At 76.8% G+C, this 56,398-nt stretch carries 50 protein-coding genes and 3 tRNA genes (1 of these 53 only partly in view); 30 read left to right on the top strand and 23 right to left on the bottom strand.

The annotated features are described in order from the left end of the window. Positions 1-40: 40 nt before the first annotated feature. The 7 genes from LO771_RS09785 to era all read left to right on the top strand — a co-directional run bounded on the left by LO771_RS09785 (position 41) and on the right by era (position 5,122). Complete coding sequence (locus LO771_RS09785; RefSeq protein WP_230649899.1) at positions 41-1,207, top strand: PhoH family protein; 1,167 nt, start codon at positions 41-43, stop codon at positions 1,205-1,207. Positions 1,208-1,228: 21 nt separating this feature from the next. Beyond that, the gene (gene ybeY, locus LO771_RS09780; protein WP_230649896.1) at positions 1,229-1,717 is read left to right on the top strand and encodes an rRNA maturation RNase YbeY; all 489 of its coding nucleotides are present in this window, start codon (positions 1,229-1,231) and stop codon (positions 1,715-1,717) included. Between the two features lie 101 nt (positions 1,718-1,818). Next, positions 1,819-3,189 carry a hemolysin family protein gene (locus tag LO771_RS09775; RefSeq protein ID WP_230649894.1) on the top strand — a complete coding sequence of 457 codons (1,371 nt, stop codon included), beginning with the start codon at positions 1,819-1,821 and terminating at the stop codon, positions 3,187-3,189. 68 nt (positions 3,190-3,257) lie between these two features. After that, positions 3,258-3,623 (top strand): cytidine deaminase, encoded by a 366-nt coding sequence (locus tag LO771_RS09770; RefSeq protein ID WP_230649892.1) that lies wholly within the window; start codon positions 3,258-3,260, stop codon positions 3,621-3,623. After that, positions 3,623-3,892 carry a hypothetical protein gene (locus LO771_RS09765; protein WP_230649889.1) on the top strand — a complete coding sequence of 90 codons (270 nt, stop codon included), beginning with the start codon at positions 3,623-3,625 and terminating at the stop codon, positions 3,890-3,892. Before LO771_RS09770 ends, LO771_RS09765 begins: the two co-directional genes overlap by 1 nt. 48 nt (positions 3,893-3,940) lie before the next feature. After that, complete coding sequence (locus LO771_RS09760; RefSeq protein ID WP_230649886.1) at positions 3,941-4,105, top strand: hypothetical protein; 165 nt, start codon at positions 3,941-3,943, stop codon at positions 4,103-4,105. Between the two features lie 66 nt (positions 4,106-4,171). After that, the gene (era, locus tag LO771_RS09755; RefSeq protein WP_230649884.1) at positions 4,172-5,122 is read left to right on the top strand and encodes a GTPase Era; all 951 of its coding nucleotides are present in this window, start codon (positions 4,172-4,174) and stop codon (positions 5,120-5,122) included. A 31-nt stretch (positions 5,123-5,153) separates the two neighbouring features. On the opposite strand, the gene LO771_RS09750 is transcribed toward era, so the two are convergent. Further along, positions 5,154-5,420: a protealysin inhibitor emfourin gene (locus LO771_RS09750; RefSeq protein ID WP_230649881.1), complete on the bottom strand. Its 267-nt coding sequence runs from the start codon at positions 5,418-5,420 to the stop codon at positions 5,154-5,156. A gap of 170 nt (positions 5,421-5,590) precedes the next feature. Further along, positions 5,591-6,667 (bottom strand): M4 family metallopeptidase, encoded by a 1,077-nt coding sequence (locus tag LO771_RS09745; protein WP_230649878.1) that lies wholly within the window; start codon positions 6,665-6,667, stop codon positions 5,591-5,593. A 364-nt stretch (positions 6,668-7,031) separates the two neighbouring features. Here LO771_RS09745 and leuA point away from each other — a divergent pair, with 364 nt between their 5' ends. The 4 genes from leuA to LO771_RS09725 all read left to right on the top strand — a co-directional run bounded on the left by leuA (position 7,032) and on the right by LO771_RS09725 (position 11,736). Continuing rightward, positions 7,032-8,813: a 2-isopropylmalate synthase gene (leuA, locus tag LO771_RS09740; protein ID WP_230649875.1), complete on the top strand. Its 1,782-nt coding sequence runs from the start codon at positions 7,032-7,034 to the stop codon at positions 8,811-8,813. Between the two features lie 235 nt (positions 8,814-9,048). Continuing rightward, positions 9,049-9,777, top strand: coding sequence for a TerB family tellurite resistance protein (locus LO771_RS09735; protein ID WP_230649872.1), 729 nt, complete (start codon positions 9,049-9,051; stop codon positions 9,775-9,777). Between the two features lie 312 nt (positions 9,778-10,089). Continuing rightward, a complete protein-coding gene (gene recO, locus LO771_RS09730; protein ID WP_230649870.1) occupies positions 10,090-10,836 on the top strand; it encodes a DNA repair protein RecO in 747 nt (248 codons plus the stop codon). 3 nt (positions 10,837-10,839) lie between these two features. Continuing rightward, positions 10,840-11,736: an isoprenyl transferase gene (locus LO771_RS09725; protein ID WP_230649867.1), complete on the top strand. Its 897-nt coding sequence runs from the start codon at positions 10,840-10,842 to the stop codon at positions 11,734-11,736. An 85-nt stretch (positions 11,737-11,821) separates the two neighbouring features. Here LO771_RS09725 and LO771_RS09720 read toward each other — a convergent pair whose 3' ends face one another. From LO771_RS09720 to LO771_RS09705, 4 genes are all read right to left on the bottom strand, one after another. Then, positions 11,822-12,247: a Fur family transcriptional regulator gene (locus LO771_RS09720; protein ID WP_230649865.1), complete on the bottom strand. Its 426-nt coding sequence runs from the start codon at positions 12,245-12,247 to the stop codon at positions 11,822-11,824. Between the two features lie 124 nt (positions 12,248-12,371). After that, positions 12,372-13,292, bottom strand: coding sequence for a metal ABC transporter permease (locus LO771_RS09715; protein WP_230650238.1), 921 nt, complete (start codon positions 13,290-13,292; stop codon positions 12,372-12,374). A 5-nt stretch (positions 13,293-13,297) separates the two neighbouring features. After that, complete coding sequence (locus LO771_RS09710; RefSeq protein WP_230649863.1) at positions 13,298-14,104, bottom strand: metal ABC transporter ATP-binding protein; 807 nt, start codon at positions 14,102-14,104, stop codon at positions 13,298-13,300. Then, a complete protein-coding gene (locus LO771_RS09705) occupies positions 14,101-15,069 on the bottom strand; it encodes a metal ABC transporter substrate-binding protein (protein ID WP_230649860.1) in 969 nt (322 codons plus the stop codon). Before LO771_RS09705 ends, LO771_RS09710 begins: the two co-directional genes overlap by 4 nt. Before the next feature lie 201 nt (positions 15,070-15,270). Between LO771_RS09705 and LO771_RS09700 the strand changes: the two genes are divergently transcribed. After that, on the top strand, positions 15,271-16,653 hold the full coding sequence (locus LO771_RS09700; RefSeq protein ID WP_230649857.1) for a glycine--tRNA ligase: 1,383 nt from the start codon (positions 15,271-15,273) through the stop codon (positions 16,651-16,653). Positions 16,654-16,786: 133 nt separating this feature from the next. Here LO771_RS09700 and LO771_RS09695 read toward each other — a convergent pair whose 3' ends face one another. Both LO771_RS09695 and LO771_RS09690 read right to left on the bottom strand, forming a co-directional pair. Continuing rightward, the gene (locus LO771_RS09695; RefSeq protein WP_230649855.1) at positions 16,787-18,346 is read right to left on the bottom strand and encodes a hypothetical protein; all 1,560 of its coding nucleotides are present in this window, start codon (positions 18,344-18,346) and stop codon (positions 16,787-16,789) included. A gap of 188 nt (positions 18,347-18,534) precedes the next feature. Next, the gene (locus tag LO771_RS09690; RefSeq protein ID WP_230649852.1) at positions 18,535-19,149 is read right to left on the bottom strand and encodes an NADAR family protein; all 615 of its coding nucleotides are present in this window, start codon (positions 19,147-19,149) and stop codon (positions 18,535-18,537) included. A gap of 183 nt (positions 19,150-19,332) precedes the next feature. Here LO771_RS09690 and dusB point away from each other — a divergent pair, with 183 nt between their 5' ends. Together dusB and ppdK are read left to right on the top strand one after the other, a co-directional pair. Further along, positions 19,333-20,574 (top strand): tRNA dihydrouridine synthase DusB, encoded by a 1,242-nt coding sequence (gene dusB, locus LO771_RS09685; RefSeq protein WP_255744026.1) that lies wholly within the window; start codon positions 19,333-19,335, stop codon positions 20,572-20,574. Between the two features lie 537 nt (positions 20,575-21,111). Further along, positions 21,112-23,850 (top strand): pyruvate, phosphate dikinase, encoded by a 2,739-nt coding sequence (ppdK, locus tag LO771_RS09680; protein ID WP_230650232.1) that lies wholly within the window; start codon positions 21,112-21,114, stop codon positions 23,848-23,850. Positions 23,851-24,219: 369 nt separating this feature from the next. Here the strand turns inward: ppdK and LO771_RS09675 are convergent, their stop codons facing one another. The 6 genes from LO771_RS09675 to LO771_RS09650 form a co-directional block, all read right to left on the bottom strand. Next, a complete protein-coding gene (locus LO771_RS09675) occupies positions 24,220-25,503 on the bottom strand; it encodes a HAMP domain-containing sensor histidine kinase (RefSeq protein WP_230649849.1) in 1,284 nt (427 codons plus the stop codon). Continuing rightward, entirely contained in the window at positions 25,500-26,258 is a 759-nt protein-coding gene (cseB, locus tag LO771_RS09670) for a two-component system response regulator CseB (protein WP_230649846.1), read from the bottom strand. The genes LO771_RS09675 and cseB overlap by 4 nt, the downstream gene beginning before the upstream one ends. After that, entirely contained in the window at positions 26,255-27,118 is an 864-nt protein-coding gene (locus LO771_RS09665) for a hypothetical protein (protein WP_230649844.1), read from the bottom strand. Before LO771_RS09665 ends, cseB begins: the two co-directional genes overlap by 4 nt. A gap of 139 nt (positions 27,119-27,257) precedes the next feature. Next, positions 27,258-27,968 carry a class F sortase gene (locus tag LO771_RS09660; protein WP_230649841.1) on the bottom strand — a complete coding sequence of 237 codons (711 nt, stop codon included), beginning with the start codon at positions 27,966-27,968 and terminating at the stop codon, positions 27,258-27,260. Beyond that, the gene (locus LO771_RS09655; RefSeq protein WP_230649839.1) at positions 27,949-28,422 is read right to left on the bottom strand and encodes a hypothetical protein; all 474 of its coding nucleotides are present in this window, start codon (positions 28,420-28,422) and stop codon (positions 27,949-27,951) included. The genes LO771_RS09660 and LO771_RS09655 overlap by 20 nt, the downstream gene beginning before the upstream one ends. A 255-nt stretch (positions 28,423-28,677) precedes the next feature. Next, entirely contained in the window at positions 28,678-29,148 is a 471-nt protein-coding gene (locus LO771_RS09650) for a nitroreductase family deazaflavin-dependent oxidoreductase (protein WP_230649836.1), read from the bottom strand. A 136-nt stretch (positions 29,149-29,284) separates the two neighbouring features. Here LO771_RS09650 and LO771_RS09645 point away from each other — a divergent pair, with 136 nt between their 5' ends. Further along, a complete protein-coding gene (locus tag LO771_RS09645) occupies positions 29,285-29,989 on the top strand; it encodes a TetR/AcrR family transcriptional regulator (protein ID WP_230649833.1) in 705 nt (234 codons plus the stop codon). A gap of 9 nt (positions 29,990-29,998) precedes the next feature. Here LO771_RS09645 and LO771_RS09640 read toward each other — a convergent pair whose 3' ends face one another. Beyond that, a complete protein-coding gene (locus LO771_RS09640) occupies positions 29,999-30,793 on the bottom strand; it encodes a methyltransferase domain-containing protein (RefSeq protein WP_230649830.1) in 795 nt (264 codons plus the stop codon). Positions 30,794-30,915: 122 nt separating this feature from the next. Between LO771_RS09640 and LO771_RS09635 the strand changes: the two genes are divergently transcribed. Next, complete coding sequence (locus LO771_RS09635) at positions 30,916-31,608, top strand: MOSC domain-containing protein (protein ID WP_230649827.1); 693 nt, start codon at positions 30,916-30,918, stop codon at positions 31,606-31,608. Between the two features lie 131 nt (positions 31,609-31,739). On the opposite strand, the gene LO771_RS09630 is transcribed toward LO771_RS09635, so the two are convergent. After that, positions 31,740-32,432: a GNAT family N-acetyltransferase gene (locus LO771_RS09630; RefSeq protein WP_230649824.1), complete on the bottom strand. Its 693-nt coding sequence runs from the start codon at positions 32,430-32,432 to the stop codon at positions 31,740-31,742. A 561-nt stretch (positions 32,433-32,993) separates the two neighbouring features. Here LO771_RS09630 and LO771_RS09625 point away from each other — a divergent pair. The 3 genes from LO771_RS09625 to LO771_RS09615 all read left to right on the top strand — a co-directional run bounded on the left by LO771_RS09625 (position 32,994) and on the right by LO771_RS09615 (position 35,897). Beyond that, the gene (locus LO771_RS09625; protein WP_230649822.1) at positions 32,994-33,926 is read left to right on the top strand and encodes a PAC2 family protein; all 933 of its coding nucleotides are present in this window, start codon (positions 32,994-32,996) and stop codon (positions 33,924-33,926) included. A gap of 217 nt (positions 33,927-34,143) precedes the next feature. Continuing rightward, positions 34,144-35,214: an SGNH/GDSL hydrolase family protein gene (locus tag LO771_RS09620; protein ID WP_230649820.1), complete on the top strand. Its 1,071-nt coding sequence runs from the start codon at positions 34,144-34,146 to the stop codon at positions 35,212-35,214. 104 nt (positions 35,215-35,318) lie between these two features. Beyond that, entirely contained in the window at positions 35,319-35,897 is a 579-nt protein-coding gene (locus LO771_RS09615; RefSeq protein ID WP_230649818.1) for a Uma2 family endonuclease, read from the top strand. A 70-nt stretch (positions 35,898-35,967) separates the two neighbouring features. Here LO771_RS09615 and nirD read toward each other — a convergent pair whose 3' ends face one another. The 3 genes from nirD to LO771_RS09600 are packed head-to-tail and all read right to left on the bottom strand — an operon-like array spanning position 35,968 to position 40,657. Further along, complete coding sequence (gene nirD / locus LO771_RS09610) at positions 35,968-36,363, bottom strand: nitrite reductase small subunit NirD (protein ID WP_230649815.1); 396 nt, start codon at positions 36,361-36,363, stop codon at positions 35,968-35,970. Beyond that, positions 36,360-39,044, bottom strand: a complete 2,685-nt coding sequence (nirB, locus tag LO771_RS09605) for a nitrite reductase large subunit NirB (RefSeq protein ID WP_230649812.1) — start codon at positions 39,042-39,044, stop codon at positions 36,360-36,362. The genes nirD and nirB overlap by 4 nt, the downstream gene beginning before the upstream one ends. Then, entirely contained in the window at positions 39,041-40,657 is a 1,617-nt protein-coding gene (locus tag LO771_RS09600; protein ID WP_230649809.1) for an NAD(P)/FAD-dependent oxidoreductase, read from the bottom strand. The genes nirB and LO771_RS09600 overlap by 4 nt, the downstream gene beginning before the upstream one ends. 266 nt (positions 40,658-40,923) lie before the next feature. Here LO771_RS09600 and LO771_RS09595 point away from each other — a divergent pair, with 266 nt between their 5' ends. Then, the gene (locus LO771_RS09595; RefSeq protein WP_230649807.1) at positions 40,924-41,502 is read left to right on the top strand and encodes a hypothetical protein; all 579 of its coding nucleotides are present in this window, start codon (positions 40,924-40,926) and stop codon (positions 41,500-41,502) included. 27 nt (positions 41,503-41,529) lie between these two features. Here LO771_RS09595 and LO771_RS09590 read toward each other — a convergent pair whose 3' ends face one another. After that, entirely contained in the window at positions 41,530-43,686 is a 2,157-nt protein-coding gene (locus LO771_RS09590) for a molybdopterin oxidoreductase family protein (protein WP_230649804.1), read from the bottom strand. A 215-nt stretch (positions 43,687-43,901) separates the two neighbouring features. Between LO771_RS09590 and LO771_RS09585 the strand changes: the two genes are divergently transcribed. The 6 genes from LO771_RS09585 (at position 43,902) to LO771_RS09560 (ending at position 52,058) form a co-directional block, all read left to right on the top strand. After that, positions 43,902-44,876 carry a sirohydrochlorin chelatase gene (locus LO771_RS09585; RefSeq protein WP_230649801.1) on the top strand — a complete coding sequence of 325 codons (975 nt, stop codon included), beginning with the start codon at positions 43,902-43,904 and terminating at the stop codon, positions 44,874-44,876. Between the two features lie 47 nt (positions 44,877-44,923). Further along, complete coding sequence (locus tag LO771_RS09580) at positions 44,924-45,364, top strand: hypothetical protein (RefSeq protein ID WP_230649799.1); 441 nt, start codon at positions 44,924-44,926, stop codon at positions 45,362-45,364. 137 nt (positions 45,365-45,501) lie between these two features. Continuing rightward, positions 45,502-46,821 carry a deoxyguanosinetriphosphate triphosphohydrolase gene (locus LO771_RS09575; RefSeq protein ID WP_230649796.1) on the top strand — a complete coding sequence of 440 codons (1,320 nt, stop codon included), beginning with the start codon at positions 45,502-45,504 and terminating at the stop codon, positions 46,819-46,821. 180 nt (positions 46,822-47,001) lie between these two features. Next, positions 47,002-48,267, top strand: coding sequence for an FAD-dependent oxidoreductase (locus tag LO771_RS09570; protein ID WP_230649793.1), 1,266 nt, complete (start codon positions 47,002-47,004; stop codon positions 48,265-48,267). Between the two features lie 87 nt (positions 48,268-48,354). After that, positions 48,355-50,271, top strand: coding sequence for a DNA primase (dnaG, locus tag LO771_RS09565; protein WP_230649790.1), 1,917 nt, complete (start codon positions 48,355-48,357; stop codon positions 50,269-50,271). A gap of 662 nt (positions 50,272-50,933) precedes the next feature. Then, complete coding sequence (locus LO771_RS09560; protein ID WP_230650229.1) at positions 50,934-52,058, top strand: RNA polymerase sigma factor; 1,125 nt, start codon at positions 50,934-50,936, stop codon at positions 52,056-52,058. Between the two features lie 103 nt (positions 52,059-52,161). Here the strand turns inward: LO771_RS09560 and LO771_RS09555 are convergent, their stop codons facing one another. After that, positions 52,162-53,598 (bottom strand): FGGY family carbohydrate kinase, encoded by a 1,437-nt coding sequence (locus LO771_RS09555; RefSeq protein WP_230649787.1) that lies wholly within the window; start codon positions 53,596-53,598, stop codon positions 52,162-52,164. 230 nt (positions 53,599-53,828) lie between these two features. After that, complete coding sequence (locus LO771_RS09550; protein ID WP_230649784.1) at positions 53,829-54,110, bottom strand: hypothetical protein; 282 nt, start codon at positions 54,108-54,110, stop codon at positions 53,829-53,831. A 320-nt stretch (positions 54,111-54,430) separates the two neighbouring features. On the opposite strand from LO771_RS09550, the gene LO771_RS09545 reads away from it, so the two are divergent. The 4 genes from LO771_RS09545 (at position 54,431) to LO771_RS09530 (ending at position 56,019) form a co-directional block, all read left to right on the top strand. Further along, a tRNA-Asn gene (locus tag LO771_RS09545) sits at positions 54,431-54,503 on the top strand. A 47-nt stretch (positions 54,504-54,550) separates the two neighbouring features. Then, positions 54,551-54,623: transfer RNA gene (locus LO771_RS09540), tRNA-Asn, on the top strand. A 141-nt stretch (positions 54,624-54,764) separates the two neighbouring features. Then, positions 54,765-54,838, top strand: a tRNA-Ile gene (locus tag LO771_RS09535). A 338-nt stretch (positions 54,839-55,176) separates the two neighbouring features. Further along, positions 55,177-56,019, top strand: a complete 843-nt coding sequence (locus LO771_RS09530; RefSeq protein WP_230649781.1) for an EI24 domain-containing protein — start codon at positions 55,177-55,179, stop codon at positions 56,017-56,019. A 71-nt stretch (positions 56,020-56,090) separates the two neighbouring features. Here LO771_RS09530 and LO771_RS09525 read toward each other — a convergent pair whose 3' ends face one another. Continuing rightward, positions 56,091-56,398 carry the 3' portion of a MarR family winged helix-turn-helix transcriptional regulator gene (locus tag LO771_RS09525; protein WP_230649778.1) on the bottom strand. It continues 124 nt past the right edge of the window, so 308 of the gene's 432 nt are visible here — the last part of the coding sequence; its start codon lies off the right edge, out of view; it ends in the stop codon at positions 56,091-56,093.

Genomic DNA, 56,398 nt, shown 5'->3' with positions numbered 1-56,398 from the left:
GAACGACGGAGGGGATGAGGCAGGCCCCAGCGGCCGACCCATGACTGCGACACCAGACAGCGGGGCCCGGCGGGCCCGCACCACCGGACCGCGCACCGACGGCGCGCGGCCCCGCGCCAACGGCAGCGGCCCCGCGGTGGACGACGGCGGCACGGCACGCGCCCGCATCGTGATCCCCGAGAAGCACCCCATGGTGACCGTCCTGGGCTCCGCGGACTCCCTGCTGCGGGTCATCGAGGCCGCGTTCCCCGGGGTCGACATCCACGTCCGCGGCAACGAGGTGACCGCCACCGGCGACGCCGCCGAGACCGCCCTCGTGCAGCGCCTGTTCAACGAGATGATGCTGGTGCTGCGCACCGGCCAGCCCCTGACGGAGGACTCCGTGGAGCGCTCCATCGCCATGCTCCGGAGCGCGGCGGCCGACCCCTCCCACCCCGAGGCGTCGGACAACCCCTCCCAGGTGCTGACGGCCAACATCCTCTCCAGCCGCGGCCGCACCATCCGCCCCAAGACCCTCAACCAGATGCGCTACGTCGAGGCCATCGACCGGCACACCGTGGTCTTCGGCATCGGACCCGCCGGCACGGGCAAGACCTACCTGGCCATGGCCAAGGCCGTCCAGGCCCTCCAGGCCAAGGAGGTCAACCGGATCATCCTGACCCGCCCCGCCGTCGAGGCCGGCGAGCGGCTCGGCTTCCTGCCCGGCACCCTGTACGAGAAGATCGACCCGTACCTGCGCCCGCTCTACGACGCGCTGCACGACATGATGGACCCCGACTCCATCCCGCGCCTCATGGCCGCCGGGACGATCGAGGTGGCACCGCTCGCGTACATGCGCGGCCGCACCCTCAACGACGCGTTCATCATCCTCGACGAGGCGCAGAACACGAACCCCGAGCAGATGAAGATGTTCCTCACCCGGCTCGGGTTCAACTCCAAGATCGTCATCACCGGCGACGTCACCCAGGTCGACCTCCCCGGCGGCACGAGGAGCGGGCTGAAGGTCGTCCAGGAGATCCTCTCCGACGTCCCCGACATCCACTTCTCCCTCCTCACCAGCACCGACGTGGTCCGCCACAAGCTGGTGAGCCGCATCGTGGACGCCTACGAGCGCTGGGACGCCGAGAACCCCGCCGACGCCGGGGACCCGTCCGCGCACCGCCCCCGCGGCCGCGCACCCCGCCAGCCCCGCCGCAACGACAGCTGAGAGCCGAGAACCCCACCGACCATGTCGATCGACGTCAACAACGAGTCCGGCTGGGAGGTCGACGAGCAGTCCGTGCTCGACGTCGCCCGCTACGCCCTGGACCGCATGCGCATCCACCCCCTCTCCGAGCTGTCGGTGATCCTCGTGGACTCCGACGCCATGGAGCAGCTCCACATCCAGTGGATGGACGAGCCCGGCCCCACGGACGTGATGTCCTTCCCCATGGACGAGCTGCGCCCCGGCAAGGAGGGGGAGGAGCTGCCGCAGGGCCTCCTCGGCGACATCGTGCTCTGCCCCGAGGTCGCGCTCGGCCAGGGCAAGGCCGGCGGCCACTCCATGGACGACGAGCTGCAGCTGCTCACCGTCCACGGCGTGCTGCACGTCCTCGGCTACGACCACGAGGAGCCCGAGGAGGAGCGCGAGATGTTCGGCCTGCAGAAGCGCATCCTGGACGACTGGCGTGCCTCCCGCGGCCTGGAGGGCCCCTCCCCTGCCCCCACCGTCCGCTGAGACCGGACGGACCCGCGAAGCACCCCGCACGGGCCATCCCGCGCGGGCACCCCGCACGAGCAGTCCCGGCAACGGGCACACGGAAGAGCTGACAGACGCACATGGGCGGCAACACGACGTCGTTCGTCATCGGCGCGGTCCTGCTGGTCATCGTCGGATGGCTGGCGGCCTGCGCCGAGGCGGGCATCTCCCGGGTGTCCCGGTTCCGCGCCGAGGAGGCCGTCCGCGCCGGGCGGCGCGGCTCCGCCCGGCTCCTCACCCTGGCCACCGACCCCATCCGCTACCTCAACCTGGCCACCCTCATCCGGGTCGGCTCCGAGATGGCGGCCGCCGTCCTGGTCACCGTCGTCTGCGTGCGGGGCTTCGCCTCCACCTGGGTCGCGGTGCTGGTCGCCATCGGCGTGATGGTGCTGGTCTCCTTCGTCATGGTCGGGGTCTCCCCCCGCACCATCGGCCGCCAGCACCCCCTGAACACCGCCACCGCGGCCTCCGTGGTGCTGCTGCCGCTGGCCCGCGTCCTCGGCCCCATCCCCCGGCTGCTGATCCTCCTCGGCAACGCCCTCACCCCCGGCAAGGGCTTCCGGGAGGGCCCCTTCGCCTCCGAGGCCGAGCTGCGCGCCCTGGTCGACCTCGCCGAGAAGGACGCCCTGATCGAGGACGAGGAGCGCCGCATGGTGCACTCGGTCTTCGAGCTCGGCGACACCATCGTCCGCGAGGTGATGGTGCCCCGCACCGACCTGGTGCTCATCGAGCGGCACAAGAGCGTCCGCCAGGCCCTCACCCTGGCGCTGCGCAGCGGCTTCTCCCGCATCCCCGTGGTCGGCGACAACGAGGACGACGTCGTCGGCATCGTCTACCTCAAGGACCTGGTCCGCCGCACCCACATCAACCGCGACGCCGAGTCCGAGCCGGTCTCCTCGGTCATGCGCCCCGCCGTCTTCGTCCCCGACTCCAAGCCGGCCGGCGACCTGCTGCGCGAGATGCAGCAGATGCGCTCCCACGTCGCCATCGTCATCGACGAGTACGGCGGGACCGCCGGCCTGGTCACCATCGAGGACGTCCTGGAGGAGATCGTCGGCGAGATCACCGACGAGTACGACCGGGAGGCCCCGCCCGTGGAGGAGCTGGGCGGCGGCACCTACCGGGTCACCGCCCGGCTGCCCGTCGAGGACCTCGGCGAGCTCTTCGGCCTGGAGCTGGCCGACGAGGACGTCGAGACCGTCGGCGGCCTCCTCGCCAAGCACCTGGGCCGCGTGCCCATCCCCGGCGCCTCCTGCGAGGTGCCGCTCCCGGAGGACGACGCGGTGCCCATCACCGCGCTGCGCCTGACCGCCGAGTCCTCCGCCGGCCGCCGCAACCGCATCGGCACCGTCCTCGCCGAGCCGGTGCGGCGCGGCGGGGGCCGCGGGCACGGCGAGGACCGGGCGGCGCAGGCCGCCGAGGAGCACGAGGAGCCGCACCCCGCCGGCTGACCCCGGCCTCCGGGCCGCCCTCCCGGGGCGGCGCGGCCTCGGCCGGACGGCCCGGCGCGGTGATCGCTATGCTCGGGGCCATGAGCGACGCCGCAGCCGGGCTGGACCCGGAGGACAAGAAGATCGTCACCCTGGCCCGCTCGGCCCGGGCCCGCAACGGCGTCCCCGAGGGCGCGGCGGTCCGCGACGAGACCGGCCGCACCTACGTGGCCGGCACCGTCGCCCTGGAGTCCCTGCGGCTCACCGCCCTGCAGACCGCGGTCGCCATGGCCGTCGCCAGCGGCGCCAAGGGCCTGGAGGCCGCCGCCGTGGTCACCGCCGCCGACGCCCCGGCCGAGGCGGACCTCGCCGCCGTCCGCGACCTGGGCGGGGCGGGGACGCCGGTGCTGCTGGCCGGCCCCGACGGCACGGTGCTGTCCACCACGCCCGCCTGATGGTCCGCAGACCCGGGTCGCGGCTCGACCGGTGGACCGGCCCGCGGGTCCAGGAGGTCCTGGTCGCCCTGTGGAGCGCCTTCCTGCTCCTCAGGTGGGCCGTGCGCCTCCGCGACCACGGCGTCCGGGACGGCTGGGACGTGGCCGCGTCCGTCGTGCTGGGGCTCTTCGCCGTGCTGGCCGCGGTCTCCGCCGCCCGGTGGGTCCTCGGCCGGGTGCGCTCCCGCCGGGGGCGGCGCGCTGTTGGACACCTGTCCGACCGGGGCTAGGCTCCCGGTGCGGGCGCAGGGAGCGCCCGCGGGGGAGGGCCGGAGGGCATGGGGGGCTGCGCGTTCATCGCGGCCGCGCTGGTGGTGCTGTGGGGGATGGGCATCTGGCACGAGACCGGGTCGCCCGGCTGGCTCGCCGCGTCCATCACCGTCGCGGTCCTCACCGTCGCGAGCGTCCTGCACTCCCTGGGGAGCGGCAGGAAGAAGAAGTAGCGGCCGGTCCGCAGGGGCCCCGGGGCGGAGGGCGCGTGTGCGCGGCACCCCTCCCGGTCGGGGACAATGGTCGCCATGAGCCTCACTCCCCCTTCCGGCGGCGCCCCCTTCCGCGCCGGCTTCGCCTGCTTCGTCGGGCGGCCGAACGCGGGCAAGTCGACCCTGACCAACGCCCTGGTGGGGACGAAGGTCGCCATCACCTCCAACCGCCCGCAGACCACCCGGCACTCGGTGCGCGGCATCGTCCACCGGTCCGACGCCCAGCTGGTGCTGGTGGACACCCCCGGCCTGCACAAGCCGCGCACCCTGCTCGGCGAGCGGCTCAACGACGTGGTCCGCAGCACCTGGGCCGAGGTCGACGTCATCGGCTTCTGCCTGCCCGCCGACCAGAAGCTGGGCCCCGGCGACCGCTTCATCGCCAAGGAGCTGGCCGAGGTGAAGCGGACCCCCAAGGTCGCGATCGTCACCAAGACCGACCTGGTCGACTCGCAGCGCCTCGCCGAGCAGCTGATCGCCGTCGACCAGCTCGGCAGGGAGGTCGGCATCGAGTGGGCGGAGATCGTGCCCGTCTCCGCCGTCGGCGACCGGCAGGTGGGCCTGCTGGCGGACCTGCTGGTCCCGCTGCTGCCGGAGGGCCCGTCCCTGTACCCGGACGGCGACCTCACCGACGAGCCCGAGCAGGTCATGGTCGCGGAGCTGATCCGCGAGGCCGCCCTGGAGGGCGTCCGCGACGAGCTGCCGCACTCCCTCGCCGTGGTGGTCGAGGAGATGCTGCCCCGCGAGGGCCGCCCCGCCGACCGGCCGCTGCTGGACATCCACGCCAACGTCTACATCGAGCGGCAGAGCCAGAAGGCGATCGTCATCGGCGCCAAGGGCTCCCGCCTCAAGCACGTCGGCACCACCGCCCGCAAGCACATCGAGGCCCTGCTCGGCACGCCCGTCTTCCTCGACCTGCACGTCAAGGTCGCCAAGGACTGGCAGCGCGACCCCAAGCAGCTGCGCAAGCTCGGTTTCTGACGCCCTGCCCGGCAGGGGGCGGCCGGCCGGGTCAGGCGCCCTCCTGCAGCACCAGGGAGACCAGCTCCCGCTGGGCCTCCGTCAGGCGCGGGTCGGCGCAGTGCACCGTCCGCCCGTCCACCGTGATCTCGTAGTGGAAGCCGTCGGGCACGCCGAAGCTCCGGGTCCGCAGGCCGGAGGCCATCGCCTCCCGGACGAGGGCGTGGACGTGCGGCGCGTCGGTCCGTGCGGAGGTGTCCAGCTCGGCCCGGCGCGCGATCCCGGCGAGGCCGCCGGTGCGGGTGACGCTGATGCGCATGGTGCCAGTCTGCTATCCGGCGGGCCGGTCTGGCGAGGGGTTGCCGCGACGGGCCGGTGCCGGCGGGCGCGGGACGGCCGCCGGGGCGCCCCGCCCCCCGCCGGACGCCCCGGCGCGCCCGGCACCGGCCCGTCGCGCCGCCCGCCCCCCGGCGGCCGGGCCGGCGCCGGTCACCCCGTGACGCCCACCTGCGCCCACCCCTTGGCCACCGCGTCCGCCTCCCGGCCCTCGCCGTAGCGGGCGCGGGCCGCCTCCACCGTGGCCGCCGCGAAGGCCGCGAAGTCGGCGTCCGGCCGCAGCCCCGGCGAGGTCAGGGCGTCGTACCAGACCTGCCCGGCCCGCTCCCAGGCGTTGCCGCCGAGCGCGGTCGCCGCGAGGTAGAAGGCGTGGTTAGGGATGCCGGAGTTGATGTGCACCCCGCCGTCGTCGTCCCGGGTGTCCACGTAGCCGTCCATGGTGGCGGGCTGCGGGTCCTTCCCCAGCACCTCGTCGTCGTAGGCGGTGCCGGGCGCCCGCATGGAGCGCAGCGCCACGCCGTGCACCCGCGGCGCCAGCAGCCCGGCGCCGATCAGCCAGTCCGCCCGGTCGGCGGTCTGCTGCAGGGCGTACTGCTTGACCAGGGAGCCGAAGACGTCGGAGAGCGACTCGTTGAGGGCGCCGGACTGGCCCCGGTACTCCAGCTCGGCGGTGTACTGGGTGACGCCGTGGGTCAGCTCGTGGCCGATGACGTCCAGCGGGACGGTGAAGTCGCCGAAGACCTCGCCGTCGCCGTCGCCGAAGACCATCCGCTCGCCGTCCCAGAAGGCGTTGTCGTAGTCGCGGCCGTAGTGCACGGTCGCGTCCAGCGGCAGTCCGGCGCCGTCGATCGAGCGGCGGCCGTAGACCGCGCGGTAGAGGGCGAAGGTGGCGCCGAGGCCGTCGTACGCCCGGTTCACCGAGCCGTCCGCGACCGCCGCGCCGCCCTCGCGGCGCACCGTGCGGCCGGGCAGGTGCTCGGTGTGGCGGGCGTCGCGGACGGTCCGCTCGGGGCGGTCGCCGGCGGTCGCGGGCGGCGGTGCGGCGCGGCGGGCGAGGACGCGGTTCTCCCGGTGCCGGGCGTCCAGGGCGAGGGAGCGCCGGGCGGCGTCCCGGACCGCGGCGTCGCCGGCCTCCGCCAGCCGGTCCAGGACGTGCGGCGGCACGATGGTGCAGAAGCAGGCGCGGCCTCCCGGGGTGCGGTCCGCGGCGCCGTGGGCTGTGGGTTCCATGCGCCCAGGGTCCCCGCGGGGCCACGCGTTGTCACCGGACCGGGCGGCGGATTCCCCCGGAGCGGCGAGGAGGGATCGTTTCCGCAGCCCGCCGGGGTGTCGGCGCGGTCCGCCCCCGGCCCGCCTGCGGCGTGTCCGCCCGTGTCTCACGTGGCGGGACGTCCCTGCGGTGCGCGCGGGGGCTGGGTTACGCTGGGCGGCATCATGCGCTACGGGCTGCTTCTTCTTAGCTGCCGCGGCGGGGGCCTGTAGACCACGAGGCCGGCTCCCTCGCCGCGGGGACCGGTGCTGCGCGCACCGCCGCAGCCGTCGGCCCGCCGGACCCCCGTCCGGCCAGCCCGTCGCCAGAGGAGCAACCACCGCCATGACCCAGTCGGAGTCCGTCGCCCGCGCCCACGTCGGGCGCCCCACCCCGATCACCGCCGCCACCGTGCGCCAGCAGCCCTCGCGGATGCCGGTCCACCGCTACGCTCCGTTCCCCACCGTGGACCTGCCCGACCGCACCTGGCCCGACCAGGTGATCACCAGGGCGCCGCGCTGGCTCTCCACCGACCTGCGGGACGGCAACCAGGCCCTGATCGACCCCATGTCGCCCGCCCGCAAGCGCCAGATGTTCGACCTGCTGGTCCGCATGGGCTACAAGGAGATCGAGGTCGGCTTCCCCTCCTCCGGCCAGACGGACTTCGACTTCGTCCGCTCCCTCATCGAGGACGGCGCGATCCCCGAGGACGTCACGATCTCGGTGCTGACGCAGGCCCGCGAGGAGCTGATCGAGCGGACCGTCGAGTCGCTGGCCGGCGCGCCCCGGGCCACCGTGCACCTGTACAACGCCACCGCGCCGCTCTTCCGCCGGGTGGTCTTCCGCGCGAGCCGCGAGGAGGTCCGGCAGATCGCGGTGGACGGCACCCGCCTGGTGATGGAGTACGGCGAGAAGATCCTGGGCGGCGACACCGTCCTGGGCTACGAGTACTCGCCGGAGATCTTCATCGACACCGAGCTGGACTTCGCCCTGGAGGTCTGCGAGGCGGTCATGGACGTCTGGCAGCCCGGCGAGGGCCGCGAGATCATCCTCAACCTGCCCACCACGGTCGAGCGCTCCACCCCGAACGTCTACGCCGACCGCATCGAGTGGATGTCGCGCCACCTGTCGCGCCGCGAGCACGTCTGCCTCTCCGCGCACCCCCACAACGACCGCGGCACCGGCGTCGCCTCCGCCGAGCTGGCCGTCATGGCCGGAGCCGACCGCGTCGAGGGCTGCCTCTTCGGGCAGGGCGAGCGCACCGGCAACCTGGACCTGGTCACCGTCGGCCTGAACCTCTTCTCCCAGGGCGTCGACCCGCAGATCGACTTCTCCGACATCGACGAGATCCGCCGCACCGCCGAGTACTGCAACCAGATGCCGGTGCCCGAGCGCCACCCCTACGCCGGCGACCTGGTGTACACCTCCTTCTCCGGCTCCCACCAGGACGCCATCAAGAAGGGCTTCGAGGCCCTGGAGGCCGACGCGGCCGCCGCCGGCCGCAGCGTCGCCGACCAGCCGTGGGGCGTGCCGTACCTGCCGATCGACCCCAAGGACGTCGGCCGCTCCTACGAGGCCGTCATCCGCGTCAACAGCCAGTCCGGCAAGGGCGGCGTCGCCTACGTCCTGAAGAACGACCACAAGCTGGACCTGCCCCGCCGGATGCAGATCGAGTTCTCGCGGATCATCCAGGCCAAGACCGACGCCGAGGGCGGCGAGATCACCCCGGACGCCATCTGGTCCGTCTTCGAGGACGAGTACCTGCCCGTCCCCGGCGCCCCCTGGGGCCGCATCTCGCTGCGCAGCGCCCAGCGGCTGAACACCGACGAGGGCCACGACGTGCTGACCGCCGAGGCCGTCGTCGACGGCCGGGAGACCGTCCTGACCGGCTCCGGCAACGGCCCGGTCTCCGCCTTCGTCGACGCCCTGGCCGGGATCGGCGTGGACGTACGGGTGCTGGACTACGCCGAGCACGCGCTGAGCCAGGGCGGCGACGCCCGGGCGGCCGCGTACGTCGAGTGCGCCGTCGACGGCCGGGTGCTCTGGGGCGTCGGCATGGACGCCAACACCGTCCGCGCCTCGCTGAAGGCCATCGTCAGCGCCGTCAACCGGGCCCGCCGCGCCTGACCCGCGCGCCACCCCGCCGCCGCACGCGCCGCCGGGACCCCCGGCGGCGCGTGTGTGTCCTGCGCCACACTTTTTCGGCCCGACCACCGTCCGGGGTACTGACAGGGCCTCACGCGCGTGGCAGCATCGACCCAACCGACAGCGGGGTCGGTGGGACGCCCCTGAGTGCTCGGTTGCGTGACCTCGCCCGTGGGTGACGGGCAGGGGACGCCGGCAGTGACAGGGGAGTGCGCCTGTGACGCGTCTGTGGGGTGTCCGTCCGGCATGGCGGACCGAGGTCCTCGGTGAGTTCTTCTGCTCCGGCTGCGGCGGCGACCGCAACTACCGCCGGCAGCGGGGCCGCCGCTGGCTGCGCCTGCTCGGCGCCCCCGTGCTGCCCCTCGGACCGGCCGGCGCCAGCGTCCAGTGCACCGCCTGCCGCGCCCGCTACGCGCCCTCCGCCCTGGAGCGCCCCACCTGCACCCGGCTCTCCGCCATGCTGCGCGACGCCCAGTACACCGTCGCGCTCGCCGTCCTCGCCGCCGGCGGCGCCGCCAGCCGCCCCACGCGCGAGGCCGCCTGCGGGGTGATCCGGGAGGCCGGCTTCGAGGACTGCGGCGAGGCCCAGGTGCTCGCCGCCCTCGCGGCGCTCTCCGGCCTCGGCTCCGCCCCGGGCGGCGACCCCCGCGGCTCCCTGCCCCTCGGCGCCCTGCCCCTCGACGCCGCGCCCCTCGACGCCGTGTACGGCGGCATCGGCGGCGGCCTCGCGATCGAGCTCCACGCCGCCCTGGAGCCGCTCGCCCCCCACCTCGCCCCGCAGGGGCTGGAGCGGCTCCTGCTCCAGGGCGCCTGGATCGCCCTCGCCGACGGCCCCTACCGGCCCGCCGAGCGCGACGCCCTCGCCGCCGTCGGCCACTGCCTGCAGCTCGGCGAGGACCGGATCGCGGAGCTGCTGGAGGCGGCGGCCCGCACGCCGCACTCCTAGGCACGCCTCCCAAGGACGGGCCCGCGTCCCCCTCCCGGGCCTGCCCGGACCCGCACCGGCGCGGGCGCCCGCCCTGCAGCGGCCCGCGGCGCCCCCGGTGCGGGCCCCCGGGGACCTCCGCGGCCCGCCCCGCGCCCGCCACCCGTGGCGCCTGCGCCCGCCCGCGTCCGCCACCCGTGGTCCCTGCGCCCGCAACCGTCCGCCACCCGTGGCGCCTGCGCCCGCCCGCCCCCGGAGCCCGGTCCGGATGCGGGAGAATGGCACCATGCCGCACCCAGCCCCCGCCCCCCGCCCCCGCCCGGGCCGCACCGCATGAGCCTCTACCGCGACGACGGCATCGTGCTGCGCACCCAGAAGCTGGGCGAGGCCGACCGCATCATCACCCTCCTCACCCGCCACCACGGCCGGGTGCGGGCGGTGGCACGCGGCGTGCGGCGCACCAAGTCCAAGTTCGGCGCCCGGCTGGAGCCCTTCTCCCACGTCGACGTGCAGTTCTTCGCCCGCGGCAGCGACCTCGTCGGCCGCGGCCTGCCGCTGTGCACCCAGGTGGAGACCATCGCCCCCTACGGCGGTGACATCGTCTCCGACTACGGCCGCTACACCGCCGGCACCGCCATGCTGGAGACCGCCGAGCGGTTCACCGAGAACGAGGGCGAGCCCGCCGTCCAGCAGTACCTGCTGCTCGTCGGCGGCCTGCGCACGCTGGCGTCCGGCGCCCACGACGCCCACCTGGTGCTGGACGCGTTCCTGCTGCGCTCCCTCGCCGTCAACGGCTACGGCGCCACCTTCGACGACTGCGCCAAGTGCGGCATGGAGGGGCCCAACCGGTTCTTCTCCCTGCAGGCGGGCGGGGTCCTGTGCGGCGACTGCCGGGTCCCCGGCAGTGCCGTACCCTCCCCTGAGACACTGGAACTGCTCGGTGCGCTGCTCTCCGGCGACTGGGAGACCGCGGACGCCTGCGAGCCGCGGCACTGCCGAGAGGGCAGCGGCCTGGTCGCCGCCTACCTGCAGTGGCACCTCGAGCGGGGCCTCCGTTCCCTGAGATACGTGGAGAAGTAGGCGATGGCAGCACGACGGCTCTTCGGCGGCGGACGGCAGCGGACCTACCTGCCGCCCAGCCCGCACCCGAGCGGCGCGCAGCCGCCGAAGATCCCCGGCGAGCTGGTCCCGAACCACGTCGCCATCGTCATGGACGGCAACGGCCGCTGGGCCAAGGAGCGCGGCCTGCCCCGCACCGAGGGCCACAAGGTCGGCGAGGGCGTCGTGCTCGACGTCCTCAAGGGCTGCATCGAGCTGGGCGTGAGGAACCTCTCGCTCTACGCCTTCTCCACCGAGAACTGGAAGCGCTCGCCCGAGGAGGTGCGCTTCCTCATGAACTTCAACCGCGACGTCATCCACCGCCGCCGCGACGAGATGGACGCCCTCGGCGTGCGGGTCCGCTGGGCCGGGCGGATGCCGAAGCTCTGGAAGAGCGTCGTGCAGGAGCTCCAGGTCGCCGAGGAGCAGACCAGGGACAACGACCTCGTGACGCTGTACATGTGCGTCAACTACGGCGGCCGCGCCGAGATCGCCGACGCCGCCGCCGCGATCGCCGAGGACGTCGCCGCGGGCCGGCTCGACCCGGGCAAGGTCAACGAGAAGACCTTCGCCCGCTACCTCTACCACCGCGACATGCCGGACGTGGACCTCTTCCTGCGGCCCAGCGGCGAGCAGCGGACCTCGAACTTCCTGCTCTGGCAGTCCGCGTACGCCGAGTTCGTCTTCCAGGACGTCCTCTGGCCGGACTTCGACCGCCGCGACCTGTGGCGCGCCTGCGAGCAGTACGCGATGCGCGACCGCCGCTTCGGCGGCGCCCTGCCCAACGAGGCGGCCTCCGGCGGGCCGGACGGGAGCGCGGCCGACGGGGCCGCCGAGGGGCTGCCCGAAGCCGGGGGGATACCCGCCCAGCAGCAGCGCTGAGACGCGGCGAGGGGCCCGGGAGGCGGCGACCGCCTCCCGGGCCCCTCGCGCACGGCCCCCAGCCCTGCCCCGGGTCCGCGCCCCGTCAGCCGATGCCGGAGCAGGCGCCGCCGGAGCAGGCGGCGCAGGTGCCGAAGATCTCCAGGGTGTGGGAGATGTCCGAGAACCCGTGCTCGGCGGCGACCGCGTCGGCCCACCGCTCCACGGCCGGGCCCTCGACCTCCACCGTGCGCCCGCAGCTGCGGCACACCAGGTGGTGGTGGTGCCCGCTGCTGCACCGCCGGTACACGGCCTCGCCGTCGGCGGTGCGCAGCACGTCGACCTCGCCCGCGTCGGCCAGCGACTGCAGGGTGCGGTAGACGGTGGTCAGGCCGACCGAGTCGCCCCGGTGGCGGAGGAGGTCGTGCAGCTCCTGGGCGCTGCGGAAGTCCTGGATCTCGTCCAGGGCGGCGGACACGGCGGCGCGCTGCCGGGTCGACCGGGCACGCGGCGACGGGCTGGCGGTGGTCACCGTGAGTCCTCCTCGGTGGTCGGTGCGGTCGATGGTCTCGGTGCGGTCGGTGCGGTCGGCGGGCCCGCCGCACCGGCCCGTGGCCGGGGAGCGCCGGGTCCTGCGGCCGGCGGTGCCGGGGCCCTCATTCTGCCAGCGCGGCCCCCCGCGCGGGCCCCTGCCCGCTCCCGGTGTCCTCCCGCGGACCGGGCAGCACCAGGTCGCAGGCGGCCGGTTCCGCGCCGCCGCCCCCGGTGCGGTGGCGGCGCCGGGCCAGGGGCACGGCCAGGACCCCGATCAGGCCGAACACGACCATGGCGAGCACCACGATGGCGGGGCCGGGCGGCAGGTCCTGGTAGTAGGAGGCGGTGGTGCCGGTGAGGGAGACCGCCACGCCGATGCCGACCGCCAGCGCCTGGGTGGCGGCGAAGGACCGGGTGACCTGCTGGGCCGCGGCGACCGGGACCACCATCAGGGCGCTCACCAGCAGCAGGCCCACCACCCGCATGGCCACGGTGACGGTGACGGCGGCGGTGACCGCCAGCAGCAGGTTGAGCAGCCGCACCGGCAGCCCGGTGACCCGGGCGAACTCCTCGTCCTGGCAGACGGCGAAGAGCTGCCGCCGCAGGCCGAAGGTGATCGCGGTGACGAGGGCCGCGAGCACCCCGACGGTGGCGATGTCGGCCGTGGAGACGGTGAGGATCGAGCCCCACAGGTAGCTGGTGAGGTTGGCCATCGAGCCGTCGGGCGAGAGCTTGATGATCAGCGCGCCGCCCGCCATGCCGCCGTAGAAGAGCATGGCCAGCGCGATGTCGCCGCGGGTGCGGCCGCGCTCGCGGATCAGCTCCATCACCACCGCGCCGGCGGACGCGACCAGCGTGGCCATCCAGACGGGACTCGTGTTCAGCAGGAAGCCCAGCGAGACGCCGGTGAGGGCGACGTGGCCGATGCCGTCGCCCATGATCGCCTGGCGGCGCTGCACCAGGTAGAGGCCGACGGCGGGCGCGGTGACCCCGATCAGCAGGGCGGCGAGCAGGGCCCGCTGCATGAAGGCGGCGTTCAGCATCTCGGTCACGGCAGCAGCCCCGGCGCGGTCGTGCGGGCACGGCGGTCGTGGTCGCCGCCGTGCGGGTGGACGTGGTCGTGGCCGGGCAGGGCGTGCTGCCCGGCGGCCGGCGGCGGCGGCCCGTCGTGGGCCACGCAGCCGTCGCGCAGCACCACCGCCCGGTCGATCAGCGGCTCCAGCGGACCCAGCTCGTGCAGCACCAGCAGCACGGCGGCGCCGCGCCGCACCTCCCGCTCCAGGGTGTCGGCCAGCACCTGCTGGCTGGCCAGGTCGACCCCGGCCATCGGCTCGTCCATCACCAGCAGGTCGGGTTCGCCGACCATGGCGCGGGCGATGAGCACCCGCTGCTGCTGGCCGCCGGAGAGGTTGCCGACGCCGTCGCCGGCCCGGTCCAGCATGCCGACGGCGTCCAGCGCCCGGTCGACGGCCTCGCGGTCGCGGCGGCGGAAGGGCCGCAGCCCGTGCCGGGAGAGGCGCCCGGTGGAGACGACCTCCCGCACGCTCGCGGGCACGCCGGAGGCCGCGCTGGTGCGCTGCGGCACGTAGCCGACGCGGTGCCAGGCCCGGAACCTGCCGTACGGGGTCCCGAACAGCTCCAGGGTGCCCCGCTGCAGCGGCACCGAGCCCATCACGGCGCGGATGGTGGTGGACTTCCCGGAGCCGTTGGCGCCGAGCAGCGAGACGACCTCGCCGGGGCGCACGGTGAGGTCGACGCCGCGCAGGACGGGTCGGCCGCCCAGGGAGGCGGCGCCGCCGAGCAGGCGGACGGCCGGGGCCGTGCCGGTGCCGGCGGATGCGGGTGGGGAGGTCATCGGGCGCCTCCGAAGGCTGTCTCGAGGTTCTTCAGGTTCTGCCGCTGGACCGAGAAGTAGTCGTCCCGGGAGGGGTCCTTGACCCCTTCGACCGGGTCGAGCACGGCGGTCCGCAGGTGGAGGTCGGCGGCGAGGGTCGCGGCGAGCTTCGGGTTGCTGAGGGTCTCGAAGAAGACCGTCGTCACCCCGTGGGCGCGCGCCTGGCGCTGGATGGCGGCGAGCCGGGCGGGGCTCGGCTCGGACTCGGGGTCCACGCCGCTGACGGCGACCTGGCGGATGCCGTACCGGTCGGCGAGGTAGCCGAAGGCGGCGTGGCTCGTGACGAAGTCGCGGCCCCGGTAGGGCGCGAGCCCGGTCCGGAACTCCGCGTCCAGGGCGGCGAGGCGGGCGACCATTCTGTCCGTCCTCCTGCGGTAGTCGGCCGCGTGTGCGGGGTCGGCCTCCGCGAGGCCGCGGCCGACGCCGCGGGCGAGGACGGCGTAGCGGGCGGGGTCGAGCCAGACGTGGGGGTCGCCGGTGGCGTGGGCGTGCGGTTCCGCCGCGGCGCCGGCGGCCCGGTCGCCGCTCCCGCCCGCCCCGTCCCCGCCCTCGTCGAGGTGGTGGTCGGCGAGCGGGGTGAGGGAGGAGGCCTCGACGACGCGGCGGGCCCCGGACTGCCGCACGGCCTCGTCCACGGCGGGCTGGAGCCCCTTGAGGTAGACGACCAGTCCGGCGGAGCCCACGGAGGCGACCTGGCGGGGGGAGAGCTCCAGGTCGTGGGGCTCGACGCCGGGGGAGGTGAGGTCGGTGACGGCGACGTGGGGGCCGCCGATCTGCTCGGCCAGGTACTGCAGGGGGTAGAAGGAGGCGACGACGCCCAGCCGGCCGTCGGCGCGCGCCGCCGGGCCGCCCGCGCCGCAGGCCGCGAGGGCCAGGACGGCCGCGGCGGCCGCGGCCATGAGGGCGAGGGCGCGTCTGGGGCTCATGACAACCATTCTCATTTAAAGTGGAAACGATTGTCAATTTTCAGCTGTTCGGACGATCGGACCGCCGCGGCGCCGCCGCAGCGGGCAAGGGATTTGAAACCCCTCCGCCCGGGGCCGGTAACCTGAGGCATTCGGTCGTGCCGCCCCGCCGCGGCACCCTCCCCGAGTCCTTGCCCGCGTCGTCGTACTGAAGAGAGCACTGTGGCCGCCGACAAGATCGACACGATCGTCAGCCTGAGCAAGCGCCGTGGCTTCGTCTACCCCTGCAGCGAGATCTACGGCGGTCAGCGCGCCGCCTGGGACTACGGGCCACTGGGCGTCGAGCTCAAGGAGAACATCAAGCGGCAGTGGTGGCGCTCCATGGTCACCGGCCGCGAGGACGTCGTGGGCATCGACTCCTCCGTGATCCTCGCCCGCGAGGTCTGGGAGGCGTCCGGCCACGTCGCCACCTTCAACGACCCGCTGACCGAGTGCCTCTCCTGCCACAAGCGGTTCCGCGCGGACCACCTGGAGGAGGCGTACGAGGCCAAGCACGGCCACGTCCCGGCCGGGGGCCTCTCCGACGTCAACTGCCCCAACTGCGGCAACAAGGGCGCCTTCACCGAGCCCAAGCAGTTCTCCGGCATGCTGAAGACCCACCTCGGCGTCACCGAGGACGCCTCCGGGCTGTCCTACCTGCGCCCGGAGACCGCCCAGGGCATCTTCACCAACTTCAAGGCCGTCCAGCAGACCTCGCGCAAGAAGCCGCCGTTCGGCATCGCCCAGACCGGCAAGTCCTTCCGAAACGAGATCACGCCGGGCAACTTCATCTTCCGCACCCGCGAGTTCGAGCAGATGGAGATGGAGTTCTTCGTCAAGCCGGGCGAGGACGAGCAGTGGCACGAGTACTGGCTCCAGGAGCGCTGGAACTGGTACACCGGCCTCGGCCTGCGCGAGGAGAACATGCGTTTCTTCGAGCACCCCAAGGAGAAGCTCTCCCACTACGCCAAGCGCACGGTGGACATCGAGTACCGCTTCAACTTCGGCGGCAGCGAGTTCTCCGAGCTGGAGGGCGTCGCCAACCGCACCGACTACGACCTCGCGGTGCACGCCGAGCACTCCGGCCAGGACCTGAAGTACTTCGACCAGGAGTCCGGCGAGCGCTGGTTCCCCTACGTCATCGAGCCGGCGGCCGGCCTCAACCGCGCCATGCTCGCCTTCCTCCTCGACGCCTACTTCGAGGACGAGGCCCCCAACGCCAAGGGCGTCATGGAGAAGCGCGTCGGCATGCGCCTGGACCCGCGCCTGGCCCCGGTCAAGGTCGCGGTCCTGCCGCTCTCCCGCAACGCCGACCTCTCCCCGAAGGCCCGCGGCCTCGCCGCCGACCTCCGCCAGGCGTGGAACGTGGAGTTCGACGACGCCGGCGCCATCGGCAAGCGCTACCGCCGCCAGGACGAGATCGGCACCCCGTTCTGCGTCACCGTCGACTTCGACACCCTCGAGGACAACGCGGTGACCGTCCGCGAGCGCGACACCATGGCCCAGGAGCGCGTCTCCCTGGACCAGGTCAAGGGCTACCTGGCCGCCCGTCTCATCGGCTGCTGACACCGCCCGCACGCGCAGGGGCGGCCCGCCGGGATCCCGGCGGGCCGCCCCTCGTGCTTCCTCCCGCGCCCTCCGGCGCCCTCCCGTGCCCTTCCATGCCGGTCGGCCCGGTCGGCCCGGTCCGCCCGGTCGGTCAGCGGCCCCGGCGGCCCCGCAGTCCGCGCCCCGGGGCGGCGGGCGCCTCCAGCGGCAGGTCCGCCAGCCGCAGCGCCGCCGCGACGTCGCGACGGCGCCCCGGCTCGGCCTCCCCGGCCGCCTCCAGCAGCACCCCGTACACCTCCGGCAGCCCCCGCACGGTCAGCGCCGAGCCCAGCCCGGCCACGTCGTCCGCCGTCCGGCCGCGGACCACCGCCCGCAGCAGGACCCGGCACTCCGCCGCCCGTCCCGCCCCGGCCAGCGCGGCCGCCAGGGCGGCCACCTCCCCGGGCGCGCGGCTGGACGCCTGCCCCAGCAGGCTCCGCAGGTCCGCGTCCCGCCCTGCGTCGGCCAGCGCCGCCGCCAGCGCGGCCACCCCGGCGGGCGGCGCCGACGCCGACTCCCACAGCAGGGTCGCCGCGTCCGCGGCCTGGCCGGTTCGCTCCAGGGCGTCGAACAGCGGCACCAGCCGGTCCGGCGGCCACGCCCACAGCCGGTGGAACAGCTCCTGCGCCTCCTCGACCAGCTCCGCCTGCCGCAGCAGCGCCAGCACCCCGGCGACCTGGCCCGGTCCGCCCCCGGCCGCGGCCCGCGCCAGGTACGCCGACGAACCGGGTGGCCCGTCGGCGTGCAGCCGCCCGGCCAGCGCGGCCACGTCGGCCGGGCTCAGCGACACCGCCGCCGCGGCCACCTCCCGCGCCGCCTGCTGCCCCTGGCCGCCCGCGTACAGGGCCCGGACCCGGGCCGCGAGCGCGTCCGCCGCGGGCCGGGCCTCCGCCGGCGGCTCCTCCGCGGGCCGGGCCTGCGCGGACGGGGCCTGCGCGGACGGGTCCTGCGCGGACGGGTCCTGCGCGGAGGGGGCCTCCCCGCCCGGGTGCTCGCGTCCGTCGGGCCGCGCCGCCCACCGCGCCCGTCCCGGGTGCTGCTCCCGGTGCTCGCCGTACTCCCGCCGTCCCTGCTGCTCCCGCTGCTCCCGTCCGCCCCGCCCCCGCCCGGTGCCCTGCGGGGCGTCCGCCGGGACCGGCTCCCCGGCGGCGCCGCCGAAGCGGGCACCCACCGGGCGGACCGGTGCGGCGGGCACGGGCTGCAGCCCCTCCGCCGGCTCGTCCGCCGGTCCCTCCGCCGTGAACACCCCGCCGTGCCGGGCGCCGCCCGTCCGTCGCGGCCGCCCCCGCCGCCCCCCGCCCGGGGCCGCCGCCTGCGGGGCGTCCGCCGGGTCCGGGACCGCCGCGTCCGGCGCCGTCCCGGCAGCCTGCTCCGGTGCCGGGGGGTGCTCCCCCCGCACCGCCGACCAGCGGACCCGCGCCTCCGCCCCCTTCAGCTCCTCGCCCAGCCGCACGCACTCCGCGCCCAGCCGCTCCCGGTACGTCCGCGCCTGCGCCAGCTCCTGCTCCACGCCCCCGGCCGCCCCGTCGGACCGCAGCCCGCCGGACCGCAGCTCGGCGGCGAGCCTGCGCTCCCGCTGCACGGCGTACCGGCGTGCCGCCAGCAGCTCGTCCAGCCGCGTCCGCATCGCGTCGACCTGCGCGGACGCCGTGTCCCCGTCGTGAACCGCCATGGTGCGACCTCCCGCCGGACACCCCTGCGGCCCCCGGCCCTCGTCAGCTCCCCCCGCTCGGGCACGGCCACCGACCCAGCGCGTCCGAACCGTCACCCGGAGTCATGGCCGGTCGTCATCCTGCCGCATCCGGCGCGCACGGGTGTTACGGGAGTGCTTCGGTTTCCTTTCGCGGCGCCGCCCGGCCGTCACCGTTCCGGTGCGGACGGTCCGCCGGCGAGGACGCGGCGGGCCTCCATCAGGGCGAACCCCAGCAGGTTGAGCCCCCGCCAGCGGGCCGGGTCGGCGGCCCGCTCGTCGTCCGCCGCGAGCCCGACGCCCCAGATCCGGTCCACCGGGCTCGCCTCCACCAGCACCCGCGACCCGGTCCCCAGCAGGTAGGCGCAGAGCGCCGGGTCCTGCCCGAACTTGGCCGTGCTCCCCGCCACGACGAGTCCGAACCGCTCCCGCTCCCAGAGCGCCCCGTCGAACCCCCGCACCAGCCGCCCCAGCTTCTTCGCCTCCGCCGGGGTGCGGGCGGCGAGGATCCGCTCCGCGGCGTCCGCGTCCCCGAACAGCCGGGCCTTCCCGGCCATCATCCAGTGCTCGGCGCTCGCGTACGCGGTCCCGTCCACGGTGAACGGCGAGGGCCACCACTGGCTGAGGCAGCCCGCGCCGAGGCTGCCGTCGCGCTGCGGGCGGTGCCCCCAGAACATGAGGTACTTCGGCCGGGCGCCCGCCGCGGTGAGGGCGGCCAGCTCGTCGCGGCTGCGGGCGTCCGCGGGGACGGTGGGCGGCACCGGGGGCGTCGTCGGGGCGGTCATGCGCCGATCCTGCCAGCAGCCTCCGACACCGCCCACCGGTTTCCCGCCCCGCCAGCCCGTCCTGCCCGTCCCGCCCGTCCGCCCCGCCCGTCCGCCCTTCGGGTCCGCCCCCGCCGGGCCGCCGCCGCGGTGGGGGACAATGGGGGACCGGACCGCCCGCACCCGAACCGAGGAACCGCCCGCATGACCACCACCGCCGAGCCCGCCGCCCCCAGGGAGACCGTCCCCGGGGGGACCGCGTCCGGGGGGACCGCCCCCGTGGACGGCGCCTCCGCAGGCGTCCCCGAGGGCGCCCCCGCGCCGCTGCGGGTCGGGCCCGTGCAGGTGTGGCCGCCGGTGGTGCTGGCGCCCATGGCGGGCATCACCAACGCGCCGTTCCGCACCCTGTGCCGGGAGCAGAGCGGCGGCCGGGGGCTGTTCGTCAGCGAGATGATCACCACCCGCGCCCTGGTGGAGCGGGACCGCAAGACGATGCGGCTGATCCGGTTCGCGCCGACCGAGCAGCCCCGCTCGATCCAGCTCTACGGGGTGGACCCGGTGACCGTCGGCCGGGCGGTCCGCATGATCGCGGACGAGGACCTCGCCGACCACGTCGACCTCAACTTCGGCTGCCCGGTGCCCAAGGTCACCCGCAAGGGCGGCGGCTCCGCGCTGCCCTACAAGCGGAACCTCATGCGGGAGATCCTGCGGCAGGCCGTGGGCAACGCGGGCCGGCTCCCGGTGACGGTCAAGATGCGCAAGGGCATCGACGACGACCACCTCACCTACCTGGACGCCGGGCGGATCGCCGCCGAGGAGGGCGTGGCGGCGGTGGCCCTGCACGGGCGGACCGCGGTGCAGCACTACGGCGGCACCGCCGACTGGTCGGCGATCGCCCGGCTGCGCGAGTCGGTGCCCGACCACGTGCCGGTGCTGGGCAACGGCGACATCTGGTCGGCGGACGACGCGGTGCGCATGATGCGGGAGACCGGTTGCGACGGCGTGGTCGTGGGGCGCGGCTGCCTGGGCCGGCCGTGGCTCTTCCGCGACCTGGTCTCGGTCTTCGAGGGCGAGAGCGACTACCAGCGCCCCTCTTTCCGGCAGGTCGCGGCGGTCATGGTGCGCCACGCCGAGCTGCTGGGGGAGTGGATCGGCGACGAGGCGCGCGGCGTCATCGACTTCCGCAAGCACGTGGCCTGGTACACCAAGGGCTTCTCGGTGGGCTCGGAGATGCGGGTGAAGCTGGCGAACGCCTCCTCGCTGGCCGAGCTGGAGGGGCTGCTGGGCTCGCTCGACCTGGACCAGCCGTGGCCGGAGGGCGCGGACGGGCCGCGCGGCCGCACCACGGGCGAGCGCCGGGTGGTGCTGCCGGAGGGCTGGCTGGACGACCCGTACGACTGCGCGGTGCCCGGGGCCGACGCGGAGCTGGACACCTCCGGCGGCTGAGCCCGGCCCCGGCCGGCCCGCCCCTGCCCCGCCCCCGCCCGGCCGCCCCCGGTCCCGCCTCCCGCCGCCGGGCCCCACCCGGCCGTCCGGCCGCGCCCGGCCGGCCCGGCCCTGCACGATCCGGAGCCGTTCCGCACCGGCCCGTACGCCTGGTGGGACGGCCCCCGTGACGCTTGCCACACGCGCGGCCGGTTGACGGGGCCTGCGGGCGGGCGGCGGCGCGGCGGGGCGCGGATCGTTTCCCGAAGGAGCCCCCGGCGGAACCGGCGCCCTGCCTCCAGGTAATCAAGGCGCGGTGGCACCCGGTGCCATCCGATGTCACCCAGGGTCACCCGCCGGTGATCACGACGTTTCACCGCCTTCGACACATGAACGCTCGCTAACGTCAGGAGGACGATTTCACAAACGCAGGCGATCGGGCCTTGAAGGCATCGATCCGGGTGTCCGGCGCGGGTCCGCGACCACTGACGGCCTATCGGTTGCGCTGAAGTGCCTTCGAAATGGGTATGTTCTCCGCCGTCAGGGCAACTGTGCGACCTGTGCGCGAGGAGAACACCCGTGCCGAAATTCGTCTACTCCTTCACCGAGGGCAACAAGGACCTCAAGGACCTGCTCGGCGGCAAGGGCGCGAACCTCGCCGAGATGACCAACCTCGGGCTGCCCGTCCCTCCGGGTTTCACCATCACCACCGAGGCGTGCAAGGTCTACCTGGAGTCCGGCAGCGAGCCCGAGGGCCTGCGCGACGAGGTGAGTGCGCACCTCGACGCCCTGGAGCGGACCATGGGCAAGCGCCTCGGCCAGGCTGACGACCCCCTCCTGGTGTCGGTGCGCTCCGGGGCCAAGTTCTCCATGCCGGGCATGATGGACACCGTCCTCAACATCGGCCTCTCCGACGCCTCCGTGGCCGGCCTCGCCGCCCAGTCCGGCAACGAGCGGTTCGCCTGGGACTCCTACCGCCGCCTGCTGCAGATGTTCGGCAAGACCGTGCTCGGCGTCGACGGCGACCTCTTCGAGGACGCGCTGGACGAGGCCAAGCACGCCAAGGGCACCTCGGACGACCTGGACCTGGACGCCGGCGACCTGGAGAAGCTGGTCGAGCGCTTCAAGGGCATCGTCCGCAGCGAGACCGGCCGCGACTTCCCCCAGGACCCCCGCGAGCAGATGGACCTCGCCGTCCGCGCGGTCTTCGAGTCCTGGAACAGCGACCGGGCCCGGCTCTACCGCCGCCAGGAGCGCATCCCCGGCGACCTGGCCACCGCGGTCAACGTCTGCTCCATGGTCTTCGGCAACCTCGGCTCCGACTCGGGCACCGGCGTCGCCTTCACCCGCGACCCCTCCACCGGCGCCCAGGGCGTGTACGGCGACTACCTGCAGAACGCCCAGGGCGAGGACGTCGTCGCCGGCATCCGCAACACCGTGCCGCTCGCCGAGCTGGAGACGCTGGACAAGGCGTCGTACGACCAGCTCATGGGGATCATGGAGACCCTGGAGAACCACTACCGGGACCTCTGCGACATCGAGTTCACCATCGAGCGCGGCAAGCTGTGGATGCTGCAGACCCGGGTCGGCAAGCGCACCGCCGCGGCCGCCTTCCGCATCGCCACGCAGCTCGTCGACCAGGGCCTGATCGACCTCGACGAGGCGCTGCACCGGGTCAACGGCGCGCAGCTGGCGCAGCTGATGTTCCCCCGCTTCGCCGAGGAGCGCCCCGGCCAGGGGGAGAAGGCGCCCGACCGGATCGCCTGGGGCATCGCCGCCTCGCCCGGCGCCGCCGTCGGCAAGGCCGTCTTCGACTCCTACACCGCCGTCAAGTGGTCCCGCTCGGGCGAGAAGGTCATCCTGGTCCGCCGGGAGACCAACCCCGACGACCTCGACGGCATGATCGCCGCCGAGGGCATCCTCACCTCGCGCGGCGGCAAGACCTCGCACGCCGCCGTCGTCGCCCGCGGCATGGGCAAGACCTGCGTCTGCGGCGCCGAGGAGCTGGAGGTCGACACCAAGAAGCGGCGCTTCGCCACCGCCGACGGCCGGGTCGTCGAGGAGGGTGACCTGATCTCCATCGACGGCTCCACCGGCAAGGTCTACCTGGGCGAGGTCCCGGTCGTGCCGTCGCCGGTCGTCGAGTACTTCGAGGGCACCCTGCACGCCGGCGCCGACGAGCAGGGCGGCCTGGTGCAGGCCGTGCACCGGATCATGTCCCACGCCGACGGCCGCCGCCGGCTGCGGGTGCGGGCCAACGCCGACAACGCCGACGACGCCTCGCGCGCCCGCCGGTACGGCGCCCAGGGCATCGGCCTGTGCCGCACCGAGCACATGTTCCTCGGCGAGGAGCGCCGCAAGGAGGTCGAGCGGCTGATCCTCGCCGACACCGACGACGAGCGCGAGTCGGCGCTGCGCACCCTCCTGCCGCTGCAGAAGGACGACTTCGTCGAGCTCTTCCAGGCCATGGACGGGCTGCCGGTCACCGTGCGGCTGCTGGACCCGCCGCTGCACGAGTTCCTGCCGGACATCACCGAGCTGTCGGTGCGCGTCGCCCTCGCCGAGGCCCGCAAGGACCACAACGAGAACGACCTGCGCCTCCTCCAGGCCGTCCACCGCCTGCACGAGCAGAACCCGATGCTCGGCCTGCGCGGCGTACGCCTCGGCCTGGTCATCCCGGGCCTGTTCTCCATGCAGGTCCGCGCCATCGCCGAGGCCGCCGCCGAGCGGCGCCGGGCGGGCGGCGACCCCCGGCCGGAGATCATGATCCCGCTTGTGGGCACCGTCCAGGAGCTGGAGATCGTCCGCGAGGACGCGGAGAAGGTGCTCGCCGAGGTCGCCGCCGCCACCGGCGTCCCCCTCGACATCGCGCTCGGTACCATGATCGAGCTGCCGCGGGCGGCCGTCACGGCCGGTCAGATCGCCGAGGCCGCCGAGTTCTTCTCCTTCGGCACCAACGACCTGACCCAGACGGTGTGGGGCTTCAGCCGCGACGACGTCGAGGCCTCCTTCTTCACCGCCTACCTGGAGAAGGGCATCTTCGGCGTCTCCCCGTTCGAGACCATCGACCGGGACGGCGTCGGCTCGCTGGTGCGGCAGGCCGCCGAGGCCGGCCGGGCCACCCGCCCCGGCCTCAAGCTCGGGGTCTGCGGCGAGCACGGCGGCGACCCGGACTCCGTCCACTTCTTCCACGAGGTGGGGCTGGACTACGTCTCCTGCTCCCCCTTCCGCATCCCGGTGGCGCGCCTGGAGGCAGGCCGCGCCGCCATCGAGACGGCGGGCAGCGACTCGCGCTGACGGTGTGTCGGCGCGGTCGGTGACCGCACCCGTGCGGCGGAGCTCGGCGCAGGAGACGCCGCCGCACGGTGGAGCCCCGGGGCGGGGCCGGACAACGGCGTCCGGTCCCGCCCCGGCGGCGTCCGGGCCCTCGGGGCCCACGGGGCCCGACCGGGGCCCGATCGGGGGCCGGGGCCCGCAGGCTTCCTGCCGGCCGCGCGCCGCGACTTCGACTCCGGCGTCAGCATCGTCACCTGCACGAGGACGTGAGGGGGCGCACCGGACAGGACCGCGCCGTGGTGCGTCCCGGCCGCCGGCCGGGAGATCCGGCCGGAGTCCCGGGGCCGCCCCGGCCCGGTCCCCCCGCGGCGGTGTTCCGGTGACGGGCGGTCAGTCCCCGGGCGGCGGCGACCCCGGGGGCAGGCGGAGCACCGCGAGCGCGCCCCCGCCGGGCGCCCGCGCGTACTCCAGCGACGCCCCCAGCACCCCCGCGTGGCCCTCGGCGATGGTCAGCCCCAGCCCGTGCCCGCGCCCCCGCTCCGCCGCGCCGGTGCGGAACCGCTGCGGCCCGTCCCGCAGCAGCTCCTCCGGGTAGCCCGGACCGTGGTCGCGGACCGTCACCACGGCCCCGCCGCACCCCGGGCCGGCCCCCGGGCCGGGTTCCGCGCCGTCCCCCGCGGCGGCCTCCGCGGTGACCAGCACCGGGGGAGCGCCGTGCCGGCAGGCGTTGACGACCAGGTTGGAGAGCACCCGGTCCAGCCGGCGCGGGTCGGTGGCGATCCGGCCGTCCCGGACGACCCGCACCTCCACCCCCTCCAGGCCGGTGGCGCCGACGATCCGCCGGACCGTATCGCCCAGCCGCACCTCCGCCACGTCGGGCCGCGCCGCCCCCGCGTCCAGCCGGGACACCTCCAGCAGGTCCTCCACCAGGCGGTGCAGCGCCCCGACCCGGCCGCGCACCAGCTGGGTGGGGCGGCCGGGCGGCAGCAGCTCCGCGGCGGTCACCAGCCCGGTGAGCGGGGTGCGCAGCTCGTGCGCCACGTCCGCGGTGAACCGCTGCTCGGCCTGGAGCCTGCGGTGCAGCGCCGCCGACATGGAGTCGACGGCGGCGGCCAGTTCGGTGACCTCGTCGCGGGTGCGCCCCAGCGGCCCGATGCGCGCGGTGAAGTCCCCGGCGGCGATGGTGCGGGCGCTGCGCGCGGCGGTCCGCAGCCGGCTGCTGATCCGGTCCGCGGCCAGGGTGCCCGCGAGCACGGTGACCAGGACGGCGGCCGCGCCCGAGGCGAGGATCGCCCGGTCCAGGTCGGCGACGGCCCGTTCGTCGCCGGCGTAGTCCACCCGGACGGACAGCACCTCGCCGCCGGTCCCGGCGGCCGCCCACATGGCGGTGCCGTGCGGGCCCGGGCCGAGCATCGACCCGCGGTGGCCGCGCAGGGCGAGGCGGCGCAGCGGTCCGGGCAGCCCCGCGCCGTCGCGCGAGCGGTCCGCGCCCGGGGCGGGGTCGCCGGTGCGGTCGTACAGGTCCAGCGCGGCGTCCAGCGCGGTCTCCGCGGTCCGGCGGGCCTGGTCGGCGTGCTGGCGGACGGAGGCGCGGTGGACCAGCAGCCCCACGGCGAGGGCGATCAGGCAGGAGATCGCCGCCACGGTGACCGCGATCTGGCGGCGGAGCGTCACCGCGGGCGCCTGAGCTTGTAGCCGAAGCCGCGGACGGTCTCGATCCGGTCGGCGCCGATCTTCGCCCGCAGCCGCTGCACGTGCACGTCCACCACCCGGCTGTCGGCGCCCCAGCCGTAGTCCCAGACCCGTTCCAGCAGCGTCTGGCGCTCCAGCACCACGCCGGGCGCTGCGGTGAACTCCAGCAGCAGCCGGAACTCCGTGGGGGTGAGAGGCACCCGCCGGCCGTCGGCCCTGACCTCCATGCCCTCGGTGTCCACCTCCAGCCCGGCGATCGCCCGCACGGCGCGGGCCGCGCCGCCCGTCTCGCCGCCCTGCTCCGGCCGCGCCCCGGCCCCGGGCGCCCCCGCCGGGGGCGGGGCGGCCCCGGCGGCACGGGTGCGGCGCAGGACGGTGCGGATCCGGGCCACCAGCACGGCGCTCTCGAAGGGCTTGACGACGTAGTCGTCCGCCCCGGCCTCCAGGCCGGAGACCACGTCGACCGGTTCGGTGCGGGCGGACATCATCAGGATGGGGACCAGGCTCTCCTCCCGGACGCGCCGGCACAGGCCGACGCCGTCCAGCAGCGGCAGCATGACGTCCAGCAGCAGCACGTCGGGGCGGTCGGCGCGGAACCGCTCCAGCCCCTCCAGCCCGTCGGCCGCGGTCGTCACGGGGAAGCCGTAGCGCTCCAGGGCCATGCGGGTGGCCTCGCGGATGACCTCGTCGTCCTCGACGAGCAGGATGCGCGGCGCGTCGGCCGCCGGGCCGGTCATCGGGCCGCCCCGCCGTCCGCGGAGGGCACGGCGCTCCACGGCGCCCCGGCGGGCGGGAGGCCGGCCGGGGGAGCGCCGGTCCGCGCGACGGTGGTCGGCACGGGGCTGGGGGCGGCGCCCGTGCCGCCGCCCGCGGGTCCGCCGACGACGTCGCCGGTCCCGCCGCCCGTCACGGGCGCGGGCGCGGGCGTGCCGCCGGTGACGCAGGCGAGCCCGTCGGCCGCGGCGCCGGAGCCGGTGGCCTCGACCCGGAGGACCGCCAGCCTGCGCCCGTCCCAGCGGTAGGTGCTGCTGGTGCGGACGGAAGGTCCGGCCGGGTCGTGGACGACCAGGTCCGGGCCCACGGTGTCCGCGGTGAAGCCGGGGGAGAGCGGCAGGCCGAGGACCGGCACGACCCGGGTCGCCCGCAGGGCGTAGACCCGCAGCACGGCGCGGTCGTCCGCGGTGACGAGGGCGGTGATCAGCTCCGGGCGCCCGTCGCCGGTCAGGTCCCGGTACTGCGGCGGGCGCAGACCGCAGTGCGGGCAGTGGAGCAGGGCCACCCGCTCGTCCCGCTCCAGGGCCGGGTCCTTCTCCAGCACCTCGGCGGCGGGCACGGTGCGGATGTCGCCCGAGGCGGCCGCGACGCCCCGGAGCGGGGCGGGCGCCGAGCCGCGCGCGGGGGCCGGGGCGGACGGCGAGGACGCCGCCCCGGCCCCCGGCCAGAGCGCCTGCGGGGTCGGGTGGGGCGCGACGGCGCGGGTGCGCCCGCCGTCGTGGAGCTGCCCGGGTGCGCCGCAGCCCGCGGCGAGCAGGGCGCCCGCCGCGGCCAGGACCCCCGCCGTGGTCCGCCACCGGGCCGTGCGGCCGTCTGTCCTCACCGTGGTCCCGCCTTTCGCGCGCAGGGGGCCTCCGGCGTCCGCCGGCTCCGGCCCGCAGCCTAGGTCCGTCCGGGCCGGGACCGGCCCCCGGGTCCCCGCCGGAAACACTCCTGACTTTGCGTCAGGAGGGCCGGGGGTGTCAGGGGCCGGCCGGCTCGGCCAGGACGATGATGTTGTCGGTCCAGTGGCCGCCCGCGCCCAGGGTGCCGCCGCAGGTGATGAGCCTCAGCTCCGGGCCGCGGGTGTCGCCGTACACCAGGGCGGTGGGGAAGGCGCTCTTCGGGTACTGGACCAGCCGGCTGACCCGGAAGGCCGCGGTGGTCCCGTCCGAGCGCCGGACCTCGATGCGGTCCCCGGGCGCCAGCGACGGCAGCCGCCGGAAGACGGCCGGGCCGTGCACGGTGTCGTAGTGGCCGACCAGGACGGCCGGCCCGGTCGCGCCCGGGGCGGGACCGTCGCGGTACCAGCCCACCTCGTCGGCGCGGCCGGCGGAGGGCACCTCCAGGGTGCCGTCGGGGTTGAGGCCGAGGGCCCGGACGGGCGCGTCCACCCCGGCCGCCGGGATGGCCAGCCGCACGGGCCGCGCGACGGCCCGGGCGGGCGGTCCGGCGCCGGGCCGCGGTGCGCCGCGGCCCGCCGGGGCGGTCCCGGCCGCCGCGCGGGAGGGTGCGGCTCCGGCCGTCCCGTGGCCGGGCGCGGCGGCGGCGATCCGCACCGTGGGCCGGTCCGCGGCGCGGTCGACCATTCCGGCGCCCAGCCCGAGGAGGAGCAGGCCGGCCGCCGCGGCGGGCACCCACGAGGGGCGCCCGCCGCGGCGCTGCCGGCGGCGCTCAGCCCCGGGCACCGGCACGGCGGCGACGCGCGGCGAGGCCGACGGCGGCGACGCCCGCGGCGGCCAGTCCGGTGCCGCCGACCGTCATCGCGGTGGACGGGCCGGTGTCGCCCTGGCCCGCCTGCGCGCCGCCCCGGGGCACGACCCGGACCTGCCCGGTGCCGGTGCCGGACGGGGCGCTGCTCCCGGCCGGCGGAGAGGCGGGGGCGGCGCTCCGCGTCGGGGCGGGGCTGGGGGCGGCGCTCCGGGCGGGGGCGGGGGCGGCGCTCCGGGTCGGGACGGGGCTGGGGGCGGCGCTCCGGGCGGGGGCGGGGGCGGAGCCGCCCGTGACGCCCGTGCCGCTGCCCGTACCGGCGGGGGGCGGGGCCGGACGGCCCGCGGCGGACGCGGCCGGGGCGAGCAGGACGCCGGCCGCGGTGAGGCCGGCCAGGGCCAGCGGCAGGACGGAGCGGATGACCGTGCGAGGGGGCATGTCTCGATCTCCTGGTGTGCGCCCCCGGCCCGGTCGGCCGGAGGCTGGCACCGCAGACGCTAGGAACACCTCGTCTCGGCCACCGGCAGGAGCCGTCACGGCCACCCGTCGGCTTCGTAACAGAACCGCCGCCCGGCGCCGGCCGTGCGGCGCGGGGCGGGGTGCACGCTGCTCCCGGCGGCCCGGCGGCCCGGCGGCCCGGCGGCCCGGCGGCCCGGTGCGCGGGTCGTCGGGTCCCGGCGCCCGCCCCGGGTCCTACCGGGCGGGCAGCACGCGGAAGACGGGGTAGCCGGGGGCGATGCGCAGCAGCTCGGCGTCGGACGCGTCGGGGCCGACGCCGTCGAAGAACACCCCGACCTCGAACTTCCACCGCTTCAGGTACGCCCGCAGCACCTCGGGCTTGTCGGCGTCGGCCAGCTCCGCCGCCCGGAACTCCTCCACCCGCCGGCCGAGCCGCAGCTCGCCGCCGCCCGCCACCCGGATGTTGCGCACCCACTGGGTGTGGCCGCGGGGCGCGACCAGGTAGCGCTCGCCGCCGTGGGCGAGCAGGTTGACCGGGGTGGTGCGCCACTCGCCGCTCTTGCGCCCCCGGACGGCGAGCACCCGGGAGCCCCAGACGCTGAGCCCGGCCCGGGTGGCGGCGGCCACGAGGCGGTTGAAGACCTTGTCGGTGAGGCCGCCCGGCCGGACGTAGCGGGTCGGCTGGGGCGCGGCGGCGTCGGACATGGCGGGCTCCTCGGGAGATTTTCGAGAGCGGTGCTCTCGGTTCGTCTGCCATGACTGTGGCACCGGTCGCCGGAGGCTGTCAAGAGCAGTGCTCTCGTCTGTGCGCACCGCTCCGATCCGTGGCAGACTGCCCCCCATGGCTGCGACGCGAACCGCCCGACAGCGGGCCCGTGAGGAACTCACCCTCGAGATCAAGGAGGAGGCCCGCCGGCAGCTCGCCGCCGACGGCGCCCAGAAGCTCTCGCTGCGCGCCGTCGCCCGCGAGCTGGGCATGGTCTCCTCGGCGCTCTACCGGTACTTCCCCAGCCGCGACGACCTGCTCACCGCGCTGATCATCGACGCCTACGACGCCCTGGGGGAGCGGGCCGAGGCCGCCGTCGCCGCCGCGCCCCCCGGCGACGCCCGCGCGCGGTGGCGGGCCCTGTGCCACGCCGTGCGGGACTGGGCGCTCGCGCACCCCCACGAGTACGCCCTCGTCTACGGCACCCCCGTGCCCGGCTACCGGGCGCCGCAGGCCACCGTCGAGCCCGCCGCCCGGGTCGCCCTGGCCATGGCGGCGGTCCTGCGCGACGCGCCGGCCGGGGGGCGGCCGGGGGCGCGCGTCCCCGAGGGGGAGCTCGCCGGCCAGCTGTCCGCCCTGGCCGCACAGCTCGCCCCGGGCGTCGACCCCGCCCTCCTCGCCCGCGGGCTGGCCGCCTGGACGCAGCTCTTCGGCATGGTCAGCTTCGAGCTCTTCGGCCACCTCGTCGGCTCCGCCGACCCGGCCGGGCCGTTCTTCGCCCACACGGTGGAGGAGGCGGCCGACCTCCTCGGGCTCCCGGACTCCCCGCCGGCCCCCTGACCGGCCCTCTCAGGGGCGGCGGCCCCAGGCGGACACCATGGGCGAGGTCGCCAGGTCCAGGCGGCCGGCCTCCACGTTCGCCAGGTGCCGGTCGACCTCCTCGTCGGTGGCCAGCCCCCGCTCCACCAGCAGCCCCCGCACCTGCCGTACGGTCGCCGCCTCCAGCAGGTCCCCCGCGGGCGAGGCGATCGGGAAGCAGGCGTCCGCCCGCACCTCCGTCAGGCCCGCCTCCCGCAGCAGCCGGGGCAGCCGCCGCCCGTACGCCAGGTCGGCGCCGCGCTCCGCCAGCAGCGTCCGGAAGCCGCGGCGCAGCCGGTTGGCCAGCTCCTCCTCCGGCCCGTGCTCGTCGGGGCAGGCGAGCGGCTGCATCGCCGGGTCGGCGTCCTCCAGCAGCAGCACCCCGCCCGGCCGCAGGGCGCCGGCCATCGTCCGCAGCGCCCGCTCCCGGTCGGCGACGTGGACCAGGACCAGCCGGGCGTGCACCAGGTCGAAGGACTCCCGCGGCGGCTCGTCCGCGGCCACGTCGTGGCGCCTGACCTCCACCACCGGTCCGGCCGCCTCCCGGGTCCAGGAGACGTCGATGTCGGTCGCCAGCACCCGCCCCCGCGGCCCGACCCGGCCGCCCAGCCACCGCACGACGGAGGGTCCCCCGGCGCCCACCTCCCAGCAGTGCCAGCCGGGGCCGACGCCCAGGTCGTCGAGGTGGCGGAAGGTCGAGGCGTCGAAGAGCTCCGCGAGGGCGTCGAACCGCTCGCCCGCCTCGGCCTGCCGGTTGTCCAGGAGGTACCCCTCGTCGCGCGCCATGCCCCGATCCTCCCACCGCCCGGCCGCCCCGCCCGGTCCCGGGCCGGCCCGGCCGGCCGCCGCGGCCCGGCCCCGGGAAAACCCGCTGCGCCCGGGGCCCCGCCGGGCCTACGCTCCGCCGCATGGCCCGTCTGCTCTCGGTGAACCTGGCCCGCCCCCGCCCCAACCCCGCCAAACCCGACGTCGGCACGACCGGCATCGACAAGCGGCCCGTGGACCACCCGGTGGAGGTGCGCGCCCCCGGGCCCAAACGCGGCGGCCTCGGCGGCGGACTGGTGGGCGACCGCGTCTGCGACACCCGCCACCACGGCGGCGACGACCAGGCCGTCTACGCCTACGCCCGCGAGGCGCTGGACGCCTGGCAGGCGCAGCTCGGCCGGGAGCTGCCGAACGGCTCCTTCGGCGAGAACCTGACGACCGCCGGGCTGGACGTGGACGGCGCGCTCATCGGCGAGCGGTGGCGGGTCGGCGGCTCGGTGCTGCTGGAGGTCGCGGTGCCGCGCATCCCCTGCGGCACCTTCGCCGTCTGGCTGGACGAGCGCCGCTGGGTGCGGCGGTTCACGCTGCGGGCGCTGCCCGGCGCCTACCTGCGGGTCGTCGAGCCCGGGGAGGTCCGGGCGGGCGACCCGGTGGCGGTGGAGTTCCGCCCCGACCACCGGGTGACCGTGGCGGGGTGCTTCCGCGCGCTGACCACCGAGCCCGGGCTGCTGCCGGGCCTGCTCGCCGCCGAGCAGCTCCCCGAGGACGTCAGGGCCGCCGCCCGGCGCCGCACCCGGGAGGCGCCGTTCCCGCCGCCCGGGCCCGGGGAGGACTGACCCGCCGTCGCGACACGGCACCGGGACGCGGCACGGGGACACGGCGCCGGGACGCGGCACGGGGACACGGCACCGGGCCCCGCCGCGTCGGCCCGGGGGCCCCGCCGCGCGCGGGGCCCCCGGGCCGGCCGTCAGGCCGAGACCAGCGGCCGGGGGTGGTCCGGGGCGCTCGGCGCCCGGGACGCGGCGATCCGCAGCTCGACGATGTCCCGCACGGCCGGCCACTCCTCGTCCAGGATCGAGTAGAACGCCGTCCCCCGGACCATGCCGTCCAGGCCGCGGGTGTGGGCCCGGCGCACGCCCTCGCAGACGGCGCCCAGCCGCTCGATCGCGGCCCGGGAGCGCAGGTTGCGGGCGTCGGCCCGCAGGGAGATCCGCCGCACGCCCCAGGTCTCGAAGGCGTGCCGGAGCATCAGCAGCTTGGCCTCGGTGTTGATCCCGGTGCCCTGCGCGCGGGCCGAGAGCCAGGTGCCGCCGATCTCGGCGGCGTCCGGCACGGCGGCCCACGGGTCGCCGACCGGACCGCGCGGGGCCGGCGGCCAGACCACCGGCCCCTCCCAGTAGTCCAGCTCGGTGAAGCGGGTCGAGCCCACCACCAGTCCGTCGGACACCCGGACGGTGGCGAACGGCAGCGCCCGGCCGGCGGCCTGGTCGGCCAGGGCGGAGGCGATGTACGCGCGGGCCGCGTCCAGCCCGTGCGGCACGGGCGTGAACGCGTACGCCGTGCGGTCCTCGGCCGCGGCGGCGGCCAGGGCCGGGGCGTGCTGCTCGGTGAGCGGCTCCAGCCGCACCACGCGGCCGGTGAGGGTGACGGAGACGGGCACGGGCCTTCGGTCCTTCGACGAGAAGAGGGCTCCTGCCGCGGTCCGGCCAGGAGGAAGGTGCGGGCGACCGCCCCGACGCCTGGCCCGGTCCGGGGCAGGCCGGAGGGCCGCCCGGGGCAGGGGGAGCGGGGGGACAGTGTCGGTCCGCGTGATGGCCGGGGAGGGAACGATGCGCGTGAGGAAGCAGGCGGCCAGGTGAAGGCAAGATGCGAGGAGGGGGCTGCCTCCGGCAGGAGGAAGATGCCGGGCAGCGAGAGGACGATACCTGCCTGCGGGCCGTGCGTCATCCCGCGGCGCGCCGACACCGGCGCGCGGGGCCGCGGCGCGCGCCGACCGCCGTCCCCGGGTGGTCGGCGCCCGGCCCGCGGACGGGCCCGGGACGCCTCCGGCCAGCGGTTTCGCCGCCGCCGCGCGGGGGCGCGGGCCGGATCCGCGGTGCGGGGGGCGGTGCGGGGAGCGGTGCGGGAATGCGGCGGCCCCCGTCCGTGCTGAGGGTGTCCGAGGGGGTTCCCGGGCACCGACGGCCGGGGCCCGTCCGGAACGGAAGGGATGGGGTTCGCGGTGCGCGATCCGGAAGCTCTGTACGACCTGGAGCGCGAGGGCGTGGAGGCGGTGGCGGCCACGGCGGCGTCCTCGCCAGGCCTGGTCCTGCTCTACCACCTCACGGGCTTCATGGACGCCGGCGAGACCGGCGGCCAGGTGGTCGAGCACCTGCTGGAGCAGGGCGGCCCGCAGGTGGTGGCCCGCTTCGACCACGACCGCCTCGTGGACTACCGGGCACGCCGGCCCGTGCTGACCTTCGACCGCGACCACTGGTCGGAGTACGAGGCGCCCGAGATCCTGCTGCAGCTGGTCCGCGACGCGGCCGGCACGCCGTTCCTGCTGCTCAGCGGCCCGGAGCCGGACGTCGAGTGGGAGCGGTTCGCCGCCGCCGTGCGCGGCCTCGCGGTCCGCTTCGGGGTGCGGCTCGCGGTGGACTTCCACGGCATCCCCATGGGCGTGCCGCACACCCGCCCGGTCGGCCTGACCCCGCACGGCAACCGGCTGGACCTGGCCGCCGGCCACCCCCGCTGGTTCGAGCAGGCGCAGGTCCCCGGCAGCGCCCAGGCGCTGCTGGAGTACCGGCTCTCCGAGGCCGGCCACGACGTGCTCGGCTTCGCCGCGCACGTCCCGCACTACGTCGCCCGCTCGCCCTACCCGGCGGCGGCCGTCGCCGTGCTGGAGGCGGTCCAGTCCGCCACCGGCCTGGTCCTGCCGGCCACGGAGCTGCGCGAGCGGGTCGCCGAGGTCCGCGAGGACATCGACGGCCAGCTGGCCGAGGGCGGCGGCGACCTGCCCACCGCCATCCGGGGCATGGAGAGCCAGTACGACGCCGTGGCGGGCGCGGAGGGGCGCGAGAGCCTCCTTGCCGAGCAGGTGGACCTGCCGTCCGCCGACGAGCTGGGGCGCCGCTTCGAGCAGTTCCTGGCCGAGCAGGAGCGCGGCGCGGACTGACCCGCGCGGGCCCGGCCGGGCCGTGCCGGGCCGGGCCCCCGTCCGTCGGCCGGGCCCCCGCGCGCCCGTCCGCCCGGGGGCCGGTCCCGGACGCGCCCGCCGGGGACCCCGGGCGGGCGGCCCGCCGCACGCCCCCGTACCGTCGAGGGACGGGCGTGCGGTCCGCGGAACGGGCCGTCCGCCGAGCCCGGACCGGAACCTGGGGAGGCCCGCGCCGATGAAGCCCCCGCGTACGAAGCCCCCGCGCGTGCGGTCCCTGCGCACCGCCGCCGGCGCCCTCGCCGCGGCCGGCGCCCTCCTGCTCTCCGCCGCCTGCTCCGGGGGCCCCGGCACCCGGGCGGGTGGCCCGGAGGCCGCCGCCCCCTCGGCGACCGGCTCCCCGGCCGCCTCCCCCGCCGCGACGGCCGCCCCGCCGCCGGCGTCCCGGGGCGGCGCCCCGGCCCTCCACGGCTCCTACGTCGCGCTCGGCGACTCCTACACCTCCGGCCCGCGCATCCCCCCGCAGCACGGCACCCCCGAGGGCTGCGAGCGCTCCGGCCGCAACTACCCGGCCCTGGTGGCCCGCGCCCTGCGGGTGCCGGCGGCCGGCTTCCGCGACGTCAGCTGCAGCGGCGCCGTCATCGCCGACCTCGCCTCGCCCCAGGGCGTCCCCGGAGGGGCCAACCCCGCCCAGTTCTCCGCCCTGTCGCCGCGCACCGCACTGGTGACCGTCGGGATCGGCGGCAACGACGTGGGCTTCATCCAGGTCCTCACCCGCTGCGTCCAGGCGGGCGTGATGCGCGGCCTCGGCCTGGGCGGCGGCAGCGCCGCGCCCGCCGGCGACGCCCCCTGCCGCGACTCCTACACCCCCGCCGGCCTCGGCCTGCTCCAGCGGCGGATCGACACCGCCGGCCGCGACCTGGAGGCCGCGCTCACCGAGGTCCGGCGCCGGGCGCCTCACGCCCGCGTCCTCGTGCTCGGCTACCCGGAGCTCGTCCCGGCCTCCGGCGCGGGCACGGCCTGCTCCTCGCTGATGGGCCTGGCCCCGGGCGACGTCGCCTTCCTCCACGACCACGAGCGGCGGCTCGACGCCGCGCTGCGCCGCGCCGCCGGGGCCGCGGGCGCCCGGTACGTCGACACCCGGACGCCCTCGCAGGGCCGCGACGCGTGCTCCCCGGCGGCCGTCCGCTGGATCGAGCCGCTCTCCCCGGCCTCCGCCGCCGCGCCGGTCCACCCCAACGCCCGCGGCGAGCGAGGCATGGCCGACGCCGTCCTGCGCGCCCTGGGTGCGCCGGACGGTCCGGGCTGAGCGCCGCCCGGCGTCCGGCGCGGAGTGCCCGGCCCGGTCCCCGCTGCGGTAGTACCGTGCGGAGCGCCGGTGTCCCGGCGCCGCCCCGGAGGAAGGAGAGCGTGGTGACTGCCACCGAGGACCGGCCGCAGATGCTGGTCGAGGAGTTCGAGCGCATCGCGGTCGCCGCCGACCGCGAGGGCGTCCGCCTCGAGTTCATCCACGGGAAGCCGGGGGTCAAGGCGGTGTCGGACGGGGACCACGACGAGATCGTCCGCCGGGTCATGGAGCACTGCATGCAGCAGCGGCCCGACCTGTGGCTCTACCCGGAGCGGGGTCCGAAGGTCGAGGCGTACCGGAAGGGGCACGCCAAGCCGGACGGCGCGCTCGCACCTCGGGGGAGTTTCGCCGGACAGGGGGAGTGGGCCGACGCCGACCGGGTCCTGATGGTGCTGGAGGTCACTTCCTACGACACCGACACCGACCGGCGGGACCGGGAGGACAAGCCCCGCGTCTACGCGGAGGCGGGCATCCCGGTCTACCTGCTGGTCGACCGGGACTCCTGCGAGGTCCTCGTCCACAGCGAGCCCGAGGGGGGCGTGTGCGGAGCCCTCGTCCGCCGTCCTTTCGGCAGGGAGGTGCGGCTGCCGCAGCCCGTCGGCGTCGTGCTGGACACCGAGGCCCTCAGGAGCTGGGTGCGCTGACCGCCGCCCGGTCCACCGGGCACGGCCCGGCGGCCCGGATCAGCCGACGGACCGTCAGGGTGCTTCCCCGTCAGTCCGCGACCCGGACCGCGTGGACGGGGATGCGGACCGACGGGTCGTCCAGGCACACGCCGGTGGCCAGGTCGAAGCGCTGCTTGAGCAGCGGCGAGGCCACGTACGGGCCGCCCCCGGCGGCGGAGCCCAGCAGCCCGCGGGAGAGGACGTGGGCGCCGGTGAACGGGTCGCGGTTGCCGACCGCCCACACCCGGTCGCGGCGGTCCCGGAAGACGGCGGCCTGCCGGCCGTCGGGCAGCAGCACGGCCACCCCGCGGCCCGGGGTGAGCAGCGGCCAGTCGCAGACGGGCACCCAGGCGCCGCCGGTCAGCAGCTCCACGCGGGCGGTCCCGGGATCCGCCGGGGAGGCGGCGGCGGGGGAGGCGGCGGGGGCGGCGGTGGGAGCGGTCATCGGGAGCGGACCTCCAGGAGCGGGGCGCGGCCGGGCGCGCCGTCGGACGAGCGGTCGGGGCGGTCGGTGCGGTCGCGGCCGGGGCCGTCGGGGTCGAGGGAGCGCAGCAGGTCGTCCTCGGAGAGCAGCACCTCCAGGTCGGGCCGGACCTGGTCCCGCTCCGGCACGAACCGCACCGTGGGGTCGGGCACCCCCGGCGCGTTGACGAAGGAGACGAAGCGCCGCAGCCGCTCGGGGTCGGCGAGGGTCGCGGCCCACTCGTCCTGGTAGCGGCCGACGTGGCGGGCCATCAGGGCCTCCAGCTCGCCGCAGATCCCGAGCGAGTCCCCCACCACGACGTCGCGCACGTGGTCCAGCCCGCCGTCGATCCGCTCCAGCCAGGCGGAGGTGCGCTCCAGCCGGTCGGCGGTGCGGATGTAGAACATCAGGAACCGGTCGACCAGCCGGACGAGCCCCTCGTCGTCCAGGTCCTGCGCCAGCAGGTCGGCGTGGCGGGGGTCGGCGCCGCCGTTGCCGCCGACGTAGAGGTTCCAGCCGGCGGAGGTGGCGATGACGCCGAAGTCCTTGCCCCGGGCCTCGGCGCACTCCCGGGCGCACCCGGAGACCGCCGACTTCAGCTTGTGCGGCGAGCGCAGGCCCCGGTAGCGCAGCTCCAGCCGGATCGCCATCGCCACCGAGTCCTGCACCCCGTACCGGCACCAGGTGGAGCCCACGCAGGACTTCACCGTCCGCAGCGACTTGCCGTAGGCGTGGCCCGACTCGAAGCCCGCGGCGACCAGCCGCGACCAGATCTGCGGCAGCTGGTCCACCCGGGCGCCGAACAGGTCGATCCGCTGCCCGCCGGTGATTTTCGTATAGAGGCCGAAGTCGCGGGCGACCTCGCCGATCACGATGAGCCGCTCCGGGGTGATCTCGCCGCCGGGGATGCGGGGGACCACCGAGTACGAGCCGTTCCGCTGCAGGTTGGCGAGGAAGTGGTCGTTGGTGTCCTGCAGGGCCGCCTGCTCGCCGTCGAGGATGTGCGCCGGGGCGTCCAGCTCCGGCGCGAGCGAGGCCACGACCGACGCCACCGTGGGCTTGCAGACCTCGCAGCCCTCGCCGCCCCGGGCCTCCTCCCGCCCGTACCGGTCGAGCAGCTCGGCGTGGGTGGCGGTCCCGGTGACCCGCACGATCTCGTACAGCTCGGCGCGGGTCCGCGCGAAGCACGGGCACAGGCCCCGGTCGACGGCGACGCCGGACGCCTCCAGCTCGTCGTGGACCAGGGACGTCAGCAGCCGCACGCAGGAGCCGCAGCCGGTGCCGGCCCTGGTGCAGGCCTTGACCTCGGGCACGGTGGTGCAGGCGTGCTCCGCGACGGCGGCGCGCACCGCGCCCTTGGTGACGTTGTGGCAGTTGCAGACCACCGCGTCGTCCGGCAGCGCCGAGGGGCCGAGCGCCGCCGGCGCGCCCGCGCCGGCGGGCAGCACCAGCGCCTCCGGCGGCGCGGGCAGCGGGGTGCCGGTGCCGGCGAGCGGCCGCAGCGCGGCGTACGCCTCCGCGTCGCCGACCAGGATGCCGCCCAGCAGGGCGCCGTCCGCGGTGACCACCAGCTTCTTGTAGACGCCGGAGCGGGAGTCGGAGTACACGACCTCCAGGGCGCCCTCGGAGGCGGCGAAGGCGTCGCCGAAGCTGGCCACGTCCACGCCCAGCAGCTTGAGCTTGGTGGAGAGGTCCGCGCCGGTGAACGTGCCCGTGCCCCCGGCCAGCTGCGCGGCGACCGCCTGCGCCATCTCGTACCCGGGCGCGACCAGGCCGTACACCCGGCCGTCCACCGCCTGCGCGCACTCGCCGATCGCGAAGACCCGCGGGTCGGTGACGGACCGGCAGTCCGCGTCCACCCGGACGCCGCCGCGCTCGCCGACCTCCAGCCCGCAGTCGCGGGCCAGCGCGTCGCGGGGGCGCACGCCCGCGGAGAAGACCACCAGGTCGGCGGCGAGTCCCGAACCGTCGGTGAAGGCCATGCCGGTGACGGCGCCCGCCGCGTCCACCGCGACCGCCTTCGTGCCGACACCGGTGTGGACCACGACGCCCAGCTCCTCGACGGTGCGCCGCAGCGCCTCGCCGCCGCCGTCGTCCACCTGCACCGGCATCAGCCGCGGGGCGAACTCCACGACGTGCGTCTCCAGCCCGAGCCCCTTCAGCGCCCCGGCCGCCTCCAGGCCCAGCAGGCCGCCGCCGACCACCGCGCCGACCCGGGCGCCCCGCGCGTACTCCTCGATGGCGAGCAGGTCCTCGACGGTGCGGTAGACGAAGCAGCCCGTCGCGTCCCTCCCCTCCACCGGCGGCACGAACGGGTACGAGCCGGTGGCCAGCACCAGGGTGTCGTAGCGCACGACGAGGCCGGAGCGGGCGGTCACCGTGCGGGCGGCCCGGTCCACGGCCACCGCCGGGTCGCCGAGGCGGACCTCGAAGCCGTGCCGTTCGGCGAAGCCCTCCTCGCCCAGCAGCAGGTCCTCGGCGGTGAGGCCGGAGAAGTACGAGGTCAGCCGGACGCGGTCGTAGGCGGGACGCGGCTCCTCGGCCAGGACGACCACCCGCAGGCGGGCGGCGGCGCCGTTCTCGGCCAGCGCCTCCAGGAGGCGGTGGCCGACCATGCCGTACCCGACCAGGACGACGACGGGCTTCTCGAGGGTGTCGGTCATCGGGGGTTCCCTCCGTGGGGCGTGCCGTGGGTGGTGCCGCGGGGGCCCGCGTGGGCGCTCCCGTGGGCGGTGAGCAGGTGGAGCGGGTGGGCGGACAGCGGTTCGTCGTCCTCCCAGGCGTGGGCCAGGGCGCCCACGGTGGCCAGGTCGCCGAGGAGGATGCCGCCGACCACGCGGTCGCCGCGGCCGTCGCGGCGGACCACGACCTTGCGGTAGGAGCCGCGGGTGGCGTCGGCCAGCCGCAGCACCCGGTCCCCGGGTCCGGCGGGCGCCGTCTCGCCGAACGCCGCCAGGTCGAACGCCGCCGGTCCTGCGCCCGGGGTCCCCGGGGCCGGTGTCCCTGCGCCCGGGGCTCCGGCGGCCGGGGTCCCGGCAGGGGCCAGGGTGAGCCGGGTCAGCAGCCGGCTGCCGGTGTAGGCGGGGGCGGGGGCGGCCGCCTCCGGGACCCCGGCCGGGGCCGGTCCCGGGCCGGCGAGCAGCCGCGCCAGCAGGTCGGCCTGCTGGAGGGCCGGGCCCGCCAGGCCGTACACGGTCCCGCGGTGCTCCGCGCAGTCGCCGACCGCGTGGACGTGCGGGTCGGAGGTGGTCAGCCGGTCGTCGACCACCACCCCCCGGCGCACCTCCAGCCCGGCGGCCCGGGCCAGGCCGGTGCGGGGGCGGATCCCGCACGCCACGACCAGCAGGTCCGCCGCCAGGCGGTAGCCGTCGGCCAGCTCCACCGCCGCCACCCGCCTGCGCCGGGTCAGCACCGCGCGGGCCCGGCACTCGGTGTGCACCTCCACGCCGAGCCCGGCCAGGTGGTCCCGCAGCAGCCGGGACGCCTCCGCGTCCAGGTGGCGCTCCATCAGGTGCTCGCCCTGGTGGGCGAGGACCGTCTGCACGCCGCGCGCCGCCAGCGCCCGCGCCGCCGAGACGCCCAGCAGTCCGCCGCCGACGACCACCGCCCGGGCCGTCGGGCCCGTCCGCCGCAGGTGGGCGTCGATGCCGGCGCAGTCGTCCATCGTCCGGAAGGCGAAGGCGCCGTCGGGCAGGTCGCCGCCGTGCCCCGTGCCGCCGTACCCCCCGTACCCCCGGCCCGCCGCGCCGCCCGCGCCCGCCGGGCCGTCCGGGCCGTCCGGGCCGTCCGGGCCGTCCCGGTCGTCCCGGTCGTCGGGGTCGAGGAAGAGTCCGCGCAGCGGCGGGAGCACCGGGTTGCCGCCGGTGGCCAGCACCAGGTCGTCGTAGGGCACGGCCGAGCCGTCGTCGCAGAGCACCCGCCGTTCGGCGCGGTCGATCCGGACCACCCGCACCCCGCGCCGCACCACCGGCCCCTCCGGAACCGGCGGCAGCGCCACCACCTCGGGCGCGTACCGGCCGGCCAGCACCTCGGCCAGCAGCACCCGGTTGTACGCGGGGTGCGCCTCCTCGCCGAGCACGGTGACCCGGAGGCCCCCCTGCCCGCCGTCCGTGCCGCCTCCCGTGCCGCCTCCCGGGCCGCAGCCCGGCCCGCCGGACGCCCCGCGGGCGGCCAGCTGCTGCACCAGCCGGTGGCCGGCCGTCCCGCCGCCCACCACGACGATGCGGCGGGGTGCGCCGTCCGGCCGCCCGCTGCGCGGCCCTGCTCCCGTGGTCATGCGAGAAGGTTCGAACGGTGGTGTTTCCCGACCGGTTCGCGTCTGTTTCACCGGCGGAACGGTGCCCTCAGTGTCCGCGGAACGGCGCTGTGAGCGGCGCGCCCGCGGTGCGTCCGCGCCGGTCGCCGCTGTGCCGTTAGCATCGGCCTGCACACGGATCTTCCCCCCCGCCCGGGACGCCCGTGCCCGGTCCGCCCGTACCCGGGCCGCCCCGCACGAGCCGCCCGGCACGGGCCGTCGGGGGCGGCGCACACGAGGGAGCGGCGATGGGCAGCACCGGCGGGGCGGAGGACCCCGAGCCCGTCGTGGACATCACCCCGCGCGCGGAGGACGAGGCGGAGGCCGACCCCGCTCCCCGCTGGCTCGGACCGCTGCTCGTCGTGGGCCTGCCCGCCGCCGTGGCGGCCGTCCTCGGCTGGGTGCTGTACTGGCAGCTCTCCACCGCCTCCGCCTTCCCCGCCACCGACTCCCGGGCCTGCCCGGGGAGCGTCGAGCCGCTGGGGGACGCCGCCGACCGGCTCGGCGTGCGGGTGCCCGCGGACGCCCGCGACGTCCACTACCTCACCTCGTCCGCCGCCAGCGGCAAGCCCCTGCTCCAGCTGGCCTTCCGGCTGCCGCCGCGCGAGCTGGACCGCGCCCTGGAGGGCAACGGGCTGATGCCCTGGCCCTCCCCGCAGCCGCCCGTCTGGTCGGCCACCGGCGGCATGTGCGGGCTCGGCGACGCGGGCGACGCCCTCACCCGCTGGACGGGGGCGGTCCCCGCCTCCGGCGGCCCGCTGCGGGCCGAGGTGTCCACCGGCGGCGCCCCGGTCACGGTGCAGGTCCTGCTCACCGCCGAGAGCTGACGGTCCGCCGGCCTCCCGGTCCCGCCGTCACCCGCCCGCCGGCTCCAGCCGCACCGCGCAGACCTTGAACTCCGGCATCCGCGAGACCGGGTCCAGCACCGGGTTGGTGACGGTATTGGCCCGCCCCGCGCCCGGCCAGTGGAACGGCATGAAGACGGTGTCCGGACGGATCGCGTCCGTGAGCCGGGCCGGGGCGACGGCGCGGCCGCGGCGGCTCACCACGGCGACCGGGGCGCCCTCGCCGATCCCCAGCCGCTCGGCGAGCCGGGGGTGCAGCTCCACGAACGGGCCCGGCGCGGCCGCCGCCAGGGCGGCCACCCGGCGGGTCTGGGCCCCGGACTGGTACTGCGCCAGCACCCGGCCCGTCGTCAGCCGCAGCGGGTACTCGGCGTCCGGCTCCTCGGCGGCCGGGCGGTGCTGGACGGCGGCGAAGCGGGCCCGGCCGTCCGGGGTGGCGAAGCGGTCCAGGAAGAGGCGCGGCGTGCCGGGGTGGTCCGCCGACGGGCAGGGCCAGAAGACGCCGTCCTCGGCCGCGATCCGCCCGTAGCCGATGCCCGCGTAGTCCGCCGGCCCGCCCGCCGACGCCCGCCGCAGCTCGTCGAAGGCCTTCTCCGGCTCCACCGGGAAGCCCTCGCCGTGGCCCAGCCGGGCCGCCAGCCCGTGCAGCACCTCCAGGTCGCTGCGCACCCCCGGCGGCGGGTCCACCGCCCTGCGGCGCAGGACGACCCGGCCCTCCAGGGTGGTCATGGTGCCGGTCTCCTCGGCCCACTGGGCGACCGGCAGCACCACGTCGGCCAGGGCCGCGGTCTCGGAGAGCACCACGTCGCTGACGGCCAGGAGGTCCAGGGCGGCGAGCCGCTCGGCGACGTGCGCGGCGTGCGGGGCCGAGACCACCGGGTTGGAGCCCGCCACCAGCAGGGCGCGCACGTCCCGGCCGAGGGAGTCCAGCAGTTCGTACGCGCTGCGGCCGGGGCCTGGCAGCGACTCCGGGTCCACGCCCCACACGGCGGCGACGTGGGCGCGCGCCGCGGGGTCGTCCAGCCTGCGGTAGCCGGGCAGCTGGTCCGCCTTCTGCCCGTGCTCGCGGCCGCCCTGCCCGTTGCCCTGCCCGGTGAGGCAGCCGTACCCCGAGTGCGGGCGGCCGGCCCGGCCGGTCGCCAGGCAGAGGTTGATCCAGGCGCTCACCGTGTCGGTGCCCTTGGACTGCTGCTCCGGCCCGCGGGCGGTCAGCACCATCGACGCCTCCGCGTCGCAGAACAGCCGCACCGTCTCGCGCAGCTGCGGCACCGGCACGCCGGTGACCGACTCCACCAGCTCCGGCCAGTGCGCCATCGCCGCCGCCCGCGCCTCCGGCCACCCCGTGGTGCGCTCCGCGACGAAGGCCTCGTCGGTGCGCCCCTCCGCCACCACCAGGTGCAGCAGGCCCAGCGCCAGCGCCAGGTCGGTGCCGGGGCGCGGCGCCAGGTGCAGGTCCGCCAGCCCGGCGGTGCGGGTGCGGCGCGGATCGACCACGACCAGCCGGCCGCCGTTCTCCCTCAACTCCCGCAGGTACCGGACGAAGGGCGGCATGGTCTCCGCCGGGTTGCCGCCCACCAGGACCAGGCAGCCGGTCCGGGGGATGTCCTCCAGCGGGAACGGCAGCCCCCGGTCCAGGCCGAACGCCCTGTTCTGCGCGGCCGCCGCCGACGACATGCAGAACCGGCCGTTGTAGTCGACCGTCGCGGTCCGCAGCACCACGCGGGCGAACTTCCCCAGCAGGTAGGCCTTCTCGTTGGTCAGCCCGCCGCCGCCGAACACGCCGACCGCGTCACGGCCGTGGGCCTCCGCTGTGCGGGACAGGCCGGCGGCGACCCGGTCCAGCGCCTCGTCCCACGTCGCGGGCTCCAGCGGCGCGCCGCGCCGGGGCCGCACCAGGGGCACCGTCAGCCGGGCGCCGGGGGCGAGCAGCGCCGCCGCGTTCGCGCCCTTGCCGCACAGCGCGCCCCGGTTCACCGGGAACGCGGGCCGCTCCACGACCTCGACCGGCACCGCGCCGCCGCTGCTCCCGCCGGAGCCGGAGCCGGATCCGGATCCGGGCCCGGCCGCCGGCCTCAGCCCCATGCCGCACTGCAGCGCGCAGTACGGGCAGTGGGTGTCGACGGCGGGCCGGGCGGCGGCGGGGGTCGGTGCGGCGGCTTCGCTCATGCCGAGCAGCGTGCGGCGGGGCTGTTTCGCGGCCGCGGCCCGGGCGTTACGCGGCCGGTACGGTGCCCTCAGCGGCGGTCCGGGGCGGCTGTGAGGCCGGGCCCCGCGGGGCGTGCGGGCCCCTCCCGCCCCGCGTCCCGCCGCCGTGAGGCCCGGGAAACCACCCGTGACGGCCGTGCAACCGCCGGGAAACACCCCGGGGGGACGCTGGACGCATGACGCAGCCCCTGTGGGACTCCAGCGCCTCGGAGCTCATGTCCGAGATCGCCGCCCGGTTCTCCTCCGGGCTCGCCGTCCGGCACGCGCACCCGGCGGCCCGCCCCGGACCGGCACTGCACCCGGCCGTCTCCTCCGGCGCCGCCCCCGGCCCGGCCGGCCCCGGACGCGGGCGCCGCCGCCCGGCCCTCGTCGCCGTCGCGCACGGCTCCCGCGACCCGGCCGCCGGCGCCGAGGTCCGCCGGCTGCTGGACCGGGTGCGCGCCCTGCGCCCCGGCCTCCCGGTCCACCTCGCCCACCTCGGCCTGGACGAGCCGCTGCTGCCCGACGTCCTCGCGGGGCTCGCCGGGGAGGCGGTGCTCGTCCCGCTGCTGCTCGGCCGCGGGTACCACGTCAGGGCGGACATCCCGCAGGCCCTCGCCGCGGCCCCGCACCTGGCCGCCGCCGTCGCCCCGCCGCTGGGCCCGCACCCGCTGCTCACCGACGCCCTGCACGACCGCCTCGCCGAGGCGGGCCCGCTCCCGCGCGCCGGCGACGCCGTCGTCCTGGCCGCCGCCGGCTCCCGCGACCCCGACTCCGCCGCCGACACCGGGGCCCAGGCCCGCCTCCTCGCCGCCCGCCTCGGCGTGCCGGTCCTCCCCGGCTGCGTCGCCGCTGGCCCGCCCACGGTCGCCGAGGCCGTGGCCGCCCTCGCCGCCCGGGGCCACCGCCGGATCGCCGTCGCCGGGTACTTCACCGCGCCCGGCGACTTCGCCCGCCGGGCCGCCGCGGCGTCCCCCGGGCCCGCCTCGGCGCCGCTGGGCGCCCACCCCGCCCTGGCCCGCCTCGTCCTCGCCCGCTACGACCGCGCAGCCGCAGCCGCAGCCGCAGCCGCAGCCGCAGCCGCAGCCGCAGCCGCCGTCCGCACCGCGGAGCCGGGTGCCGCCGCCCGTACCGCCGCGCCCGCCCGCCGCAGGGCCCTCGCGGCCGGCTGACCCGGAAGCGGCCCCGCCGCGCCCGCGCCCGTGGCATGCTGCCGCGCGTGGACACCCGTGCGAGCACCGCTCCGGACAGCAGACCCGCCGCCCTCCTCCGCGTCGCCACCGAGCTCACCGCCTGGACCGCCGCCCCCTGGGCCCTCGCCCGGCACTCCGTCGTCCTGGCCGTCCTCGCCGACGTGCTCCTCATCGGCCTGCCGGCCCTCCTCTCCACCCCCGGCGACAAGAAGAGCACCCTGGTGCCCGTCCCGGGCCCGGTCACCATCGTCCTGGTCCTGCTCCAGCTCGACGCCGCCGTCGCCGGCGCCTGGTTCGCCTGGCCCCGCCCCGCGGCCGTCGCCGTCACCGTCCTCGCCGCAGCCTGCCTGGTCCTGGAGCAGCCCCGCTGGCGGTGGCTCGCCACCGCCCGCCCCGGCCGGCGGCACGGCGGCGGGGAGGTGCGCGACCGCGCTGCCGGAGGGGCTCTCGGGGAGGGGCCGCGCTGAGCCGGCCGGACCCGGGCACTCCCGCCCGTACGCCGCCGGAGCCGCGGGGCGCGGCGGGCCCGCCGGCGCCGCCCCCGGCGCCGCCGTCCGCGCGGCGGGGCCGGGATGCCGCACGCCGGGCGTACGGTGGCCGGTATATGGACGACACCGAGCAGGCCACCGCCGTCCGGACCGGCGCCGACGGGACGGCACCGTACGACGTCGCCGCCGAGGCGCGCTGGGTGCCCGAGCCGGACAAGCGGCCGGGGCGCACCGCGTTCCAGCGCGACCGCGCCCGGGTGCTGCACTCCGCCGCGCTGCGCCGCCTGGCCGGGACCACGCAGGTGGTGGCGCCCATGCTCAGCGACTTCCCCCGCACCCGGCTCACCCACTCGCTGGAGTGCGCCCAGGTCGGCCGGGAGCTGGGCGCCGCGCTCGGCTGCGACCCGGACCTGGTGGAGGCCGCCTGCCTCGCCCACGACCTCGGCCACCCGCCCTTCGGCCACACCGGCGAGGAGGCCCTGGACGTGGCCGCCGCCGCGTGCGGCGGCTTCGAGGGCAACGCGCAGTCGCTGCGGATCCTCACCCGCCTGGAGCCCAAGCGCTTCGCCCCGCCCGGCGGGCCGCCGACCCGGCTGGCGCCGTGGCCCGGTCGCAGCGTGGGCCTGAACCTCACCCGCGCCGCCCTCGACGCCGCCACCAAGTACCCCTGGACGCGGGGCGGCCACCCCACCGAGCCCCGCTCGTCCAAGTACGGCGTCTACGCCGAGGACCTGCCGGTCTTCCGCTGGGTGCGGGCCGCCGTGCCGCCGGGGCGGCGCTGCTTCGAGGCGACCGTCATGGACTGGTCCGACGACGTCGCCTACTCCGTCCACGACCTGGAGGACGGCCTGCACGCCGGCCACGTCGACCCGGCCGCGCTCACCGGCCCGGCCGAGCGGGCGGAGCTGTTCGCCGTCGCCGCCCGGTACGCGCCCGGCGCCTCCGCCGACGAGTTCGGCGAGGCGCTGGACCGCCTCCAGGCACAGGAGTGGTGGCCGCGCTCCTACGACGGCTCGGCCCGCGACCGGGCCCGGCTGAAGGACACCACCAGCCAGCTCATCGGCCGCTTCTGCCTGGCCGCCGAGCGGGCCACCCGCGAGCGCCACGGTCCGGGGCGGCTGACCCGGTACCGGGCCGAGCTGGTGGTGCCGTACGGCGTCCGGCTGGAGTGCGCCGTGCTCAAGGCGGTCGCCGTCCGGTACGTGATGCAGCGCGCCGACCAGGCCGAGCTGCGCTCCCGGCAGCGGGTGGTGATCGCCGAGCTGGCCGAGGTGCTGCTGCGGGACGCGCCGCACGGGCTGGACCCGGTCTTCCTGGCCATGTTCGAGGAGGCCGGGGACGACCGGTCCCGGCTGCGGGCCGTGGTCGACCAGATCGCCTCGCTCACCGACGCCTCCGCGCTGGCCCTGCACCGCACACTGGTGCAGGAGCGGTGACGATCCGGTGCGGGGGCCGTCCGGCTCTTCACCCGGGCGGACGCCGGGGGGATCCTCGTCCGCAGGGGCAGCCCGTCCGGACCGGCCCCCGGTCCGGACGGGCGTAACCTGGCAGTCACCGTGTGTGGCCGGACTCCGTGCGGCCTGCCGCGGAACAGGGCGGAACAGGGGAGAGCGGACGTGGTGGACACCAACGGGACCTTCGTCATCGTGGGCGCCGGCCTCGCCGGGGCCAAGGCGGCGGAGACGCTCCGCGCCGAGGGCTTCACGGGCCGGGTGATCCTGCTCGGCGACGAGCGGGAGGAGCCCTACGAGCGGCCCGGCCTCTCCAAGGGGTTCCTCACCGGCGCGGAGGAGCGCGACGCGCTGCGGGTGCACGAGCCCGCCTGGTACGCGGCCCACGAGGTGGAGCTGCACCTCGGGCAGCCGGCCACCGCCCTGGACCGCGCCGCGAAGGAGGTGCGGCTCGGCGACGGCAGCGCCCTGCGGTACGACCGGCTGCTGCTCGCCACCGGCTCCTCGCCGCGCCCGCTGCAGGTGCCGGGCGCCGACCTCGCGGGGGTCCACGTGCTGCGGCGGCTGCCGCACGCCGAGCGGCTGCGGTCGGTCCTGCGGACCCTGGGGCGGGAGAACGGGCAGCTGCTCGTCGTCGGCGCCGGCTGGATCGGCCTGGAGGTGGCGGCGGCCGCGCGCGGCTACGGCGCCGAGGTCACCGTCGTCGAGCCGCAGCCGACCCCGCTGCACGGCGTCCTCGGCCCGGAGCTGGGCGCCTTCTTCGCGGACCTGCACCGCGAGCACGGCGTCTCCTTCCAGCTCGGCGCCTCGGTGACCGAGGTCGTCGGGCAGGACGGCATGGTGCTCGCCGCGCTCACCGACACCGGGGAGGAGCTGCCGGCCCACGCCGTGGTCGTCGGCATCGGCGCCACCCCCGACACCGCCCTCGCCGAGGCCGCCGGGCTGGACGTCGCCCCCCGCGGGGAGGGCGGCGGCGTCGCCGTGGACGCCTCGCTGCGCACCTCCGACCCCGACGTCTTCGCCGCCGGCGACGTGGCCTCCGCCTGGCACCCCGTCCTCGGGCGGCGGCTGCGGGTCGAGCACTGGGCGAACGCCCTCAACGGCGGTCCGGCGGCGGCCCGCGCGATGCTGGGGCAGGAGGTCTCCTACGACCGGATCCCCTACTTCTTCAGCGACCAGTACGAGCTGGGCATGGAGTACTCCGGCTTCGCCGCGCCGGGGGAGTACGCCCAGGTGGTGGTGCGCGGGGACGCGGGCAAGCGCGAGTTCCTGGCGTTCTGGCTGGACGCGGAGGACCGGGTGCTCGCCGGGATGAACGCCAACGTCTGGGACGTCGCCGAGTCCGTCCAGCGGCTGGTCCGCTCCCGGCGGCCGGTCGACCCGGAGCGGCTCGCCGACCCCGCGGTGCCGCTGGACGCGGTCCTGGGCTGACCCGCCGCGGTCCTGGGCTGACCCGCCGCGGCCGGGGCCGCCCCGCGTCCGGCGGCCGCTGTCGTCCGGCCCCCGTAGACTTCCTGCGTGGCAGGCAGGATCAGGGACGAGGACGTGCAGGCGGTGCGCAGCGCGCTGCCCATCGACGCGGTCGTCTCCGACTACGTCCAGCTGGTCAGCGGCGGCGGGGCGCAGCTCAAGGGCGTCTGCCCCTTCCACGACGAGAAGTCCGCCTCCTTCTACGTCAACCCCGCCAAGGGCGTCTACCACTGCTTCGGCTGCGGCGAGGGCGGCGACACCCTCGCCTTCGTGATGAAGGTCGAGCACCTCTCCTTCACCGAGGCGGTCGAGCGCCTCGCCGCCCAGGCGGGCATCACCCTGCGCTACGAGGAGGGCGGCTACACCCCCGGCCGGCAGAAGGGCGAGCGGACCCGGCTGGTGGAGGCCCACAAGGTGGCCGCCGCCTGGTTCGCCGAGCAGCTGGGCGGCCCCGAGGCGGAGATCGGCCGCCGCTTCCTCGCCGAGCGGGGCTTCGACGCCGCCGCGGCCGCGCACTTCGGCGTGGGCTACGCGCCGGTCGGCTGGGAGCACCTGGTCCGGTACCTGCGCGGCAAGGGCTTCACCGACCGGGAGATCCTGGCGGGCGGCCTCGCCTCGCAGGGGCAGCGCGGCGGCCTCATCGACCGCTTCCGGGGACGGCTGGTGTGGCCGATCCGCGACATCACCGGCGAGGTGGTCGGCTTCGGCGCGCGGCGGCTGCGCGAGGACGACAACGGTCCCAAGTACCTCAACACGCCCGAGACCCCGATCTACAAGAAGTCGCACGTGCTCTACGGCATCGACCTGGCGAAGAAGGACATCGCCAAGTCGGGCCGGGCGGTGGTCGTCGAGGGCTACACCGACGTGATGGCCTGCCACCTGGCCGGGGTGACCACGGCCGTCGCCACCTGCGGCACCGCCTTCGGCGAGGACCACATCAAGATCATCCGCCGCCTGCTGATGGACACCTCCGCCTACCGCGGCGAGACCGTCTTCACCTTCGACGGCGACGCGGCCGGGCAGAAGGCCGCGCTGCGCGCCTTCGAGGACGACCAGAAGTTCGCCGCCCGCACCTCCATCGCGGTCAGCCCCGGCGGCATGGACCCCTGCGAACTGCGGATCGCCGAGGGCGACGCGGCCGTCCGCAAGCTGGTCGACAACCCGGTGCCGCTCTTCGAGTTCGCCATCCGCAGCACCGTCTCCCGGCACCGGGTGGACACGGCCGAGGGGCGGGCCGCGGCGCTGGAGGAGGCCGCGCCGATCGTCGCCCGCATCAAGGACCGGTCCATCCAGCACCAGTACGCGGTGCAGCTCGGCGGCATGCTCGGCATCCTCGACGAGCAGTTCGTGGTCCGCCGGGTCGCCCAGATCGCCCGCTGGCAGCGGGAGCGCGAGAACGGCCGGGGGGCGGGCGGCCCCGCCGCGCGCCGTACGGAGGCGGCCGCACCGGCGCCCGCGCCCGCGCGGCCGCCCGCGCCGCGCCTCAACCCGCGCGACCCGGCGCAGTTCGTCGAGCGCGAGCTGCTCAAACTCGCCCTCCAGCACCCCGCCCTCGTCAGCCCCGCCTTCGACAACTTCGGCGAGGACGAGTTCCCCACCGCCCCCTACACCGCTGTGCGCCGTGCCGTCGCCGCCGCCGGGGGCGCCGCCCGGGGGGCCTCGCTGCCGGACTTCCCCGCCCTGGTCCGCGACGCCGCGCCCGACGACGCGGTCCGCTCCCTGGTCACCGAGCTCACCGTGGAGCCCATCCGCACCCGCCGCGCCCCGGACGCGCTCTACGCCGGCGAGTTCCTGGTCAAGCTGCGCCTGCAGGCGGTGGACGCCCGGATGCGCGAGGCCCATTCCCACCTCCAGCGGCTCGGCAACCGCGCGGCCCCCGAGGACATGGCCGCCGTCCAGCACGAGCTGTGGGCGCTGGAGCAGTACCGCAACAGCCTGCGGACCCTGGGCGCGGCGGCGCTGTAGGCCCCTCCGGCCCCGCCCGCGGGCCCGCCCGGCCCCCCGTGCGGCCCCGGCCGTCCCCCGCGCCCAAAAAAGCCCCGCACGAGTATCGGCCCCGACGCGCGGTGTACCCCACACTGGAAGCGGTGCCCCAGTCATCCCAGCGCGGGACGGGCGCGGCAGCCGTCGTCCCGCCCACGGTCCTCCGGACGGAGGGCGGCGCCGCGCCCGCCGCCCCGGAGGGGCACGCCCCGGAGCCGGCCGTGCGGCCCCCCGCCCCGCAGGTTCCCGGGCCCTCCGTGCCCCGCGCACCGATCGGACCCCCCGCACCCGCCGAGCCCCCCTCACTCATCGAGCCCTCCGCGCAGGAAGGGAACGACGTGGACCTCGCCCTCACGGCCCAGCCCGCACCGCCGCACCGCGGCTCCGCCGGGACGGCCGACGCCGTCCGCCACGACGGACCCCTCGAGGACCCGCGCGCCTCCGGACCGCCCGGCCGGGCCGGGGCCCGCAGGCGCCGCCGCGCCGGGGAGCGGCCACCCTCCGAGGGGGCGGCCGGCGGGGGCCCGGCCGGCGGCGGGGAGGCCCTGGAGGACGACCCGCCCGACGGCGGCGCGGGCACGGACGGCACCGCCGCCGACCCCGGCGACACCGGGCCCGGGGACGCCGGGCCCAGCGACGCGGACCTGGCCGGCGAGCCGCCCGACGAGGTCCCCGCGGCCGCCCCGGAGGAGCAGGCCCCGGCCCTCGACGACACGGGCGGCCCCTCCGCCGACCTCTTCCGCCAGTACCTGCGCGAGATCGGCCGCGTCCCGCTGCTCACCGCCGCCGAGGAGGTCGAACTGGCCCGCCAGGTCGAGGCGGGCCTCTTCGCGGAGCAGCGCCTGGCCGAGCACCTGACGCGCGGCGCCGCCGGACGGCTCCCGGGCGGAGGGGCCGCTGCGGGACCCGGCGGCGTCGCCGAACCCGCCGGCCGCACCGGACCCCGCGACGCCGCCGAGTCGGCCGGGTCCGGCGCCGAGTCCGCGGCAGAGTCCCCCGACGACGACCGGCTCGCCGACGACCTCGACCGGCTGGTGCTCCTCGGCCGGATCGCCAAGCGCCGCCTCATCGAGGCCAACCTGCGCCTGGTGGTCTCGGTGGCCAAGCGCTACGTCGGCCGCGGCCTGGGCATGCTGGACCTCGTCCAGGAGGGCAACCTCGGCCTGATCCGCGCCGTCGAGAAGTTCGACTACGCCCGCGGGTACAAGTTCTCCACCTACGCCACCTGGTGGATCCGCCAGGCGATGAGCCGGGCGCTGGCCGACCAGGCGCGCACCATCCGCGTCCCGGTGCACGTGGTGGAGCTGATCAACCGCGTCGTGCGCGTCCAGCGCAGGCTCCTCCAGGAGCACGGCCGTGAGCCCTCCGCCGCCGAGGTCGCCGCGGTCCTGGAGATCCCGGAGGAGCGCGTGACCGAGGTGATGCGGCTCGCCCAGGAGCCCGTCTCGCTGCACGCGCCGGTCGGCGAGGAGGACGACGTGGCCCTCGGCGACCTCATCGAGGACGCCGACGCCGCGTCGCCGGTCGAGTCCGCCGCCTTCCTCCTGCTCCGCGAGCACCTGGAGGCGGTCCTCTCCACCCTCGGGGAGCGCGAGCGCCGGGTGGTCCAGCTGCGCTACGGCCTCGCGGACGGGCGGCCGCGCACCCTGGAGGAGATCGGCCGCCTCTTCGGCGTGACCCGCGAGCGCATCCGGCAGATCGAGTCCAAGACCCTCGCCAAGCTCCGCGACCACGCCTTCGCCGACCAGCTCCGCGGGTACCTGGACTGAGCGGGCGGCCCGGCGGCGCCCGTCCCCGCCGGGCGCGGGCGCGCACCGGACAGGCCGTGCACCCGCGCCGTCCGGCCCCCGCGGCCCGGTCCCGCCGCCGCGCTCAGCTCCCCCGCGTCTCCGGGTGCATCTGCTCCCGCACGGACGCGTACTGCTGCCGCACCGCCCGGCCGAACTCCACGTCCTCCCCGGGCTCCACCTCCACCGCGTCGGCGAGCTCCCACGGCGGCGGCTCGGCGCCGCCGGACAGGGCCCAGGCCGCCTGCCGCGCGGCGCCCCGGGCCGCGTAGTCGCCCGGCGGGGGGATCACCACGGGCACGCCCAGCACCAGCGGCGCGATGTGCTGGACGGCCGCCAGCCGGCCGGCGGAGCCGACCAGGAAGACGCGGCGCACCCTGACCCCGCGCCCCCGCAGCACGTCCAGCGCGTCCGCGATGCCGCAGAGCATGCCCTCCACCGCGGCCCGCGCCACGTGCTCCCGCCGCATCGACTCCGCGCGCAGGCCCGCCAGGGTGCCCGCGGCGTGCGGCAGGTACGGGGTGCGCTCGCCCTCCAGGTAGGGGAGCAGCACCAGCCCGTAGGAGCCGGGCGAGGACTGGAGGGCCAGTTCGCTCAGGCCCTCCAGGTCGACGCCGAGCAGGGCGGCCGTGCGGCGCAGCACCTGGACCGCGTTGAGGGTGCCGACCAGGGGCAGGTGGCGGCCGGTCGCGTCGGCGAAGGAGGAGACGGTGCCGGAGGTGTCCACCAGCGGCTCGTCGTGGACGGCGAAGACGGTCCCGCTGGTGCCGAGCGAGACCACGGCGTCGCCGGGGCCCGCGCCCAGTCCGAGGGCGGCCGCCATGTTGTCCCCGGTGCCGGCCGAGATCAGCAGGCCCTCGGGGGTCTCCCCGGCCGCCTCCGCCGGGCCGAGCACCTCGGGCAGCCGCAGCTCGTGGCCGAGGGCCAGCTCCACCAGGTCCTGCCGGTAGCTCTCGGTGACCGGCGACCAGTAGCCGGTGCCCGAGGCGTCGCCGCGGTCGGTGGTCCGGCGCCGGGGGTGCCCCAGCAGCTGCCACACCAGCCAGTCGTGGGGGAGCAGCACCTCGGCGACCCGGTTCGCCGAGGCGGGCTCGAACTCGGCGAGCCAGCGCAGCTTGGCGATGGTGTAGGTGGCGGCGGGCACCGCCCCGATGGCCTCCGCCCAGGGGCCCGGGCCGCCCAGCGCCTCCACCAGCGAGGCGGCGGCCCCGGAGGCCCGCGGGTCGTTCCAGAGCAGGGCCGGGCGCACCAGCACCCCGCCGGCGTCGAGACCGACCATGCCGTGCTGCTGGGCGGAGACGCCGATGGCGCGCACGCCCTCCAGCACGCCGCCGGAGGCGGCCGCGCCCAGGGAGTGCAACCACACCTGCGGGTCGATCTCGGTGGCCCCGGGGGAGTCCTCCGGGGGAGCGGTCACGGGGTGCTTGGCGCGGTTGTCGCGCAGGACGGCGCCGCTGGCGGCGTCGCAGGCGACGATCTTCGTGTACCGGGTCGAGCAGTCAATGCCGGCGACAATGGCCATGGTCGAGATCATGCCCCACGGTGCGGTGACGCGGTGCGCCGGGCGCGGCAGCCGTTGCCCATCCGGTACCGAACCGCGGCGGCGGCCCCGCCGGGGGGCCGCCGCCGCGGCGGGTACGGACGGGCGCCCGCTCTGCCGCGCCCGGTCCGATGTGTGCCTGCTTCACCGGGCCCGATCCCGGTCCCGGTGGCCCGGCCGGTCCGCCCGTCGGGCGGAGCCGTCCGGAGCGGTCAGGGACGGCCGGTACCCCAGCCGTCCTCGCCCGCGGCCTTGTCGCGCAGGTAGGGGACCCGGTCGGTGACCGACGGCGGAAGCCTGTCGCCCACCTTGCCGGCCGCCTTCCCGCCGACCTTGCCCGCCGTCTCCTTGGCCTGCCGGGCCGCGTCCTGGAACTTCGGGTTCTGCGTCACGCCGCGTGCGGACTTGGTGATCTGCTCGTAGCGCTCACGGCCGGCCTTGGCCCCCAGTACGTAGCCGGTTGCCAGTCCTGCGAGGAACGTCAGTTTCCCCATCTTCGGCTCCACTCCTCCGCGCGGGCCCGCCCGCGCTCGCTCTCCGTCGGTGCCCGTGCCTGTCGGCACGCCCCTACCCCCGGTACCCGTCCGTGAACCACCGGTGTCCGGCGGCGGGCCGCCCGCGGGCGGGGCACCGTACGGCCGCCCCCACCAGCATCGCCGGGCGCCCGTCCGCCCGCGCGCCGGACGCGGCGCGCGGGTCACGGCCGTGCCGTCCGCCGCGGATTGGCGGAGCACCCCCCTACGTGCGCTAATGTATGTCCCGCAGCGACCGCCGAGGACCCGGACGACCGGGGCCGGAGGCGATCCGAGAGCAATCCCGCCTAGCTCAATTGGCAGAGCAGCCGGCTGTTAACCGGCAGGTTATTGGTTCGAGTCCAATGGCGGGAGCTGTGCAGGGCCGCGACGCCCTGCAGCGCCGTGCGTGATCGCACCGGTCCCGCCTAGCTCAATTGGCAGAGCAGCCGGCTGTTAACCGGCAGGTTATTGGTTCGAGTCCAATGGCGGGAGCGTCGCAGTGGAGGCCCCCCGGTGATCCGGGGGGCCTTCGCCGTGCCGGGACCCGGCGCGCGGAGGGGGCGGCTGAGCAGCTATGCTGCGGCAGGCGGCCCGACGCGGGCCGCTCGTGCTGGGGGGGCGTCCTGCCGGCACGGGGCGGTAGCTCAGCCGGTTAGAGCAGGGGACTCATAATCCCTTGGTCGTGGGTTCGAGTCCCACCCGCCCCACCCTGGCAAAGCAGGCACTACCAGTCGATACGGTAGGGCCTGCTTCTGCTTTTCCCGGGGTGCGCCCTGCGGGTTTCACCCGTTCGGGGAGGCGCCGGGGAGGGCGCGCGGACGCTCCCGCGCCCGTGGAGGGCGCCCCGCCCCCTCGTTCCGCCTCGTGCGCACCGTCGTCGCTGTCGCTGCCGCCCGCACGACCCCCGCGGTGTCCCGAGCAGGCGTCCCCGCCGTGCGTCCCGACCGTGCGTCCCGCCGGGGGCCCGTCCGGAGCCCCGGACCGCCCCGCGGCGGGCGGGGACGGGCCCCTGCCGTCCGCGGGGCGGTGCCTCTAGGCTGGGGCCATGCGTGATCTTGCGGCGGGGCTGCGGTATCTGGGCGAGGGCCAGCGCTGGGTGGGGCGGCACGGCCGCTGGTGGGGCTTCGGCCTGCTGCCCGCGCTCGTCACGCTGGTGCTGTACGCCGGGGCGCTGGCGGCGCTCGGCGTCTGGGGCGGCGACCTGGCGGCGTGGGCGACCCCGTTCGCGGACGGGTGGGCCCCGGCCCTGCGGTCGCTCCTGCGCGGCCTCTTCACCGCGCTGCTCTTCGGCGCCGGCCTGCTGCTGGCCGTGGTGACCTTCACGGCGGTGACGCTCCTGGTGGGCGACCCGTTCTACGAGGCGCTGTCGGAGCGGGTGGAGGAGTCCGAGGGCGGCTGCCCGGAGGGGCCCGACCTGCCGCTGTGGCGCGCGCTGTGGAACTCCGCCCGCGACAGCCTGTACGTCCTGGTGCGCGCGGTGGGCCTGGGCCTGCTGCTCTTCGTCCTGGGCTTCGTCCCGGTGCTCGGCCAGACGGTGGTGCCCGTGCTGGGCTTCTGCGTCTCCGGCTTCTTCCTCGCCGTGGAGCTGACCGGGGTGGCGATGCAGCGCCGTGCCGTGCCGGTGCGCGAGCGGCTGGCGCTGCTCCGCGGACGCAGGATGCTGGCGCTGGGCTTCGGGGTGCCGCTGGTGCTGCTCTTCCTGCTGCCGCTGGTCGCCGTGTTCGCGATGCCGGGCGCGGTGGCGGGCGCCACGCTGATGGTCCGCGACCTGGTGCCGGACGCCCCCGTCCCGGGCGGGCCGGTCCCGGACGCCGATCAGGACGGGGAGGCCCCCGGCGCCGAGCCGGCGGACCCGTACGGCCACCTGCCGCAGGTCCCCGGGGCCTGAACCCGCGCCGTCCTCGCGACCCCGCGACCCCGCGACCCCGCGTCCCGCGCCCGCCCCGGCGCCCGCGGGCGTCAGGAGCCGGCGCCGTCCAGCATGCGGCGCAGCAGGTCGCGCAGCACGGTGCGCTCGTCACCGGAGAGGGCGGCGAGCGGCTCGCGGGCGAAGTTGAGCGACTCGCGCAGCTCCTCGGAGGCGCTCCGTCCGGAGTCGGTGACCGCGACCAGCTTCACCCGGCGGTCCTGGGGGTCGGCCTCCCGGGTGACGAACCCCCGTGCCTCCAGCCGGTCGACGATGCCGGTGATGTTGGAGGGCTCGCAGCTCAGCGTCTGCGCTATGTGCCGCATCGGCATCGGGCCCCGGCGCAGCAGCGCCAGCACCT

The sequence above is a fragment of the Streptacidiphilus sp. ASG 303 genome (genome assembly GCF_020991365.1).
GTDB lineage: Bacteria > Actinomycetota > Actinomycetes > Streptomycetales > Streptomycetaceae > Peterkaempfera.
This window is presented reverse-complemented; position numbering and strand designations above follow the sequence as displayed.

Coding starts and splice junctions, on each gene's coding strand:
- LO771_RS09785 (WP_230649899.1), top strand. CDS start 41: ATGACTGCGACACCAGACAGCGGGGCCCGGCGGGCCCGCACCACCGGA.
- ybeY (WP_230649896.1), top strand. CDS start 1,229: ATGTCGATCGACGTCAACAACGAGTCCGGCTGGGAGGTCGACGAGCAG.
- LO771_RS09775 (WP_230649894.1), top strand. CDS start 1,819: ATGGGCGGCAACACGACGTCGTTCGTCATCGGCGCGGTCCTGCTGGTC.
- LO771_RS09770 (WP_230649892.1), top strand. CDS start 3,258: ATGCTCGGGGCCATGAGCGACGCCGCAGCCGGGCTGGACCCGGAGGAC.
- LO771_RS09765 (WP_230649889.1), top strand. CDS start 3,623: ATGGTCCGCAGACCCGGGTCGCGGCTCGACCGGTGGACCGGCCCGCGG.
- LO771_RS09760 (WP_230649886.1), top strand. CDS start 3,941: ATGGGGGGCTGCGCGTTCATCGCGGCCGCGCTGGTGGTGCTGTGGGGG.
- era (WP_230649884.1), top strand. CDS start 4,172: ATGGTCGCCATGAGCCTCACTCCCCCTTCCGGCGGCGCCCCCTTCCGC.
- LO771_RS09750 (WP_230649881.1), bottom strand. CDS start 5,420: ATGCGCATCAGCGTCACCCGCACCGGCGGCCTCGCCGGGATCGCGCGC.
- LO771_RS09745 (WP_230649878.1), bottom strand. CDS start 6,667: ATGGAACCCACAGCCCACGGCGCCGCGGACCGCACCCCGGGAGGCCGC.
- leuA (WP_230649875.1), top strand. CDS start 7,032: ATGACCCAGTCGGAGTCCGTCGCCCGCGCCCACGTCGGGCGCCCCACC.
- recO (WP_230649870.1), top strand. CDS start 10,090: ATGAGCCTCTACCGCGACGACGGCATCGTGCTGCGCACCCAGAAGCTG.
- LO771_RS09725 (WP_230649867.1), top strand. CDS start 10,840: ATGGCAGCACGACGGCTCTTCGGCGGCGGACGGCAGCGGACCTACCTG.
- LO771_RS09715 (WP_230650238.1), bottom strand. CDS start 13,292: ATGCTGAACGCCGCCTTCATGCAGCGGGCCCTGCTCGCCGCCCTGCTG.
- LO771_RS09710 (WP_230649863.1), bottom strand. CDS start 14,104: ATGACCTCCCCACCCGCATCCGCCGGCACCGGCACGGCCCCGGCCGTC.
- LO771_RS09705 (WP_230649860.1), bottom strand. CDS start 15,069: ATGAGCCCCAGACGCGCCCTCGCCCTCATGGCCGCGGCCGCCGCGGCC.
- LO771_RS09695 (WP_230649855.1), bottom strand. CDS start 18,346: ATGGCGGTTCACGACGGGGACACGGCGTCCGCGCAGGTCGACGCGATG.
- LO771_RS09690 (WP_230649852.1), bottom strand. CDS start 19,149: ATGACCGCCCCGACGACGCCCCCGGTGCCGCCCACCGTCCCCGCGGAC.
- dusB (WP_255744026.1), top strand. CDS start 19,333: ATGACCACCACCGCCGAGCCCGCCGCCCCCAGGGAGACCGTCCCCGGG.
- cseB (WP_230649846.1), bottom strand. CDS start 26,258: ATGACCGGCCCGGCGGCCGACGCGCCGCGCATCCTGCTCGTCGAGGAC.
- LO771_RS09655 (WP_230649839.1), bottom strand. CDS start 28,422: ATGCCCCCTCGCACGGTCATCCGCTCCGTCCTGCCGCTGGCCCTGGCC.
- LO771_RS09650 (WP_230649836.1), bottom strand. CDS start 29,148: ATGTCCGACGCCGCCGCGCCCCAGCCGACCCGCTACGTCCGGCCGGGC.
- LO771_RS09645 (WP_230649833.1), top strand. CDS start 29,285: ATGGCTGCGACGCGAACCGCCCGACAGCGGGCCCGTGAGGAACTCACC.
- LO771_RS09640 (WP_230649830.1), bottom strand. CDS start 30,793: ATGGCGCGCGACGAGGGGTACCTCCTGGACAACCGGCAGGCCGAGGCG.
- LO771_RS09635 (WP_230649827.1), top strand. CDS start 30,916: ATGGCCCGTCTGCTCTCGGTGAACCTGGCCCGCCCCCGCCCCAACCCC.
- LO771_RS09620 (WP_230649820.1), top strand. CDS start 34,144: ATGAAGCCCCCGCGTACGAAGCCCCCGCGCGTGCGGTCCCTGCGCACC.
- nirD (WP_230649815.1), bottom strand. CDS start 36,363: ATGACCGCTCCCACCGCCGCCCCCGCCGCCTCCCCCGCCGCCGCCTCC.
- nirB (WP_230649812.1), bottom strand. CDS start 39,044: ATGACCGACACCCTCGAGAAGCCCGTCGTCGTCCTGGTCGGGTACGGC.
- LO771_RS09600 (WP_230649809.1), bottom strand. CDS start 40,657: ATGACCACGGGAGCAGGGCCGCGCAGCGGGCGGCCGGACGGCGCACCC.
- LO771_RS09595 (WP_230649807.1), top strand. CDS start 40,924: ATGGGCAGCACCGGCGGGGCGGAGGACCCCGAGCCCGTCGTGGACATC.
- LO771_RS09590 (WP_230649804.1), bottom strand. CDS start 43,686: ATGAGCGAAGCCGCCGCACCGACCCCCGCCGCCGCCCGGCCCGCCGTC.
- LO771_RS09585 (WP_230649801.1), top strand. CDS start 43,902: ATGACGCAGCCCCTGTGGGACTCCAGCGCCTCGGAGCTCATGTCCGAG.
- LO771_RS09575 (WP_230649796.1), top strand. CDS start 45,502: ATGGACGACACCGAGCAGGCCACCGCCGTCCGGACCGGCGCCGACGGG.
- LO771_RS09555 (WP_230649787.1), bottom strand. CDS start 53,598: ATGGCCATTGTCGCCGGCATTGACTGCTCGACCCGGTACACGAAGATC.
- LO771_RS09550 (WP_230649784.1), bottom strand. CDS start 54,110: ATGGGGAAACTGACGTTCCTCGCAGGACTGGCAACCGGCTACGTACTG.
- LO771_RS09530 (WP_230649781.1), top strand. CDS start 55,177: ATGCGTGATCTTGCGGCGGGGCTGCGGTATCTGGGCGAGGGCCAGCGC.